This is a genomic window from Variovorax sp. GW531-E2, from assembly GCF_059423125.1.
Genome location: NZ_JBWKXQ010000038.1, coordinates 1 through 54,937 on the forward strand (window position 1 = coordinate 1; position 54,937 = coordinate 54,937).

Below are 54,937 nucleotides of genomic sequence, written 5' to 3' on the forward strand. Positions count from 1 at the left end.
GGGCCCGGGCGTCGACACCTTCGCCTGAAACCGCCCCGCCCGCCTCCCCCAATGAACGGATGTGAAGCGCCTTTGTGCGCTTGTTCGGCCGTTCGCCGGCGGGCGACTTCGCAAAGAATAGATCGGACCCGTCCACCGTTTCACCATGGCTACCTCTTCTCCCGCCGCCACCGCGGCTGCGTCGGTCGCGACCGACCCGCCGGCCTCGCGCCGCACCTCGAAACTGCTGATCGGGCTCGTGGCCGTCCTCGGGCTGGCCGCGGCCGGCGCGGCGGCGTATGTCTTCGTGCTGCCCCGCTTCACCGAGCACGCCGCCGCCGAGACGGCCAAGGCGCCGGTGCCCGAGAAACCCATCTTCCTGCTGCTGGAGCCGCTGACCGTCAACCTGCAGTCCGAAGGCCGCTCGCGCTTCCTGCAGATCGGCATGGCGCTGAAGGTGCGCGACGAGCAGGCCAAGGCGCAGATCGTGGAGTTCATGCCCGAGCTGCGCAGCCGCCTGCTGGTGCTGCTGTCGAACCGCCCGCCCGAGTCGCTGGTCACCTCGGAAGACAAGGCCCGGCTGGCCACGGAGATCCACGGCGTGCTGAACGCACCGCTGGCCGAAGGCCTGCCCGAGCTGGGCATTGCCAGCGTGTCCTTCAACTCCTTCGTCGTGCAGTGACGACGATGCCCGTTTGCGGACCCGCGATCCATGGCGTATGAACAGGTGCTCTCCCAGGACGAGGTCGATGCGCTGCTGCAGGGCGTCACCGGCGGCGACCTCGACCAGGCCGCCGCGCCCGCGCCGCCGCCCGACGGCCTGCCGGCCTACGACCTCGGTGCGCCCGACCGCGTGGTGCGCAACCGCATGCACACGCTGGAGGTCATCAACGACCGCTTTGCGCGCGGCCTGCGCAGCGCGCTGCTGAACTTCATGCGCCGCAGCCCCGACATCTCGGTGGGGCCCGTGCAGATCCAGCAGTTCGGCGAGTTCGTGCGGCACCTGCCGGTGCCCGCGAACATCAACATGGTCCACATGAAGCCGCTGCGCGGCACCGCCCTCTTCGTGTTCGACCCGAAGCTGGTGTTCCTCGTGGTGGACAACCTGTTCGGCAGCGACGGGCGCTACCACGTGCGCGTGGAAGGGCGCGACTTCACGCGCACCGAGCAGCGCATCATCAAGCGCCTGCTCGACCTGTCGCTGCAGTGCTACGGCGACGCATGGCAGCCGGTGTTTCCGCTGGCCTTCGACTACGTGCGCGCCGAGATGCACGGCAAGCTCGCCAACATCGTCGCGCCCAACGAGGTGGTGATCAACACCACGCTGCAGATCGAGTTCGGCCCCATCGGCGGCTTCCTGCACGTGTGCCTGCCCTACTCGATGATCGAGCCGATCCGCGACCTGCTGTCCAACCCGATCCAGGACGAGGTCGAGGTCGACAAGCGCTGGGTCACGCAGATGTCGCGCCAGATGCAGGCCGCCGACGTCGAGCTCACCGCCGACTTCGTGACCATGCCCTCGACGCTGGGCGAGGTGATGAAGCTGCGCGTGGGCGACGTGATTCCCATCGAGCTGCCGGCGACGGTGGTCGCCAAGGTCGGCGGCGTGCCGGTGATGGCCTGCGGCTACGGCACCTCCAACGAGCGCTACGCCCTGCGCGTGCAACACATGATCTCCCACCAAGACAGCGATTCGAAGAACGACCATGACTGACAACACCTCTGCCGCCAGCGACGCGGACGACTGGGCCAGCGCACTGGCCGAGCAGACCGCGGCCAGCGCGCCCGCGCCCGACCCGGCCGTGGCTCCCGCAACGGCGCAGGTCTTCCAGCAGATCCAGGATGCGCCGGCTGCATCGTCCGCCACGCCCGTGGACATCGCGCGCGTGCTCGACGTGCCCGTGCAGCTCACCGCCGAGATCGGCCGCACGCGCATCACCATCAAGAACCTGCTGCAGCTCTCGCAGGGCTCGGTGGTCGAGCTCGACGGCCTGGCCGGCCAGCCGCTGGACGTGCTGATCAACGGCTACCTCATTGCGCAGGGCGAGGTCGTGGTGGTGAACGAGAAGTACGGCATCCGCCTGACCGACATCGTCACGCCCTCCGAGCGCATGCAGAAGCTCGCGCGCGCATGAACCTGGCGCGGGTGTCTTCGCTGCTTGCGCGGGCAACCGCGCTGCTTGCACTGGGCCTGCATGCGGCCCATGCGGCCTTGCCCACCGTGCCCACGCCGGTGCGCGAAGCCGCGCCGCCCGTTGCGGTCGGCGGCGCGGGCCTGCTGCAGGCGGGCTTCGGCATGGCGGCGGTCGTCGGCCTGATCTTCCTGTGCGCATGGCTGGCGCGGCGCTTCGGCCTGCAGCGGCTGGGCGGCGGCCAGGTGGTGAAGGTGGTGTCCACCGCCATGGTCGGCCCGCGCGAGCGCGTGGTCGTGGTGGACGTGGCCGGCCAGTGGCTGGTGCTGGGCGTCACCAGCAGTCAGGTCCGCACGCTGCACACGCTGCCGGCACAGGCAACGCCTGCGGCAGTCACACCCATGTCGCCACAGAACCCGGTGGGCCTGTTCGCCCAGAAGCTGCGCGACTCCCTCGCGGGCAAGGCGCGCACCGCCCCATGACGCGCCCCGCCCTGCACCGCGGCCTGCGCACCGCTTTGCTGCTGCTCGCCACCGCGCTGCCCGCCGCCGCGTGGACGCAAGGCCTGCCCGGCCTCACCAGCACACCGGGCCCCGGCGGCAGCCAGACCTGGTCGCTGAGCGTGCAGACGCTGGTGCTGCTGACTTCGCTCACCTTCCTGCCCGCGCTGCTGCTGTCGATGACCAGCTTCACGCGCATCCTCATCGTGCTGGGCCTGCTGCGCACCGCCATCGGCACGCAGACCTCGCCGCCCAACCAGATCCTGGTGGGGCTGTCGCTGTTCCTCACCTTCTTCGTGATGTCGCCGGTGTTCGACAAGGCCTACACCGAGGCCTACGTGCCGTTCTCGGAAAGCAAGCTCAGCGCCGAGAAAGCGCTGGAGCGCGGCATCGCGCCCTTCAAGACCTTCATGCTCAGGCAGACGCGCGAGACCGACCTGGCGCTGTTCGCGCGGCTCGCCAAGGCGCCCGAGATGCAGGGGCCCGAAGACGTGCCGCTGCGCATCCTGCTGCCGGCCTTCGTCATCAGCGAGCTGAAGACCGCGTTCCAGATCGGCTTCACCATCTTCATTCCCTTTCTCATCATCGACCTCGTGGTGGCGAGCGTGCTGATGTCGATGGGCATGATGATGGTGCCGCCCGCGTCCATCGCGCTGCCCTTCAAGCTCATGCTGTTCGTGCTGGCCGACGGCTGGCAGCTGCTGATCGGTGCGCTCTCGCAGAGCTTCTACTTATGACGCCCGAATCCGTCATGACCATGGGCCACCGGGCCATGGAAATCTCGCTGCTGCTGGGCGCACCGCTCTTGCTGGTGGCACTGGTGATCGGCCTGGTGGTCAGCATCTTCCAGGCGGCCACGCAGATCAACGAAGCCACGCTGTCCTTCATTCCCAAGCTGCTCGCGGTGTTCGCGACGCTGGTCATCGCCGGGCCGTGGATGCTCGACCGCATGCTCGACTACATGCGCGCCCTGTTCGCCAGCATCCCGCAGATGCTGGCGTGACGCCCTCGGTTTTCTCCGTCACCTCGGGCCAGCTCGAGGCCTGGCTGGTGGCCTTCCTCTGGCCCTTCGTTCGCATGTTGGCCATGGTCTCCACGGCGCCCGTTTTCGGCGAGCCCTGGGCCACGCGGCAGGTGAAGGTCGGCATCGCCGCCGTGCTGACGCTGGTGATCTCGCCCACGCTCGGGCCGCTGCCGGCGGTGCCCGTGGTATCGGCAGGCGGCTTCTGGATTCTTGTGCAGCAGGTGCTGATCGGCGCCGCCATGGGCTTCTCGATGCGGCTGGTGTTCACGGCCGTGCTGGCCGCGGGCGAATACATCGGCCTGCAGATGGGCCTGTCGTTCGCGTCCTTCTTCGACCCCATGAGCCACGGCAGCACGATGGTGGTGTCCCGGTTGCTGAACATGCTGGCGATGCTGATCTTCATGGCGCTGGACGGCCACCTTCTCATGCTGGAGGCACTGGCCGCGAGCTTTCACACGCTGCCCATCGCCGACGCACCGCTGGCGGCCGGCGGCTGGATGTTCCTGGTGCTCGCGGGCGGCGACATCTTCGCGAGCGGCCTGCTGCTGGCGCTGCCGCTGATCACCGCGCTGCTCACGCTCAACCTCGCCATGGGCATCCTGAACCGCGCATCGCCGCAGTTCAGCATCTTCGCGGTGGGTTTTCCGCTCACGCTGCTGGCGGGGCTGGTGATGCTGCAGCTGCTGATGCCGCACCTGGCGGCGTTCCTGGAGCCGCGGTTTGCGGAGTCGCTCTCGAACATGCTGCGGTTCACGCAGGGGTTGCGGCGCTGAGGGGATGGCGCGCCACTCCCACTAAGATGATTCCGGCCGCAACACGGAAGATCGCGCATGTCACACCCCATTTATCTGTCCAGCTCCTCCCTGCCCCGGATGCCGGAAGGCAGCCGCAACGAATGGCGCAGTTTCTTCGGCCATGGCGCGGAGCTGGAGGCCAACGCGTTCTTCCCGCTGTTCTGGCGAGCACTCTTCAGCCCCAGCGACATCCGGTACGCGCGCTTCATCGACGAATACGACATGGACGACGAAGCCTCGGCCGTCGACCGCGAGGAATGCATCGAGGATTTCGGCGCCGACGCGACCTATCCCTACCTCGTCATTGACAAGGCCGCAGCGGTTGCGCGGCTGACGCAGCGGCGTGAAGCGATTCTCGGCGCCGTCGGAGAACGCTACCGCCCGATCTACGCGTCCTTTGAAGCACTGATTGCGCAGCACTTCGGGGACTACCTCCTGCTGCGCACCTCCGGCTTGCCAGATGCGGCCGACGCCGAGCCATGGCTGCGCGCCGATCTTGGGGACATCGACGGTCTCCACGACAGCAAGGCGCTCGAAAGCCTGATGTCGGATCTTGCGAGGCACGACGCGGACCCGGTCTGGACATTGAGCGGCCTCGCGTCATCCAGCGATGGCGCCTGGCCCACGTCGGCGTTGCGAGAACACTTCCCCGACCCGCGACAACGGAAGGCCCGCAGACCGCCGACAACAACACAGCAGATCGACGAACACGATCGCGCGTTCGCGGAACCCAAGGCGCACGCTGCCAAGAGCTGGCTCGACCCCGCCCTGGAATGGCTGGGCGCCTTCGTGGCGGCGGGTGCGGCCTTGGGCGCCTATTACTTCACCCAATCCACCTGGCTGGCCGTGCTGGCATTCTTGTGCGTCGCCGTGGCCTTGGGCTTCGGCATTGCGAGGCTGCGCGCCCCGAGACGATGAGCCCGGCCCTGGCCCCGTCCATTCACGAGCCCGCTGCCGCTACATCGCGCGGAACAGGTGCCCGAACGCCCGGCTGACCTTGAGCGATCGCGCCAGGCCCCGCACCGACAGGCTGTAGCGCCCGTTCTCGTCGCGGGTGGCGCTCACGACGCAGTGGGTGTTGACGAGCACGCCGCGATGCACCTGCGTGAAGTCGGTGGCGTCGATCCGCGACACCAGATCGCGCAGGCTCATGCGCACCAGCGCCTCGCCCTGGGCCGTGACGACATTGACGTACTTCTCGGCGGCTTCCAGGCAGATCACCTCCGCGACCGGAATCATCCGCACGGTGTTGCCGACGCCGGCGCGGATGACCTTGATCTTTTCAGGCGCGCCGGCCGGATCGGTGATCGACTGCACGCGCTCCATCAGGGCCGCCATGCCACCGGCCGCCGGTGTCCGCGCGCGCTCGTGCAACCTGTGCTTCAAGCGTTGCACGCAGACCTGCAGGCGTTCGAGCGTCGCCGGCTTGAGCATGTAGTCCATCGCCGCATGCTCGAACGCCGAGATCGCGAAGTTGTCGTACGCGGTGATGAAGACGAAGAGCGGTTCGGCCTGGTCGTCGGGCCACTCGTCAGCGACGGCCTCGGCGACTTCCAGGCCTGTCTTGCCCGGCATCTTGATGTCCAGGAACATCACATCGGGCGCCAGGGTCTGTGCCAGCTCGATCGCCTTCAGGCCATCGTCGGCGACGCCCACGATCTCCAGCTCGGGCCAGGCTTCGTGCAACAAGCGCTGCAGCGTTCTCGACAGCACCGGCTCGTCTTCGGCAATCACGCCGCGCCACGCGTTCACGATGGAATCCTCACGACCGCGCGCACGCCGCACGGCGATCGCGCTTGCAGAGACAGGGACGCACGCAAGCCATAGAGGGCCTGGAGGCGGTCACGCACATTCTTCAGTCCGGCCCCGCAGACCTCGTCGCCACCCGAAGCGGGCGGGTGCGGCGACAAGCCCAGACCGGAATCGTCCACCGCGACCTCGATGCCGCCCTCGATCGAACGTGCCAGCACTTCGACGCCCCCTGCGCCCAACTTCGGCTCCAGGCCGTGCCTGATGGCGTTCTCGACCAGCGGCTGCAACAGCATCGGCGGGATGGCGATCCGCTCCAGCTCGGCGGGCAAGTCGAGCCGATAGGCCAGCCTCGGCCCCATGCGCAAGGACATGATGTCGAGGTACGCCTTCAGCTGGGCGAACTCCGACTGCAGCGTCGTCACCTCGTCGCGTGACGCGGCATGCGTGCTGCGCAGGTAGACGATCAGCTGGTCGATCATGCGCTCGGCCTGTCGCGGGTCTTCGTCGACGAGCGAGCGCAGAGTCGCCAGCGTGTTGAACAGCATGTGAGGCTCGAGTTGCGCGCGCAGCAGCCGCAGTTCCGACTCGGTGGCCAGGCGCTGGGCGTCGGATCGGGCGACCGCTTCCTTGGCAAGCTGGTCACGCGTCGCGGCGACGTAGAGGACGAACATGGCCAGCACCAGGCCGAATGCGAACGCCACCATGTAGTCGCTGTCATGACCCACGACGCGGCCGACCGGTTCGTCCAGGATCAGGAGCGCGACCAGGTGCCCCCCGAAGTACCCCGTCGGGATGGCGATCGCGCCGGTCAGAAGCCAACGGGGCAGCGCCTGCATTCGCCGCAGCCGTCCAAAGCGGCCCAGCACCGCGACGCACGCAACGAACACCATGCCGACACATTCGACGAAGACGAACAGGCGCGCCGGTGTTTCGAGCGCAGGAGCGGCCCAGAAGAGCAGCCCGGCCGCGATCGCGCACAGCAGGAACGCGCCGGCCGTCAGCCGCGCTGCGCCCAGCCAGCGGGCGGAAATCGGTGAATCAACGCGGATCACGGGTGGCCGTCGGCTGCATGCATCGCGCCACTGTAGAGGTTGGCACGCCATGCCGCCACCGATCGAGGGCTCGTGGGGGCGAGTTTGTCCTCGAGCCGTCGTTTGAGGGGACCGAACGGCGACCGCTCGATGCCGCCTCACGACCGTTGATGCCCTCCACCGGGCGTTTGGGCGCCAAACCGGATGCGCGCCTGGCTGCGGCCGCCGACAGTGCGGACCTCACCACCCGGGAGTCCCCATGCAACGATCTTCTTCTCTTTCGAACACGCTGCTTTGCGCCGCGGCCGCCGTCTGTGCCGCCCTCGTCACGACGAACGCACAGGCCTTCGACGGCATCGTGGAAAAGCAGGTGTTCAACCTGCCCACCTACACGACCGTGAACGGCCAGGTCATCAAGGGCGTGCGCATCGGCTATGAAACCTATGGCCGCCTGAATGCGGCGCGAGACAACGTGATCCTCATCAATCACTTCATCACCGGCACCTCGCACGCCGCCGGCCGGTATGCGGCGAGCGACGCCGCGCCGGGTTACTGGGACACGATCATCGGCGCCGGCCTGCCGATCGACACCGATCGGTTCTTCGTCATCGCGACCGACGCGTTGGCCAACCCCAATCGCGCATCGGCCACCGTCGTCAGCACCGGCCCGGCCAGCATCGACGCCGCCACCGGCAAACCGTATGGTCCGCGCTTCCCGGTGCTGGCTGCGCGGGACACGGTGGAGGTGCAGAAGGCGCTGCTCGATGCGTTGGGCATTCGAACCCTCTACGCCGTGGCGGGCGCGTCGGCCGGCGCCTGGATGTCGGTGGAATGGGCCTCGGCCTACCCGGAGCGCGTGCAACGCCTGGTGTCCATCGTGGGTCCTGGCGTCGACAGCCCGGCCTACGCCATCGCCAAGATGAGCTCGTGGGGCGCGGCCGTGCGACTGGACCCGAACTGGGCCCACGGCGACTACCACGGCAAGGCCGAGCCGCTGGCAGGCATGACGCAGGCCATGCGGCTGGTCACGCTCGACGCGCTCAGCTTCGCCTGGGCCGACAAGGCCTTCGGCCAGAAGTGGGCCGACCCGGGCAAGAACCCCGGCGAAGCGGCTGCGAACCAGTTTGCGGTCGATGCCACCCTCGAGAAGATCGGCGAAGCGCGTGCCAAGGGCATGGACGCCAACAGCTGGCTGTACACGCTGAAGGCCTTGCAGTTGCCCAGCGCCAAACCAGAACGCATCAAGGCCAGGTCGCTGTTCGTGGGCATCAGCTCGGACCAGATCTTTCCGCCGCTCCTGTCCCAACGCGCCGTGGAGATCCTCAAGGCGCAAGGCACGCCGGCAGAGTATGTCGAGATGAACAGTCCCAACGGCCACGCCGATGCACTGGGTGCCACCATCGGCCTGGCCGGGCCGGCAATTGCGTCGCTCCTGGCGAAGTAGGCGCGCGGTGAGTGGCGTTGTCAGTAAGCGTCCGGTCGGGAAGAGGAAGCCGGCCTCTTTCAAATTCCGTCCGCCAGTTTTCTGGAATCGCGCGATGGATGCAGGCTTTCTTTTGGAGGCTGAAGGAGCCATTCCTCAGGCAAATTGCGCCAGCCCATGCCCGACGGACCAGTTCTCCTTGGGTGCATCGGCCAGGGTCACGAACACGTCCTCCGGCCGTATCCCCGGGCTCTCGGCCAGCAGCTGCGCAATGCGCTGGAACAGCGCCTTCTTCTGCTGCGCGGTGCGCGTGTTGAAAACGCTGATCTGGATGTACAGGAGATCGTCGCTGCGCGCGACGCCGAAGGCGCCTCCATATCGGAAGTTGGCGGCCTCGTGCTCGGTGATCGTCATGAACTGATCGTCTTGCGGCACGTTCAACGTGTCACGCAGGGCGCGATAGAGGCTGTCGAAGATCGCCTGCCGGTAAGCCTCAGGCTTTCCCGCGCGCATCGAGATGTGAATGGTGGGCATCGCTACTCCGGGTCATGGTGGAACAGCGGATGTTATGTATTCAGATTTGCTATTGATACTTATCTCAATAACAATCTTTTGTCATGACTGATCGCCCGCTGGATCTCGACGCCGTTCAGGCCTTCGTTCGCATCACCGAGCTGGGCAGCTTCACGCGCGCCGCGGAAGTCATGCAGACCACGCAGGCAGGGATCAGCCTGAAACTGAAACGCCTCGAAGACAGGCTGGGCTGCCGGCTCCTGGAGCGCACACCGCGGCACGTGGAGCTGTCGGCGCGCGGTGCCGCCTTCCTCGGCCATGCCCGGGAACTCCTGGCGGTCCACGATCGCACGCTGGCGGCCTTTGCGAGCGCCCGCCAGCGGCTGACCATCGGCATCAGCGACCACGTCGCGGGCCCGGAGTTGCCCGCGCTGATCGCCCGCATGAACGCGCAAGACGCGCAGCTGCTGATCGATATCCGGATCGGTTCGTCGGGCGATCTGCTCCAGAGCTACGACCGACGCGAACTCGACACGGTCATCGTCCGGCTGCATGCCGGACGCACGGACGGGAAGCTTCTGACGCAGGAGCGCTTCGGCTGGTTCGCTGCCGCGGGCTGGCTGCACCGCGTGGGTGAGCCCCTGCCGCTGGCCACGATGGCGCAGCCCTGCGGCGTGCGCGCGCTGGCGGAGCAGCTTTTGGACACGGCCGGCATCCCGTGGACCGAGGTGTTTGTGGGCGGCGGCGTCGCGGCCGTGGCGGCGGCGGTGATGGCCGGACTGGGGGTCGCGGCGTTGGCGCCGCGCATGCTGCCCCTGGGCTGCGTCGACGTGGGGCCGAAGCTCGGTCTGCCCGATCTGCCGCGCCTGCCGGTCCTGCTGCACTCCCGGGTCCGGGAGGCTCGGGCGCGGGATGCCGTGGACGCCCTGTCTGCGGCGTTCAGGAGCGTGGCGAGAAACTGATCCGACCGCGTCAGGGCGCGCGCTCGTCCACCACGAAGCCCCAGAAATCGTCGTCGCAGTGGATGCAGTGGTCCAGGAAGGATTGCATGCCGCTGGCGTGGAACCACACCAGGCCCTGCGCTTCGTCGCACAGCGCATCGGCCTGCGCGTCCAGGCCGAGCGACGGGAGGTGGGCCAGCTCCATGTCGGCCAGGAACTCCTGCGTGTCCAGCTTGCCTGCAAAGAGGTCGTGGTCGAGGCTGGCGATACGGCCCTTGTGCCGGCCGTGCAGCACCTCCACGAACGGGTTGCCCGCCGGGTCGCTGCCGATGTCCAGAAACCAGTCGGCCAGCAGGCTCTCGGCCTGCAGCGTCTCCAGGTCGCAGTGGGGGTCCGAGGCGCCGAAGCTGTTGAGCACCCGGAAGTTGGCGTGCGACGCGCTGCTCGCCGTGCCGTCTGACCGCACATAGGCAGCGATGTCGCCGGCCTGTTCCATCTCGTACAGCGAGAAGCCGTTCTGGGTTCGCAGGAAGGTGGCGTAGGCGTTCGAGAAACCGAGGCGGCGCTGCAGCGCGTCGACCGCCTGCGCCGATGCCGGTGCGCGGCCGAAGGGATTGGGGAAAAGGACTTTCATGGCGTTCGCTGCAGCCTAACGCGGATCACGGTGCGCCGGCCCCGCGCCGGGTTCGTGCACCGCCCCTATCGGCCAGGCAGGTTCAGGCCGTAGCCCATTCTGGGCCAGAAGCCGAACCGCGAGAATGCGGGGCAACAGACACTTCAGAGGAGCTCGCCTTGACCACCGTCGCCATCACCGCCGCCATCACCGTCAGCAACAGCAGTGCCTTTGTCCTGTTCGGCGGCGTGAACGTCCTCGAGTCGAAAGACATGGCCCTGCGTGCCGCGGAAGAGTACGTCCGGGTCACGCAGAAGCTCGGCATTCCCTATGTCTTCAAGGCGAGCTTCGACAAGGCCAATCGCTCGTCCATCCATTCCTACCGGGGCCCCGGCCTGGAAGAAGGCCTGAAGATCTTCGAGGCCGTCAAGGCCGCGTTCGGCGTGCCCGTCATCACCGACGTGCACGAGCCCTGGCAGGCGAAACCCGTCGCCGAAGTGGTGGACGTCCTGCAGCTGCCCGCGTTTCTCGCCCGCCAGACCGACCTGGTCGTCGCGCTCGCCAAAACGGGCAAGGTCATCAACGTCAAGAAGCCCCAGTTCCTGAGCCCGACGCAGGTGCTCAACATCGTGGAGAAGCTCAAGGAGGCGGGGAATTCCTCCGTCATCCTGTGCGACCGCGGCACCTGCTTCGGCTACGACAACCTGGTGGTGGACATGCTCGGCTTCGGCACCATGAAGAAGGTCACCGGGAACCTGCCGGTCATCTTCGACGTGACGCATTCGCTCCAGCAACGCGAGGCCAACGCCATCGCCTCGGGCGGGCGGCGCGAGCAGGTGGCCGAGCTGGCGCGCGCGGGCCTGGCGGTGGGCCTGGCGGGCCTCTTTCTCGAAGCGCATCCCGACCCGGCGCAGGCCAAGTGCGACGGCCCCAGCGCCCTGCCGCTGGACCAGCTGGAGCCGTTCCTCACGCAGCTGAAGGCGTTGGACGACCTGGTGAAGTCGTTCGCGCCCCTTCACATCCGCGCCTGAACAGGACGCGCCCGCACGGGCCTCTAGCGGCTGTCGAGGCGGGCCTTCATGTAGCAGGCCCGCAGGAGCGCCTGTTCGCGATGGGGATCGTGCAGGCCATTGCCCATCGGCCGGGTCCGGCTCGCCGCCTCCTGCAGCGCTCCGGCGTGGTACTCGGCCAGCGACTGGGGCGGAACGGCCAGCGCACCTGCGGCGTATTCGACCCTGGCTTTTTCCGTCATCCAGCCCTGCACGCGCTCGCGCGACCCGGTGTGCGTGCGGCGGTAGTAGCGGTCGGCCTCCACCTCCGATTGGTAGAAGGTGTCGATGGCGGTCCGCAGGGCGTCCGAGCATCGCGACATCAGCATGTCCACGGAGGGTTCGCTGCGCGAGGAAGGCCTCGCCGCGGAGACAGTGCCCGCCTGAACCGTCGGGCGCTCCGGCGCCGCGGCTTCATTCGGCATGGCTGCCGAGTCGCAGTTCCTGGCGCCCGAATGTCTGCATTCGGAGACGAGCCGCACGTACTCCTGCTGATAGACCTTGCGCGTGGCCGCGCGGTCTTCGGGCGTCAGGTTGCCGCAGCTGCGATCGAGGTACTCGATCATCGTGTAGTTGTGAACGCGGTCCGCGCCGGGGCCCGAGGCTTGCGTGGCGCGTTGCTGCAGCGCCTTGCATTCTTCCGAGGAGGCCCGCGTTCGCTGCGAGGGCGCTGTATTTGCTGCCTTCGCCTCCTTCTCGGAGAAGCAGTACCCCCGGTAGCCCCGCCCTTCCACGTACCGCCACCGGCCCGTGCCCCGGTGCTTGGTCGAGCAGGCCCACCAGTGCACGGTGCCGTGCAGGAGGTTGCCCTCCTTCTTGCCGGGGCCCAGTGTGCTGAGTCCGCCGTTGGGACACTGGAAGGCCTCGGAGCTGTCGAAGAAGTGCTTGGTCTGCCGCGGGTTCTCGACGCAGAAGCCGACGTCGACGCTGTAGTTGCACTGGTTGAAAAGCGTGCTGTCCTTGCCGATGACGCAATGGCTGTCGGTGCCGTCGTTCGCAGCCAGGGCGGGCAAGGCCGTGCCCAGCAGGAAGACGCTCAGGGCCAGGGTGCGAACGATCGGCATGCTTTTCTCCTCCAGGATGGCGCCTGAATCTAGCCCGACGATTCGCAAACGAAATACCGCTTTTGTGGGAGGCCACGGGAACCGGTGGCCCGCCTCGCAAAACGCAGGTGGAGAAGCAATCCCACGCCAACGGCAGGCAGCGTGCTTCCTACCTCGTGTTCATCGCACCCGCGCTGCCTCGCTTCTATTCCTCCGGCCTGACGTCCATTCCCAGCGCCTCGGCGATGGTCAAGGCTTGCACGGCGGTGATGACTGCGCCTTGGAGCTGCACGTTGTGCGGTTCGAGTGCGCTCAGGTCACTGCCACGCAGGTCGCAGCGCGAGAAGTTGGCGCTGTGCAGCCAGGCCCCCGACAGATCGACATCGCGAAGCACGCCGCCGTCGCATCGTGCGCCCGTGAGGTCGACCTCTCGCATCCGTGTGCCATGGAACGACGCCTTGCGCAGGTCCGCCCCCGGGAGGCCGGCAAACGACCAGTCGCCGCCGACCACTTTCATCACCTCGAACATGCAGCCATCGAACATGCTGCCGATGAACTTGCAATCGATGAAGCTGGCGTCGAAGAACTTGCAGGCGACAAACGTGCAATTGACGAAAGCCGCATCCGTGTGGACCGACGAATTGAAGCGCGCGCTCCGGAACGTGCAGTCGGTGAACACCGAGCCGGTGTTCCTGGCCTCCGTGAGGTCGAGATCGCTGAACAGGACGGCGGTGTAGGTTTGCCGGTCGATGTCCTTGCCGTACCAGCGCTCTCCAGCCAGCGTGGTCTGGGTCGCAGGTGCCGGTGCCCCATATGCACGTTCGGCCATGGATCGATTCTCCGAGGAAGGTGGGGGTGGTGCGCGGCTGCCAAGCGGACGACCGACGGCAGCCAGTCAACGCATTCTGCCCGCGTCCATCGCGACGATGGGCGTCCTCCTCCAGTGGCCAGCACGCAGCCGCTGGCCACCCCACCCTCACAGGTAGTTGAAAAGCGAAATGCTGTTCAACTTGGCAAACGTCATCTGCGTCGCCTGCAGCGACGACTGCCGCTGATAGAACTCGGAAATCGCCGTGTACGGATCGAGGTCCTCGATCGAGGACAGGTAGCTTTCTTCCTGCAGCTTGTTCATGGCACCCGCGCTGTCGAGCGCCTGCAGCTCGACCTGGCGCGAGCCCACCGACGACAGCACCGTGAGCACGTTGTCATGCGCGTTCGTGACCTTCACGTTGGCGGTGCTCAAGGCGTTGCGCAGCTGCGCCTGAGCCGCCGCGCCGCCGCCGTTGAGCGGTGCGCGCAGCGCGCTCACCAGCTCGCCCAGGGCCGCGAAGATGTCGGTGCCGGCGTTCTGCGCGGTCGACACGTCGAAGCTGTCGCCGTTGGCCGGCGTGCCGCTGATGGCGATCTGCACGCCACCGAATGAGATCGGGGTGCCGGCGGTGAACGGGCCGCTCGCGGCCACCACGGGCGGCGTGTCCTTGGTCATCACCGTGTAGTCGGTGCCGGTGAAGCGGATGGTGAAATCCTTGCCGTAGTTCGGTGCGGTGGCGTCGGTGATGCTCACGGCGCCGAACACGCCCGAGCCGGTGTTGGCAGGTGAGCCCGAGGTCACGTAGCCCGCACCGCCCTGCACCGACTGGAAAATGCTGCGGCCGTCGTCCGAGGTCGACATCTGGCGCGCCACGTCGATCTGCATCAGCCGCTCGCCCTGGTCGCCCACGTACTGCACGCCGCCGCCGGCAGCCATCACGAAGGGCGGGCTGCCGCTCTTGTAGCCGGCGAACAGGTACTGGCCGCTGCCGTTGTCGCTGTTGGCCACGCCCACGAGCTGCTCCAGGCTGCTCTGGATGGCCGTGGCAAGCGAGCCGCGATCGGCGTCCGACAGGCCGCCGCCGCCGGCTTGCACGACCAGCGTCTTCACGTGCTGCAGGATCGACGTCACCGAGTCGAGTGCGTTCTCTTCGGTCGACAGCGCCAGCGCCGCGCGCTGCCGGCTGGTGGTGAACTGGGCGCCCTCCGCCAGCGTCTGGCTCACGCCGAGCGCGCGCGCCGCGCCCACCGGGTCGTCGCCGGCCGTCAGGAACTTGGAGTTGGTCGCCAGCTGCTGCTGGACCTTGAACAGCTTCTGCTGCTGCAGGCCCATCGACTGCAGGCTCTGTTCGTAGAAGGATTGGGTGCTGATGCGCATCGCGGGTCCTGGAATCTGTACAAAAGGGTTCAGCTACGGATGCCGAGGATGGCGTCGAACATCGCCGAGGCGGTCTGGATCACCTTGGCGTTGGCCTGGTACATCTGCTGGAACATCAGCAGGTTGCCGGTTTCCTCGTCCTGCACTACGCCGGAAATCGCGCGCTGGCTGGCCTTGATCTGGCCGGTGACGCTGTCCTGCGTGACGGCGGCCACCTTGATCGACATGGCGCGGTTGCCGACGTCGCTCACCAGCTGCGAGTAGGCGCCGTTGAAGGTCGCGGTGCCGTTCGACATCGTGGTCTTGCGCTGCAGCGCGCCCAGCAGCAGCGCATTGCCGCCGTCTGAGACACCGCCGGTGTTCTTGCCGATGGTGAAGGTGTCGCCCTGCGCGGGCGCGCCCGTCATGGCCACGGTGATGCCGTCGAAGCTCATCTTCGCGCCGGCCGTGTAGGGCACGGGCGTGCCGGCCGGGTAGCTGGTGGCGGTGCCGTTGGCAAGCGTGACGGTCACGGCCGAGCCGGCCGGAAAGCCCGACAGCGTGCCGGTGCCCGCGTTGAAGCTCAGCGTGACGTTGCCGGCCAGCGGCGAGCCCGGGTAGGCGGCATCGACGGTGGCCGCGCCCAGTGCGCCGCTGCCCTTGTTGCCCGCGGTGTTGCCGGTGATCACGGGCGAGGCGGCGGCCACCTTGGCCGGGTCGCGCACCAGCACCTCGAGATCGCGCGCGCCGGTGCGCGTGGGCTGCACCAGGAACGAATCGCCGGCCTGCGCCGTGCCGCTCGCGGCCGTGAGGCTCACGCCGTCGAAGCTGATCGGGAAGGTGGTGAAGCTGCCCATCGGCGTCTTGTCCGACAGCCGCGTGACCGTGTAGGTGAGCGTGCCCCCCACGTCGGTGACGCTCACGTTGTAGTCGCTCGTGGTGAGCTTGGACGCATCGGTCAGCGTGGCGCCGAGCTCGAGGTTGCCGGCGTTGCCGGCATTGGCGATGGTGCCCGGCACGGCCTGCGAGAAGAAGTTCTGGCCCAGCGCGCCGTTCAGGTCCACGCCCAGCTTGTGCTGCGCGTTCACCGCGTCGGCCACCGACATGGCGAGCCGGCCGATGGCGTTCTGCGTGGGGATCAGCGTGTCCTTGCGGAAGGCCATGAGGCCGCCGAGCACGCCGCCGGTGAAGGCGCTGTCGTCCAGCTCGACGGTGTTGCCGGCAAAGCCCGACAGGGCCACCACCTGGCGCGTGGGGTCGGCCGACGACGTCACCGCCGCCATCTTCGAGGCATGGTCGCCCACCACCAGCGACTGGCCGGTGGCGATGAACACGTTGTACTTGCCGTCGTCCTGCTGCAGCACGCGCACGTCGACCACCTGGCTCAACTCGCTCACGAGCTGGTCGCGCTGGTCGAGCAGGTCGTTCGGCGCCTGACCGCCGGCCACCGCGCTCATCTGGCTGATCTGCTGGTTGAGGCTGGCGATCTTGGCGGCGTAGGTGTTGATCTGGCTCACGCTGCCCACGATCTGCTCGTTGACCGAGGTGTTCAGGTCCGACAGGTACTGGTCGGTCGCGCGGAACTTGCTGGCCAGCGACTGCGCCGCGCTGATCATCTGCTGGCGCGCCGCCGGGTCGGCCGGCGTGTTGGCCACGCCCTGCACGCTGGTGAAGAAGCTCTGCATCAGCGGCGCGATGCCCGAGGTCTTGTCGGCCAGCAGCTGGTCGATGCGGTTGACCTGCACGCCGTTGGTGGCCAGCGCGGCCGACTGCGACTGCGCGGTGGCCAGCTGCGCCGTGAGGTAGCGGTCGTAGCTGCGCGACACGGTCGTCACGTTGGCGCCCGAACCGATGAAGCCCGAGCCGCTGGCAATGCCGCCGGCGGAGGCGATCTGCGCGATCTGGCGGCTGTAGCCGGCCGTGTACACGTTGGCGGTGTTGTGGGCCGTGGTCATCAGCGCGGTGCGGGCGACCGCGAGGCCGCTCAGACCTGTGTAGAACATGCTTCCGGACATAAGGCTTTACCTGTCAAAGGGGTATGGGGGAGCGGCATCACGCGATGCCTCCCCATGGTTATCGGCAGCGCGCGCCCGAAGTTGAGGGGCGCGCGTCGTCTTTACGCCTGGCTCAGAATTCCGACCAGTCGCCCTTGGCATCGCCGGCCATGGCGAGCTGCGGTGCGCCACTCGGTTCACGGCGCGTGGGCAGCGCCTTGGCGCGCGGCTTGGGCGTCGGCTTCGGCGGCTTGGGAATTGGCGTGATGCGCGTGAAGCTGGCGCGGGTCGTCGCGACAGCGTTCGCGTCGAGCTTGAAGACGCTCACGGCCTGCACGAGGCTGCCGGCCTGCTCCTGCAGCGACTGCGCGGCGGCCGAAGCTTCTTCGACCAGCGCCGCGTTCTGCTGCGTCACCTGGTCCATTTGCGTGATCGCCTGGTTGATCTGCTCGATGCCCGAGGTCTGTTCCTGGCTCGCGGCCGTGATCTCGCCCATGATGTCGGTCACGCGCTTGACGCTGCCCACGATCTCTTCCATCGTGCGGCCCGCTTCGGCGACTTGCTTGCTGCCTTCCTCGACCTTCTCCACTGAGTCGCCGATCAGGGTCTTGATTTCCTTGGCGGCGGCTGCGGAGCGTTGAGCGAGGCTTCGCACTTCGGAAGCCACGACGGCGAATCCACGACCCTGCTCGCCTGCGCGTGCGGCTTCCACTGCAGCGTTCAAAGCCAGAATGTTGGTCTGGAATGCGATGCCGTCGATCACGCCGATGATGTCCACGATCTTCTTGGACGACGCGTTGATCGACCCCATCGTGTCCACGACCTGGGATACGACCGCCCCACCCTTCACTGCCACTTCAGAAGCGGAAACCGCCAGTTGATTGGCTTGACGCGCGTTGTCCGCGTTCTGCTTCACCGTCGAGGTCAGCTCTTCCATCGACGCCGCCGTCTGCTCCAGCGAGCTGGCTTGCTCTTCGGTACGCGACGAAAGGTCCTGATTGCCCGAAGCGATCTGACCCGATGCCGTGGCAATGGTCTCCGTGCCCGTACGCACTTCGCCCACCACCTTCGCGAGATTCGCGTTCATGTCCTTCAGCGCCTGCATCAGCTGCCCGGTCTCGTCACGGCTGTCCACGCGGATGTTCGCGCTCAGGTCGCCCGCGGCCACCGTCTCGGCCACGCCCACGGCCTTGGCCAGCGGACGCACGATGCTGCGCGAGATGAAGAAGGCGAACAGGCCGCCCAGCAGCACCGTGAGCGCCGTCAGCAGCAGCCGCAGGTTGAAGCTCTTCGCATTCGCCGCGTCGATGGCGTGGCTCATGTCGTCGATGGCGCGGCGCTCGATGGCCAGCAGCTCGAGCACGCGGTTCTCATAGGCCTTGGCGGCCGGCTGGAACGAAAGCTGGTAGGCGCGCACGGTCTCGACCGTGTTGCCGCTGGCCTTGGCGCGGGTCACCTCGTCCTTGGCGGCCTGGTACTTGGCACGCAGCTCAACGATGGACTTGTAGGTCGCTTTTTCTTCGTCGGTGACCAGCAGCGCCTCGACCTTGGCCATGGTCTCGCTGCCCTTCTTCACGCTCTCGGAGATCACGTCGGCGAACAGCATCGGCAACGCCTCGTCGGTGGTGCGCGCGATCATCGAGGTGCGCGCGATGGCCGAGTAGGTCAGCACGTACCAGTCGGAAATGAGCCGCTCCTTGGCCAGCGGGCTCTGCATCATGATGCGCGTGGCTTCGGCGTTCTTGTGCGCCGACATCAGCCCCACGGCGCTGGAGATGAGCGTCAGCCCCAGCACGACGGCGAAGGCAAGGGTCAGGCGGGTGCCGATGCGAAGGTTCGAAAAGAATGTCATGGGGTGGTCCTCAAACGGTGGCGGCGGCTTCGATGAGGCCCATTTCTTCGCTGGACATCAGCCGGTCGATGTCCACCAGGATCAGCATGCGTTCGTCCAGCGTGCCCAGGCCGATCAGGTAGTCGGTGTCGAGCACCGAGCCCATCTCGGGCGCCGGCTTGATCTGCTCGGCCGTGAGCGTGATCACGTCGGACACGCTGTCCACCACCATGCCCACCACGCGGCCCGCGATGTTCAGCACGATCACCACCGTGAACTGGTCGTAGGTGGGTGCGCCCAGCTCGAACTTGATGCGCATGTCGATGATCGGCACGATGATGCCGCGCAGGTTGACCACACCCTTGATGTAGTCCGGCGCGTTCGCGATGCGCGTCACGGCGTCGTAGCCGCGCAGCTCCTGCACCTTCTGGATGTCGATGCCGTATTCCTCGTCGCCGAGCTTGAAGGTCACGACCTCCAGGCGGTTGGCCACGGCGGACGCGGACGGCGCCGCGCCATTCGATCGCGGCGATGTGGTGTCTCTGGTGTTGTTCAACATGTGTTCTTCTCCTCGTTCAATACGCATCCCGGGCGCCGGCACCCTCGCCCGCCCCGGTCCTGAATACCCCTGCGGCCCGGACCAGGCCCTCCGCCTGTTCCTGCAGCGATTGCGCCGTGGCAGAGGCCTCTTCGACCAATGCGGCGTTCTGCTGCGTCACCTGGTCCATCTGCGCGATGGCCTGGTTGATCTGCTCGATGCCCGAGGTCTGCTCCTGGCTCGCCGTCGTGATCTCGCCCATGATGTCGGTCACGCGCTTCACGCTGCCGACGATCTCCTGCATGGTGCGGCCGGCTTCGGCGACCTGCTTGCTGCCCGCCTCGACCTTCTCCACCGAGTCGCCGATGAGGGTCTTGATTTCTTTCGCAGCCGCGGCCGAACGCTGCGCCAGGCTGCGCACTTCCGACGCGACCACCGCAAAGCCCTTGCCCTGCTCGCCCGCACGGGCCGCTTCGACGGCCGCGTTGAGCGCGAGGATGTTGGTCTGGAACGCGATGCCGTCGATGACGCCGATGATGTCGACGATCTTTTTCGACGAGGCGTTGATCGAGCCCATCGTGTCCACGACCTGCGACACCACGGCGCCGCCTTTCACCGCCACTTCCGACGCGGAGACGGCCAGCTGGTTCGCCTGCAGGGCGTTGTCCGCGTTCTGCTTCACGGTCGAGGTCAGCTCTTCCATCGACGCCGCCGTCTGCTCCAGCGAGCTGGCCTGCTGCTCGGTGCGTGACGACAAGTCCTCGTTGCCCGAAGCGATCTGGCTCGACGCCGACATCACGCCCGCGACGTTCGCGCCCACGTCGGCGACGATCGCGAAGAGGTTGGCGCTCATCTGGTTCAGCGCGCGCAGCAGCCCCGCGATCTCGTCGCCGGGCCGCACCGTGAAGCGCACGAGGTCGCCGCCCGCGATGGTGCGCGCGACCTCGATCGCTTCGTCGAGCGGACGGAACACCGTGCGCCCGAGGAACGCGCCGAGGCCCAGCCAGGCCAGCGCGGCGCCGAGGCTGCCCGCTGCCACGGCGGTGGGCAGCCAGCTGTGCGCGCCAGACGCGGCCGTCAGGCGGGACGCTTCCATCCAGCCCAGCGCGCCCAGGCCCGCTGACAACGCAGCCGCCGCGACGGTCACGCCGAACACGCGGCGCCGCACCGGGATGCGACGCAGCCGCGCCAGCGGACGCGCCCAGCCGCTGCGCACCACCTCGCCCTGCAGCAGTTCGAGGCCCTTGGCCTCGCCCTCGCGCATGCGGCGGTAGAGCGCATCGGCGGCGGCCACGTCCTCGCGCGCGGGGCGGCTGCGCACGGACATGTAGCCCTCCACGCGGCCCTGGTGGCGGATCGGCGTGACGTTGGCCAGGACCCAGTAGAAGTCGCCGCTCTTGCGCCGGTTCTTGATCAGGCCGGTCCAGGGCAGGCCCTGGTCGAGCGTGCGCCACAGGTCGGCGAAGGCCTCGGGCGGCACGTCCGGGTGGCGCACGATGTTGTGCGCCTTGCCCAGCAGTTCGCCGGCCGTGAAGCCGCTGGCCGCGACGAAGGCCGGGTTGACGTAGGTGATGCGGCCCTTGAGGTCGGTGCGGGACACCAGGGCCTCTTCCTTCGAGAGTTCGTATTCGATGTCGGTGACGGGCAGATTGACACGCATGGCCGGTGCGTCGCCTTCAGGCCAGGGCCAGCGCGTTGCCGTGGCTGCTGCCGCCGAGGCGGAACACGCCGACGACCTGCGACAGGCTGCCGGCCTGCTCCTGCAGCGACTGCGCGGCGGCCGAAGCCTCTTCGACCAGCGCTGCGTTCTGCTGCGTGACCTGGTCCATCTGCGTGATCGCCTGGTTGATCTGCTCGATGCCCGAGGTCTGCTCCTGGCTTGCCGCGGTGATCTCACCCATGATGTCCGTCACGCGCTTCACGCTGCCGACGATTTCTTCCATCGTGCGGCCGGCTTCTGCGACTTGCTTGCTGCCTTCTTCGACCTTTTCCACCGAGTCGCCGATCAGGGTCTTGATTTCCTTGGCGGCGGCTGCGGAGCGTTGAGCCAAGCTGCGAACTTCGGAGGCCACGACCGCAAAGCCACGACCTTGCTCACCAGCACGCGCCGCTTCGACCGCCGCGTTCAACGCCAGGATGTTGGTCTGGAACGCGATGCCATCGATCACGCCGATGATGTCGACGATCTTCTTGGACGATGCATTGATCGAGCCCATCGTGTCCACCACCTGCGACACGACAGCGCCGCCCTTCACTGCCACTTCAGAAGCAGAGACCGCCAGCTGATTGGCTTGACGTGCGTTGTCCGCGTTCTGCTTCACCGTCGAGGTCAGCTCTTCCATCGAAGCGGCCGTCTGCTCCAGCGAACTCGCCTGCTCTTCCGTGCGCGACGACAAATCCTGGTTGCCCGAAGCGATCTGCCCCGAGGCCGTGGCAATGGTCTCCGTGCCCGTTCGCACTTCGCCCACCACCTTCGCCAAGTTGGCGTTCATGTCCTTCAGCGCCTGCATCAGCTGGCCCGCTTCGTCGCGGCTGTCCACGCGGATGTTCGCGCTCAGGTCGCCGGCGGCCACGGTCTCGGCCACTTCGAGCGCATGGCCCAGCGGGCGCACGATGCCCAGCGTCAGGCGCCAGGCGAACAGCGCGCCCAGCGCCAGCGCGATGGCCGACAGCACGAGCAGCGTGGTGCGGCCCTCGGTGTGGTCGGCCGCGATGCCCTTGGCGGCGGCGTCGATCTTCTCGCGCTGGTGGTTGGCCAGGTTTTCGACGGCGCCGGCGTAGACGGCGAGCGCCGCGCTGAACTTGGTGTCGACCAGCACATTGGCTTCGTCGATCTTCTTCTCGTCCTTGAGCTTGTTGAGCGTGCCCACGGTCTCGAGCACGACGACGCGCGCCGCGACCACCGCGGCATAGAGCGCCTTTTCTTCCGGCGTCGCGAGCATGGCCTCCAGCTGCTTCTGCGCCGGCGTGATGCGCGCCGAACCCGCCGCCTGGAGCTTGGCGAAATAGGCCGCCACCTCGGGGTCGGTGGTCTTGACCATCGCGTAGTTGGCGACGGTGTTCGACTTGAGCAGGCTGAGCCATTCGGCCGCCAGCCGCTCCTTGACCAGCGCGCCCTGCACCATCTCGTCGGTGGCCTGCCCCACGTTCGTCAGGCGCAGCACGCCCGTGCCCGCAATGAACGCCATCAGCAGCAGCAGCACCGCGAAGCCGAGCCCCAGGCGGGTGCCGATTTTCAGATCCTTCAAACTCATTGCGCTTCTCTTCCTTCAATAACGGGGGACGGTGGCCGCATCGCGCGGCGGGCCACCGGCATGACATGACGGCATGGCGGGGCGGCGGCCTGCGCCACCCCGTCTCCCTGTTATCGGCAGCGCGCCGCCAGACTTGAGTCTTTTTTCTGAATATCGGTACGAATCGGGACGCGGGCGCATGCGTTCCCTGTCAGGCGTCGGTGGCGTTGACGTGCTGGAACACCCGGTCCAGCCGCTCGGCCACCTTGGCGTCGTGGTGGCTTGCACGGGCCCGTGCGTACGCCGCGAAGCCCGCGAGACCCAGGCCCGTCAGGCCGGCGGCGCCCGCCAGCGCCCACACGGCATGGAGCGCCCAGGCGCAACCGGTGCCAACGTGAAAGCCGAGGAAGAGCGCCACGGCCAGCAGCAGGAGCAATGCAGCGAAGCCCATGCCGACGCGGCGCAGGGCTTTCGGATGGAAATGCGTGGACACGGGGCGTTCTCAGGCCGCAACGGCTTCGTCGGCGTCGAGCTTGAAGGTGCTCACGGCCTCGACCAGGGCGCCGGCCTGTTCCTGCAGCGACTGCGCCGCGGCCGAGGCCTCTTCGACCAGCGCCGCGTTCTGCTGCGTGACCTGGTCCATCTGCGTGATCGCCTGGTTGATCTGCTCGATGCCCGAGGTCTGCTCCTGGCTCGCGGCCGTGATCTCGCCCATGATGTCGGTCACGCGCTTCACGCTGCCCACGATCTCTTCCATCGTGCGGCCGGCTTCTGCGACCTGCTTGCTGCCTTCCTCGACCTTTTCTACCGAGTCGCCGATCAGGGTCTTGATTTCCTTGGCGGCGGCTGCGGAACGTTGCGCGAGGCTGCGGACTTCGGAGGCCACGACCGCAAAGCCACGACCTTGTTCGCCGGCACGTGCGGCCTCGACAGCAGCGTTCAACGCCAGGATGTTGGTCTGGAACGCGATGCCATCGATCACGCCGATGATGTCGACGATCTTCCTGGACGACGCATTGATCGAGCCCATCGTGTCCACGACCTGCGACACGACCGCCCCACCCTTCACTGCAACTTCCGAAGCAGAAACCGCCAGTTGATTGGCTTGCCGCGCGTTGTCCGCGTTCTGCTTCACCGTCGAGGTCAGCTCCTCCATCGACGCCGCCGTCTGCTCCAGCGAACTCGCCTGCTCTTCGGTGCGCGACGACAGGTCCTGGTTGCCCGCCGCAATCTGCCGCGACGCCACCGCGATCGAATCGGTCGAGGCCTTGATGCGCGTCACGAGATCGGTGAGCGTGTCTTCCATCTCGCCCATGCCGCGCAGCAGCCGGCCGAAGTCGCCGCCGCGCTCGGTCTCGAACTCCTGGCTCAGGTCGCCGGAGGCCACGGTCTCGGCGATCAGCAGCGCCTCGGCGACCGGATCGGCGATGCTGCGCGTGAGCAGCCATGCCAGCACCGCGCCCAGCGCCAGCGCGGCCACGGCCAGCGCGACGATGTAGAGGAGGCCCGCGCGGTACTGCGCGTCGATGGCGGCGGCGGTGCTGTCGATGTGCTTCTGCTGGTGCGCCACCATGGCGCGGATGCCCGCGTCGTAGCCGTCGAGCATCGGCAGCAGCTGCGTGTCGGTGCGCGTCGCGGCCTCGTCCTTGCGGCCTTCGGTCTTCAGCTGGAGGATCTGCTGACGCAGCGCGATGTACTCGCCGCGCCGCTTCTGGATGTCGGCGCTCAGCGCCAGTTCTTCCGGCGACACGAGCTTCGCCTCGAGCGCCTTCTGCGTCTCGGAGATGGTGGCGCTGGTGGCGGCGATCTGCTTTTGCAGGTAGGCCTGCACCTGCGCGTCGTCGCTCTTGAGCAGCGAGAAGGTGCGCACGCTGTTGGTGGCGGTGCCCAGCTGCCAGGCCGTGGCCAGGCGCTCCTTCGACAGGGTGCGCGAGGCCATGTCCTGCGTGGCCTCGCCCACGCCCTGCAGCCGCAGCACGCCGATGCCCGCCACGGCCACCAGCAGCGCCAGCACCAGCGCAAAGCCGGCGCCCAGCCGCATTCCGATCGTCCAGTTCTTTATCGTCATTCGCTTGTCTCCTCTCGGGGCCTCTCGTGTCGTTGTTCTCGGGTCCGGGCAGTCAGGCTGTGCGAGCGGCTCAGCCGAACTTCTGCATGATGCGAACCAGCTTCTCGCCGTACTTCGGGTCAGTGGCATAGCCCGCGCGCTGCAGGCCGTGCGCGGCCTGCGCCGGGTCGGCGGTGGCCAGCACGTTCGCGTAGCGCGGGTTGCGCGTGATGAAGCGCGCGTAGTCGGTGAAGGCCTCTTCGTACGAGGCGTAGGCGCGGAACTTCGCGCGCACCTTCTGCGGCTCGCCGTCGATGTATTCGGTGGTCGTGGTCTCGACCGTCGCGCCCTTCCAGCCCTTGTCGGCCTTGATGCCGAAGAGGTTGAAGCTGGGCGTGCCGTCGTCGGCGCGGATCTCGCGCTTGCCCCAGCCCGATTCGAGCGCGGCCTGCGCCAGGATCAGCGGCGCGGGCACGCCGCTGGCGGCGCTGGCCGCCTGTGCCGAAGCGCCCATGCGGTCCACGAACGCATCGACCTGGCCTTGCAGCGAGGCGTTCGCGGCCGGCGAGGGGCCGCTCTTCATTTGATAGACGCCAAGGTCGGCGGCGGTCGACACGCGCGCGCCGGGCGCCGAGCCGATGGGGATGCCCGCGCGCGGGCCGTACGGCAGGCCGGCGGGCGGCTCCAGCGACATCGGCCGTGTGCCGATGCCCTCGTCGGCTTCGGGCGCCGCCGAGGGCAATTGCCGCCGCAGCTGCGCCAGCATCGCCTCGGCCAGCCCCACGCCGCGCCCCGAGAGGTTCTGCGTGAGCTGCTGGTCGAACATCGACAAGTAGACCTTCTGGTCCTGGCTGTCGAGCAGGCCGCTCGAAGGCGTCGCCTCGCGCATGCTCTTGAGCACCATGTTCATGAACAGCGCCTCGAACTGGCGCGAGACCTGCTGCAGGCCTTCTTCGGGCGAGGTGCGCACGGTGCGCCGCAGCGCATCGACGCCCTGCACGTCGAGCGCAAAACGCTGATCGAGCGCGCCGCTGCGGCTGGCCGCGTCGGTGCCGGTCCACGCGCTGTGGGAAGAGATGGTCATGCCGTGGGCCTCAGATGATCTCGAGCTCGGCGCTCAGGGCCCCGGCCGACTTCATGGCCTGCAGGATCGACACCAGGTCCTGCGGGTTGGCGCCCAGGCTGTTCAGCCCCTTGACCACATCGGCCAGCGAGGCACCGCCGCGCACCATCTGGATCGCGCCGCCGCCCTGGTTGACGGAAATCTGCGAGGTCTGCGCCACCACGGTGCTGCCGCCCGAGAACGCGCCGGGCTGACTGATCACCGGCTCGGTGTTGATCACCACCGACAGGTTGCCGTGCGCGATGGCGCAGTCTTTCACGCGCACCGCCTGGTTCATCACGACCGAGCCCGTGCGCGCATTCACCACCACCCGCGCGCCCGCCTGCGTGGGCGTGACTTCGAGCTCCTGCAGCTGCGCGAGAAATCCCACGCGCCGCTGCGGCTCGGGCGCCTGCACGCGGATCACGCGCGCGTCCATCGCCTCGGCGGTGCCGGCGCCGAACTGGCGGTTGATGGCGTCCGTGGCGCGCTGCGCGGTGCCGAAGTCGGAGCGGTTCAATTCAATGGTGAACGCGCCTTCCGCACCCACCGGCGCCTCGACCGTGCGCTCCACCAGCGCGCCGGCGGGAATGCGCCCCGAGCTCAGCTGGTTGACCTGCACCTTGCTGCCGTTGGCCGACGCACCCGCCCCGCCCACCACCATGTTGCCCTGCGCCACCGCGTAGGTCGCGCCGTCCACGCCCTTGAGCGGCGTCATCAGCAGCGTGCCGCCGCGCAGGCTCTTGGCATTGCCCATGGACGACACGGTGACGTCGATGTTCTGGCCCGGCCGCGCGAACGACGGCAGCGTGGCCGTCACCATGACGGCCGCCACGTTCTTCAGCTGCATGTTCACGCCCTGCGGGATCGTGATGCCCAGCTGCTGCAGCATGTTGTTCAGGCTCTGCGTGGTGAACGGCGTCTGCATCGTCTGGTCGCCCGTGCCGTCCAGGCCGACCATGAGGCCGTAGCCGATGAGCGGGTTGTCGCGCACGCCCTGGATGCTGGCGAGTTCCTTCAGGCGCTCCGCGTGCGCGGGCGCGATGAACAGGAGCGCGCACAGCGCCGCGATGCGCCAGCGATTCGAAGAGGGTGAGGCCTGGAGGTGTGTCATCAGAAAGGCATCACGTTGAGGAAGATGCGCTGCATCCAGCCCATGTGCTGGGCCTCGTCGATGTAGCCCTTGGCCGAGTACTCGATGCGCGCATCGGCCACCAGCGTCGAGGGCACGGTGTTGTTGCCCGACACGGTGCGCGGGTTCACCACGCCCGAGAAGCGGATGTACTCGGTGCCCTGGTTGATGCCCATCTGCTTCTCGCCGCTCACGAGCAGGTTGCCGTTGGCCATGACGTCGGTCACGGTGACGGTGATCACGCCGTTGAAGGTGTTGTTGGCGTTGGCGCCGCCCTTGGCATTGAGCGTGTTGGTGCCCGACAGCTTGGTCTCCTGCCCGTCGAGCAAACCGCCGATGAGCTTGGGAATGGCCGCGAACACGCTGGTCGTGTTGCCCGTGCGGCTGGCATTGGCGCCCGAGTTCTTGGTCGCGTTGACCTTCTCGCTGATGAGGATGGTGAGGATGTCACCGACGTTGCGCGGGCGGCGGTCTTCGAACAGCGCGTTGGCACCGGGGCCATCCTGGAAGATCGCACCGGGTGCACGTCGCGCCTGCACGGCCGCGTATTGGTCGGCACGCGCCGTCATCGGCTGGTGCACCAGCGGCTCGCGCGGCACCTGCGCGCAGCCCGCGGCCAGCGCGGCCACGAGCAGCAGCGCCGCCGCCCGGCGAAGAAGACGCACCCCCGCCCGCATCACAACTGGGCCAGGCGCTGCAGCATCTGGTCCGAGGTCTGGACCGCCTTGCTGTTGATCTCGTACGAACGCTGGGTGGCGATCATGTTGACCAGCTCTTCCACCACGTTGACGTTGGAGGCCTCCACATAGCCCTGGCTCAGCGTGCCCGCGCCGTCCACGCCGGGGTTCACCTGGTTGGGTGCGCCCGAGGCGTCGGTCTCGGCGTACAGGTTCTCGCCCTGGCTCTGCAAGCCGGTCGGGTTGACGAAGGTCGCGAGCTGCAGCTGGCCGACTTGCACGGTGTTGGTGCCGCCCGCCTGCACCACCGACACGATGCCGTCGCGGCCCACGGTGATGCTGGTGGCGTTGGCCGGGATGGTGATGGCCGGCTGCACCGGGAAGCCGCTGGCGGTGACCAGCTGGCCGTCGCGGTCGGTCTGGAACGAGCCGTCGCGCGTGTACGAGGTGGTCCCATCGGGCATCAGCACCTGGAAGAAGCCGCTGCCGCTGATGGCCACGTCGGTCGGCTTGTCGGTCTTGGTGAGGTTGCCCTGCGAGTGGATGCGCTCGGTGGCGACCACGTGCACGCCGGTGCCCACCTGCAGGCCCGAAGGCAGGCGCGTCTGGTCGGAGCTCTGGCCGCCGACCTGGCGCAGGTTCTGGTAGACCAGGTCTTCGAACACGGCGCGGCTGCGCTTGAAGCCGGTGGTGCCGACGTTGGCCAGGTTGTTGGAGACCACGTCGAGCTGCGTCTGCTGCGCGTCCAGGCCGGTCTTGGCGATGTAGAGGGAGCGGATCATTGAAAGGAGTTCCTGGAAGAGGGTCAGCCGTAGGCCAGCAGCTTGTTGGCGGTCTGCGCGTTGATGTCGGCGGTCTGCAGCGACTTCATCTGCATCTCGAAGCTGCGGGCGTTGGCGATCATGGCCACCATGGCATCGACCGGCTGCACGTTGCTGCCCTCGATGGCGCCCGAGATGAGCGTGACGGCCTCGTCGGCCTCGGCCGGCGGCAGGTCGGCGCGCATGCGGAACAGGCCGTCGTCGCCGCGCACGAGGTCGGTCGTCGGCGGGTTGACGAGCTTGAGCCGGCCCACCTCGGCGATGCCGGTGAGCGTGGTCGAGGCCGCGTCGCGCGAGCCCACGAGGCCGTTGGACGCAATGCTCACGGCCGAACCCGGCGGCACGGTGAGCGCGCCGTTGTCGCCCACCACGGGGCGTCCGCCCATCGTCGTGAGCTGGCCGTCGGCGCCGATCTGCAGGTTGCCGACGCGCGTGTAGGCCTCGCTGCCGTCGGCCGCCTGCACCACCAGCCAGCCCTGGCCGCCCACGGCCACGTCGAGTGCGCGGCCGGTCTGCGTGAGCGGGCCGTGCGTGAAGTCGGCGCCGGGCGTGGTGGCGGCCACGAAGGCGCGCGTGGGCGCTTCTTCGCTGACCACGGGCACGGCGCGGAAGGTCGCGATCTGCGCACGGAAACCCGGCGTCGAGACGTTCGCCATGTTGTTGGCGACCACGGCCTGCTGCTCCATGGCCTGCTTGGCGCCGCTCATGGCGACATACAGCATTCGATCCACGAAGTGCTCCTGCTCAGCGGATGTTCATGAGCGTCTGCATGACCTGGTCCTGCGTCTTCACGGTCTGCGCATTGGCCTGGTAGTTGCGCTGCGCGACGATCAGGTTCACCAGCTCGGAGGTCAGGTCGACGTTGGACGACTCCAGCGCGCCCGAGGCCAGCGAGCCGGCCTTGGTGCCTTCGCCCGGCGTGCCGGTGAGCGCGTTGCCCGAAGCCTGCGTCTCGGCCCACACGTTGTTGCCCTTGGGCTCCAGGCCGTTCGGGTTGGCGAACGACGACAGCACGACCTGGCCCAGCAGGCGCGTCTGCTCGTTGGAGAACTTGCCGGTGATGGTGCCGTCGGGGTTGATCGAGAACGCAGTGAGCTCGCCCGACTTGTAGCCGTCCTGGCCCAGCTTGCTCATGCCGTTGGCGCTGCCGAACTGCGTGGTGCCCGTGAGGTCGACAGAAGCGGTGAGCGGCGAGGCGCCGTTGGTGAAGGTGAGCGGCCCGATGTTGAACGCGCCCGAGGCCGGCGCGGTCATGACGCCCTTGGCGTCGAAGGTCACGTTGGACAGCGCAGCGCCGCCGTTCAGCGGTGCGCCGTCGGAGGTGCCGTACACGTTCCAGGTGTTGGCCGCGGTCTTCACGAAGTACACGGCCACGTCGTGCGGGTTGCCCAGCGAGTCGTAGATGGGGCCGATGGCGTTCGGGTAGTTGTAGGTGGCGGCGTCGGTGGGGTTGAACGGCGTCTTGGCGGGCACCGTGCTGCGCGCGTCGAGGTTGAACTGCGCGTCGATGTTGGCCGTGGGCTTGGGCGGCATCATGCCGCCCTGCACCTGGATCGGGCCCGGCGTGCCACCGCTGATGCCGCCGCTGGCGTTGGCGCCGTAGCCGGTGAGCTGCAGGCCCTGCGCGTTGACGATGTAGCCGTCCTTGTCGCGCGTGAACTGGCCGTTGCGCGAGTAGAAGACCTCGCCGCTGGGGCTGGCCAGGCGAAAGAAGCCGTCGCCGTTGAGGATGGCCACGTCCAGCGGGCGCGTGCTCGACTGCGTCACGCCCTGCGTGAAGTTCTGCGTCACGCCCGACACCGAGGCGCCCAGGCCCACGCGCGAGCCGGCGTACACGTCCTGGAAGGTGGCGGCGGCCGACTTGTAGCCCACCGTGCCCGAGTTGGCGATGTTGTTGCCGATGACGTCGAGGTTGGCCGCGGCCACGCCGAGTCCGCTGATGCCTTGGGAGAAACTCATGAGAGGGTCCTTGTTCGGTGCGAGGAAGAAGAGTGCGAAGGGCGCGGCCCGCACGGGCCACGCCGAAGACGAAGACGAAAGCTCAGAGGAACAGGCGCACGTCGCCCAGCCCGATGCTGGCGCCCGAGGCCAACTCCAGCGTGACGCCGCCGGCGCCCTGCTTCACGGCGGCCACCTGCGAGAAGGTGAGCGCGGTGGCCTTCACCGTGGTGCCGTTGTTGCTGGCATCGACCGTGAAGCGGTAGGCGCCCGGCGGCACCGCCACGCCCAGGTCGTCCTTGCCGTCCCAGGTGACGGCGTTGACGCCTTCCTTCATGGCGCCCGCGTCGAGCGTGCGGATCACCTTGCCGGTGCTGTCGACGATCTTGATCTCGACATCGGCGGCGGTGCCCGGCAGCTGCACGGCGAAGGCCTGCGTGGCGGGGTCCTTGCCGTCTTCGGGCTTCTTGGTGGTGAGCACGTCGCCGGGCGACAGCACGTTGTAGCCGATGAGCGATGTGGCCTGCAGCAGCTGGTTGGCCCCGGTCTGGTTGACCAGGCCGGAGAGCGTGGCGTTGAGCTTCTCGATGCCGCTCACGGTGCTCATCTGCGCGAGCTGCGAAGTGAGCTCGGCGTTCTGCATCGGGTTGAGCGGGTCCTGGTTGTTCAGCTGCGTGACCAGCAGCTTGAGAAAGCGCTGTTCGCTGTCGGCGCTGGACACGTTGTTGTTGCTGTTCGCCGCCGTGGGCGCGTTCAGCCCGCTGATGGACGAGGTGTCGGAAAGGGCCATGGGGTCGGTGTTCTTCCTGCGGGAGGCGCGTGTGCGTGCGTGGGTTACTGGCCGATGGTCAGCGTCTTGACCATCAGCGTCTTGGCGGTGTTGAGCACCTCGACGTTGGCCTGGTAGCTGCGCGAGGCCGAGATCATGTTGGTCATCTCCTCGACCACGTTGACGTTGGGCATCGCCACGTAGCCTTCGGCGTTGGCGTGCGGGCTCTTGGGGTCGAACACCAGCTTCGCGGGCGACGGGTCTTCGATGACACCCGCCACCTTGACGCCGCCGATGTCGCGCCGGCCCGAGGCCGCCACCTCGAACACCACCTGCTTGGCGCGGTAGGGCTGGCCGTCGGGGCCGGCCACGCTCTCGGCATTGGCGAGGTTGCTCGCGGTCACGTTCATGCGCTGCGATTGCGCGGTCATGGCGGAGCCCGCCACGTCGAAGATGTTCATGGCTGTACCGCCGACAGGAGCGACTTGATCTTGGCGTTGATGAGGGTCAGGTTCGACTCGTAGCGCAGCGCGTTGTCGGCGAAGGCCACGCGCTCGACGTCCATCTCGACCGTGTTGCCGTCGAGGCTGGACTGGTGCGGCACGCGGTACAGCAGGTCGTCGCCGGCCGTGGCCTGCGCCTGGCCCGCGAGGTGGCGCGACGAGGTGGTGGCCATCGACACCGACGATGCGGCGCGGCCGCGTTCGACGGCCTCGCTCAGGCGCGCGCCGAAGTCGAAGTCGCGCGCCTTGTAGTTCGGCGTGTCGGCATGGGCGATGTTGGCCGCGAGCACCTCCTGGCGCTGGGCCCGGAGATGGAGCGCTTCGCGGTGGAAGCGAAACGCCGCATCCAGCTTGTCGATCATCTTTGTTCCATCTGTTGAGGCGTCGCCAGTGCACGGGGCGCAGCGACCGATGGAAAGCAAGTCTATGCATGCGGCGCGTTGGCAATCGCCCGAACAAAGGGGGGTTTCGCCTGCTGCTCGCACCTTCGCCGACAGGGCGAATTCATAAGAATCCAGGGGCGCCGGTTGTGGCTTTCCTGCACCGGCGACCTCATTTTTCTGGCCCTCTTCTTTCGCTTTCGATGACCCTCTCGCCGCTTCGCCAACGCCTGCTGCGCACCGCCTGCGCGATGGGGCTGTCGTGCGCGATGTCGACCGGTGCGATCGCAGGCGACGCGGCCGCGAAGGCGGTCGAGACCTACCTCGAGGTGCAAAGCGCCGGCCTGCCGGGCAAGGTGACGGTCAGCCTCGAAGGGCGCGGCACCGAGGCCCTGCCCGCGTGCGAAGCGCCCGAGGTGTTCCTGCCGCCGGGCGTCACGCCGTGGGGCCGCATTTCGGTGGGCGTGCGTTGCCATGCCGAGCGGCCGTGGACGCGCTTCGTGCAGGCACGTGTCGCGGTGGAAGGCCGCTACCTGGTGGCGGCGCGCGCCATCGACGCGGGCCGGGCGCTGGGCGCGGGCGACGTGGTCGAGCGCACCGGCGACCTCACGCGGCTGCCGCGCTCGGTGGTCACCAGCGCGGCCGAACTGGTCGGCGTGGTGAGCGCCAACCGCGTCGCGCCCGGCGCTCCGATCCGCAAGGAGCTGCTGCGCGGCGTCGCCGTGATCCAGCAGGGCCAGGCCGTGAAGGTGGTGGCGCAGGGGCCGGGCTTTGTCGTCAGCACCGAGGCCAAGGCCCTGAGCGGCGCCGCGGTGGGCGCCGTGGTGCAAGCCAAGACGCTGGACGGCCGGGTGATCCGCGGCGTGGCCGACGAGGAAGGACAGGTCCGGCTGGTGCAGTAGCGGCCGCCGCGTTGGCGCAGGCTTCACTTCATGCACGCCCTTCCTAAAGTTCTTGCACCGGCTGCCGATATACGGGTCAGCCCCTGAGGAATCACCTTGAAAATCGATCCCACCGCCCCTTCGGCCACGCCCCTGCACCGCACGCCCGCACCGGGCGCGCCGGCTCCGTCGACGCCCGCCGAGGCCGTGCAGCGCCCCAAGGAAGCGGCCCCCGTCTCCGCGCTCGTCCATGCGATGCCCGCCGCCGTGGGCGGCAGCGATTTCGACGCCGCGCGCGTGGCCGCGATCCGCGAGGACATCCGCGCCGGCCGCTACGAGATTCGCCCCGAGCGCATCGCCGACGGCCTGCTGGCCAGCGTGCGCGAGCTGCTCGCGCCGAGGGGCCAGGCATGAGCACCTTGCTGGCGCACCTGCGCGCGGAAGCGGGCTGCATCGGGGACTTCCTTGTCGCGCTGGACCAGGAGGCGCAGGCCATGTCCGCCAGCGACTTCGATGCGCTGAACGCCATCGCCGGCCGCAAGACCGCGCTGCTGGACCGCATGGCCGAACTCGACCGGCAGCGCGAATCGCTGCAGGCGACGCAGGGCTTCGCGCCCGGCCGCGCGGGTGCGGATGCCGCCGCGGCCGCGGGCGGTGGGCCAACGCGCCAGGCCTGGAACGAACTGCTCGCGCTCGCCGAAGACGCGCGCAACCGCAACCTGCACAACGGCACGCTGGTCTACGCCCACCTCGACTTCACGCAGCAGGCGCTGCACTTCCTGCAGGCCCGCGCCCAACCTTTCTACGGCCCCGACGGCGTGCGCAAGACGCAGGCCGGCGCGGGCACCCGGCTGGCCGCCGGCTGAACAGCAGCCGTGAACGCGTCCGCACGCTTCGCCCCCCGACGCACCGCGATCCTGCGGGTGCTGATGCTGTGGCTCGCGTGCGCCAGCGCCCATGCCTTCGAACTGGCGCCCGCCGTGCGCCCGGACGACGCGATCAACCTGGGCCAGCTGCACCCGGTGCGCGCGGCTGTCGGCGAGACGGCGCGCATCGCCTACTCGGGCGCGGCCATGGCCATTGCCATGTCGGCCGCCTACGTGCCGACGTACCGGCCGGGCGAACAGTCGATCGGCCTGGCCTTCGGCAGCTACCGGGGCTATTCGGCCGCGGCGCTGGGCTTCAAGCGCAGCTCGGACGACGGCGACATGGCCTGGGGCATGGGCGTGTCCAGCACGGGCCGGGACTGGGGCTTCAACGCGGGCATCGGCTGGAAGCTGCCGCGCAGCACGGCCGCCGCCCGCCCCTGAGCCCACGCCATCGCCCCGGGACGCCCTTCACCACCTTCGCATGGATGCCACCGACATGAAGACCTCTCCTGCCACGCCAACGCCCCGCCACGAGAAGGTCGCACGCCGGGGAGCCCGCGCGTGATGGCCGCGCAGCAGGGCGCGCGCCGCATCGCGATGGTGGGCTGCGACGAGGCGCAGCAGGCCGGCTGGGGCAACCGCCTGCGCCTGATGGGCTGCGATCCCGTGTGCTTCGACGACAGCACGGACTTCCTGCTGGCGATCACGCAGGGCCTGCAGTTCGGCCTGCTGCTGGTGGTGCTGAAGGACGAAGGCGCCTGGCCGATCCTCACGGCGATGTGCCGCGCGCTGCGCATTCCCATCTTCCTGGTGGCGCGCGCCTCGCAGCGCGACCTGCTGGTCGACGTGCTGTCGGCCGCGGGCGGCGAGACGCAGGGCGCGAGCATCGACTTCGCGGTGCTGCCCGTCGACGAGTTCGAGGTGGAGTTGCGCGTGCGCGAATCGCTGCGGCGCAACCGCACGCTGCTGCATCCGCACGCCACGGCCGCGTGCTTCGGCGACTACCAGTTCCTGGGCGAGCGCCGCGTGGTGGTGTGCCACGGCACCGAGGTGCGCCTGAAGCCGCGCGAGTTCGAACTGGCGCTGCTGCTGTTTCGCAACGCCGGCCGGCTGCTGGAGCGCGACTGGCTGCTGGCCTCGCTGTGGGTGGATGCGCGCATCGAACGCACGAGCCGCACGCTCGACTGCTGCGTGGCCAGCATCCGCCGCAAGCTGTCGCTGCACAAGGGCGGCGAATTCGTGCTGGTCTCGGTGTATGGACGGGGCTACGAGCTGCGGCACATGGCGCCGGCCGCGCGGCGCGCGTCGGACGTCGACGAGGCGCCGCTGATCGACACCGCGGACTTCCCGGACACCTCGAACGAGCCGGTGTGGCTCGGCGAAAGCGCGCGGGCCTGAGCATGCGCCCGCGCGACAAGAAAACCGTGACGACCTCCGGCCTCGAGGAACCACCCCGAAGGGCGGGTGCCGAAGCGTCCTCTACCAACGCCAGAAGACCGTCGCCGCCAGTATCCGCGCCTTACCTGAAGACAGGCTGAAGCCCCGCACAAAACCCTTCTGCTTCCGCACTCAGCCGCCCGTCAGTGAACGCACGTTCAATGGCGGGCACATCGTGAGGGGGAGATTCATTGCAGGACACCATGAGACTACTCGCAGAGGCATCGCTGATTCTTGCCCTGGCCATCGTCCTCGGCGGGTTGGTGCTCGGGCTGCTGGCGGGCCCGCAGGATTCCGACGACTAGTGGGGTGTCCGGGGTCGTGAAGGGTTAGCAGGTCAGTTCGCCCTGAGATAGATCCGCACGTCCGTGCAGATCGACATGCGCCATGTGTGTCGAGGTACCTCTTCTGCCGCGCGGCGGAAGTGCATGACTCCGGCCGATTGCGTCGTCGCACGCATGCCAAATCGCCTCAAAAAGCGCATCATCGTCACTGACGAACCCATGGTGTGGACTGTTCGCGAGGCAGAGCATGACTTGGTTCAAGAAGCTTGTCTGGATCGGCGCGGGACTCGCCGTGGGAGGCGGGCTTGCCCTGTTCGTGCTGGACGAATTGAAGACGTCCCGGCTGCAATCGGCCCTGTGGCGCGACCTGGCCGAGGGCGCCCGCTTCAGCGTCGAAGACGGTGCCAGCGACGCCATCCGCTTTCCCCGGACCGGGCCCTACGACGAGCGGCTGGGCTACCACCAGCTGCCGGGCTACATCGAGCGCCTGGCGCCGCAGGGCTATGTCGTCACCCGCCAGGCCCGCATGTCGCCGCGGCTGCTCGAGCTGCAGGACTACGGGCTCTTCGCGCCCTACCGTGAGAAAAACCAGGCCGGCCTGACCGTGCGCGACTGCCGGGACACGGCGCTGCTGCACACCCGCGTGCCCAAGCGCGCCTACGAGCGCTTCGAGGAGGTGCCGCCGCTGCTGGTGAGCGCCCTGCTGTTCGTCGAGGACCGCCACCTGCTGGACGCGCAGCCGCTGCAGCGCAACCCCGCGATCGATCCGGAACGCTTCGCCAAGGCGGCGCTCGAGCAGGCGCTGCGCGCGGTCGGCCTGGGCCAGACGGCGACGGGCGGCAGCACGCTGGCCACCCAGCTCGAGAAGTACCGCCATTCGCCGCAGGGCCGCACCGGGTCGGTCGGCGACAAGCTGCGCCAGATGGCGTCAGCCTCGCTGCGCGCCTACCAGGACGGCGACGACACGCAGGCGCGGCGCCGCCAGATCGTCGTCGACTACCTCGACACCGTGCCGCTGGCCGCACGCCCGGGCATGGGCGAGGTGCACGGGCTGGGCGACGGCCTGTGGGCCTGGTACGGGCGCGACTTCGGTGAAATCAACCGCCTGCTGGCCGACCAGGCGGAAGAGGCGGCGGCGCCCACGGACGAGGCGCTGCGGCAGCAGGCGGAAGCCTTCAAGCAGGCGCTGTCGCTGATGATCGCGCAGCGCCGCCCGTCGCAGCACCTGCTCGGCGACGGCGCCGGCCTGACGCGGCTGACCGACAGCTACCTGCGGCTGATGGCCGAGGCCGGCCTGATATCGCCCACGCTGCGCGACGCGGCGCTGCCGCTGTCCTTGCACCTGCAGCCACCGCTGCCGCCGACGCCCCGGCCCGACTTCGTGCAGCGCAAGGCCGCGACCGCGCTGCGCACCCACATCGCCACGCTGCTCGACGTGCCGCGGGCCTACGACCTGGAGCGCCTCGACCTCGAGGCCGAAACCAGCCTGGACGGCGAAGCGCAGGCGCTGGTGGCGCGCGTGCTGGCCGGGCTGCGCACCCCCGCCGCGACGAAGGCCGCGGGGCTGGTCGGCTCCCACATGCTCGACCCGGGCGCCGACCCCAGCCCGCTGATCTACAGCTTCACGCTGTTCGAGCGCAGCGCCGGGAGCAACCTGCTGCGCATCCAGGCCGACAACATCGACCAGCCGTTCGACGTGAACCAGGGCGCGCGGCTGGACCTGGGCTCGACCGCCAAGCTGCGCACCCTGGTGAGCTACCTGGAGCTCGTGGCCGAGCTGCACGCGGGCTGGGTCGACCTGAGCCCGGCCCAGCTGTCGGCGCTGGCGCCGAACCCGCGCGACCCGCTGGGCACGTGGGCGCGGCAGTACCTCCTGCGCGCCAAGGATCGCCGTCTTGCGCCGATGCTCGAGGCGGCCATGGAGCGCAAGTACTCGGCGAACCCGGGCGAGGCCTTCTTCACCGGCGGCGGCCTGCACCAGTTCGAGAACTTCGAGCGCTCGCGCAACAGCAGTTCGATGACCGTGCGCGAAGGCTTCAAGCATTCGGTCAACCTGGTGTTCATCCGCCTGATGCGCGACCTGGTGCGCCACCGCATGTTCGGCGGCGCATCGGGCGCCGAGCGCCTGCTGAAGGACCCTGCCGACCCGGGCCGGCGCGAGTTGCTCGCGCGCTTTGCCGACCGCGAAGGCTCGGCCTTCCTCACCCGCTTCCATCGCAAGTACCAGCACCTGCCGGCCGCGGACGCCGAAGCGCTGCTGCTGCGCGGCCTGAGGCCATCGGCACCGCGCCTGGCGAGCGTGCTCTTCACCATCGAGCCCGAGGCCGACGACGCGCGGCTTGACGCACTTCTGGTGCAGCGGCTGGGACGCGGCGCCGACTCGCCGCGCGCATTGGGGGCGCTGCGCCGCACCTACGCCGGCCTGTCGCTGGCCGATCGCGGGTATGTCGCGCGCGTGCATCCGCTGGAACTCTGGCTGGTCGGTTACCTGCGGCGCCACCCCGGCGCCTCGCTGACCGAGGTGCTGGACGCGAGCACGCGCGAACGCCAGGAGGTCTACGCCTGGCTCTTCAAGACGCGCCACAAGAGCGCGCAGGACAGGCGCCTGCGCGAGCTGATCGAACTCGATGCCTTTGCGCAGATCCATCGCTCATGGCAGCGCGTGGGTTACCCCTTCGCATCGCTGACGCCGTCTTACGCGAGCGCGATCGGCGCATCGGGCGACCGGCCGGCCGCCCTGGCGGAGCTGATGGGCATCCTCGCGAACGACGGCGTGCGGCTGCCCACGCAACGGGTCGGCGCCCTGCACTTCGCGCGCGACACGCCCTACGAGACACGGCTGGAGCCGCGCCATGCGAGCGCACAGCAGGTGCTGCCCGCCGAGGTGGCCGCCACGGTGCGCCGTGCCTTGGTCGAGGTCGTGAACGACGGCACCGCACGGCGGCTGAAGGGCGCACTGGTGGATGAGAACGGCCGCGCCCTCGAGATCGGCGGCAAGACCGGCACCGGCGACCACCGCTACGAACAGACCGGCCGCGGCGGACGGGTGATTTCGCAGCGCAAGATCGACCGCTCGGCCACCTTCGTGTTCATGATCGGCGACCGCTACTTCGGCACGATCCTGGCCTACGTGCACGAGCCCCACGCCGCCCGCCACCGGTTCACGAGCGCGCTGCCGACGCAGCTGCTGAAGTCGCTGGGGCCGCAGTTGCTGCCGGTGCTGCAGCGCAGGGGGTGCGGGGAGCCGCAGCAGCGGGCGCCATGAGGCGACATGGGCGGCCCAAAGACAAAGCCCCTGTAGCAGGGCTGCTACAGGGGCTTGAATCTGGAGGAGAGGGAGGGATTCGAACCCTCGGTACTATCGCTAGTACGCCTGATTTCGAGTCAGGTACATTCGACCACTCTGCCACCTCTCCGGTGCTGTCGAGCCTCAGATTATAGCCAGAAAAATCTGACTTTTGACGCCCTGCGCTTCAACCGCGCAAAACTTCGAGGCCGCCGAGGTACGGACGCAACGCCGCCGGCACGTGGATCGAGCCGTCTTCGTTCTGGTGGTTCTCCAGCACGGCGACCAGCGCGCGGCCTACGGCCAGGCCGGAGCCGTTGAGGGTGTGCACCAGCTCGTTCTTGCCTTGGGCGTTCTTGAAACGGGCCTGCAGGCGGCGCGCCTGGAAGGCTTCGCAGTTCGACACCGAGCTGATCTCGCGGTACGTGTTCTGCGCGGGCAGCCACACCTCGAGGTCGTAGGTCTTGGTGGAACCGAAACCCATGTCGCCGGTGCACAGCAGCACCACGCGGTACGGCAGCTCCAGCGCCTGCAGCACGGCTTCGGCGTGACCGGTCATCTGCTCGAGCGCGTCGTAGCTCTTCTCGGGGTGCACGATCTGCACCATCTCGACCTTGTCGAACTGGTGCTGGCGGATCATGCCGCGCGTGTCGCGCCCGGCGCTGCCGGCTTCCGAGCGGAAGCACGGCGTGTGGGCCGTGAGCTTGATGGGCAGCTGCGCCTCGGGCACGACCTCGTCGCGCACGAAGTTGGTCAGCGGCACTTCGCTGGTCGGGATGAGGTACAGCGCCGAATGGTCGGGCGCGGGCTCGCCGTCCTGGCCGCCCTTCTTCGCGGCGAACAGGTCGCCTTCGAACTTGGGCAACTGGCCGGTGCCGCTGAGCGTGGCCGCATTGACCACGTAGGGCACGTAGCACTCGGTGTAGCCGTGCTGTTCGGTCTGCAGGTCGACCATGAACTGGGCCAGCGCGCGGTGCAGGCGGGCGATCGGGCCCTTCATGACGGTGAAGCGCGAGCCCGAGAGCTTGGCGCCCATCTCGAAATCGAGCCCCAGCGGCGCGCCGAGGTCGACGTGGTCCTTGGGCGCGAAGGCCAGCGGCGTGGCGTTGGCGCCGGCGCCGCCCTGGGGCGCCCAGCGGCGCATCTCGACGTTGCCGGCTTCGTCTTCACCGAGCGGCACGCTGGCGTGCGGCAGGTTGGGCACGGCCAGCAGCAGCGCGTGCAGCTCGGGCTGGATTTCCTCGAGGCGCTTGGATTGCGATTCCTGCTCAGCCTTGAGCGCGTTGACCTCGGCCATGAGCGCGTCGACCGACTCGCCCTTGGCCTTGAGCGGGCCGATCTGCTTGTTCAGCGTGTTGCGGCGCGCCTGGATTTCCTCGGTGCGGGTCTGCAGCGTCTTGCGCTCGGCCTCGAGCGCGGTGAACGCCGAGACGTCGAGGTAGGGCTGGTTCTTCTTGCGTTTTTCGAGGCCGGCCACAGCGGAGGCCAGGTCTTTGCGGAGCAGGGTGATGTCGAGCATGGGGAGATTTTAGGTGGGCGCCCGGCCCGCGCCCGCCCTCCCCGCTCGCACGCCTGCGGCGACTCAGGCGACCGTGGCCGGGTCGACGTTCGCCCCGCAGATGATCAGGCACACCTTCTCGCCCTCGCGCGGCACGTAGGCGCCGGTCTGCAGCGCCGCCAGCGGCAATGCGGCGGCCGGCTCCACGGCGAGCTTCAGCTCCTTCCAGAGCCACTGCTGGGCGGCGCGGATGGCGTCGTCGGACAGCAGCAGCGCGTCGCGCACCTGCTGCTGCGTGATCTCCCAGGCGATGGCGCCGATGCGGCGCGCGCCGAGCGAATCGGCCGCGATGCCGCCGACGTCCACGTCGACCGGCTCGCCGGCCTCGCGGGCGCGGAACAGCGTCGGGGCCTTCTCGGGCTCGAGTGCCACCACGCGGGCGCGCTGCTCGAACCAGCCGGCCAGGCCGCCGATCAGGCCGCCGCCACCCACGCTCACGAGCACGGCGTCGGGCAGGCCGCCCTGCGCCTCGATCTCGCGGCCGAGCGTGCCAGCGCCGGCCACCACTTCGGGCTGGTCGTAGGCGTGGGTGAGCAAGGCGCCCGTTTCCTTCTGGCGCGCCAGGCAGGCGGCCAGCGCGTCGGGGTACAGCTCGCCGACCACGACCACTTCGGCGCCCAGCGCCCGCAGGCGCGCGCGCTTGGCTTCGGGCGACACGCCCGGCAGGAACACCTGGCAGGGCACGCCCAGCGCCTTGGCGGCGGCCGCCGTGGCAATGCCGGCGTTGCCGCCCGAGGCCACGATCACGCCCGCGGCGGGGATGTCGTTGGCCAGCAGGCGGTTCATCATGCCGCGGGCCTTGAAGCTGCCGCTGACCTGCATGTGCTCCAGCTTGAGCCACACTTCGGCGCCCGGCGCGGCCACGCCCAGGGCGGCGGCCGGCAGCTTCCACAGCGGCGTTTCACGCAGGAAATGGCCGGCGCGTTCGCCCAGCCTGCGGGAGGCGCTCTCGATGTCGGAGCGCCAATCGGTGTTTTTCATGATGTTCAGGAGATGTGCCCGGGGGGCGGGATGTCGTCGAGCTTGAGGCCCTTGGGAAGCGGGAACTTGATGGTTTCCTCGATGCCGTCCATCTTGCGCACCGACACGGCGCCGAAGGCGCGCACGCGCTCGATCACCTCGTGCACCAGCACCTCGGGCGCCGAGGCGCCGGCGGTGAGGCCGATGCGCGACTTGCCCTCGAACCATTCGGGCTTGAGCTCGTCGGCCGAATCGACCATGTAGCTCTCGGTGCCCAGGCGCTGCGCCAACTCGCGCAGGCGGTTGCTGTTGGAGCTGGTGGGGCTGCCGACCACGATCACGAGGTCGACCTGCGGGCTCATGATCTTCACCGCGTCCTGGCGGTTCTGGGTGGCGTAGCAGATGTCCTGCTGCTTGGGCTCGCGCACGTTCGGAAAGCGCGCGCGCACGGCGGCGGCGATCTCCGCGGCGTCGTCCACGCTGAGCGTGGTCTGCGTGACCACGGCAAGCTTCTCGGTCTGCAGCGGCGACGCGTTGGCCACGTCGGCCACGTCTTCCACGAGGTGGATGCCGCTCGACAGCTGCCCCATCGTGCCTTCGACCTCGGGGTGCCCCTTGTGGCCGATCATGATGAACTCGTAGCCCTCTTTGGCGAGCTTGGCCACCTCGACGTGCACCTTGGTCACGAGCGGGCAGGTGGCGTCGAAGATCGAGAAGCCGCGGTCGCGCGCCTCCTGCTCCACGGCCTTGCTCACGCCGTGCGCGCTGAACACCAGCGTGGAGCCGGGCGGCACGTCGGAGAGCTCCTCGATGAAGATCGCGCCCTTGGCCTTGAGCTCGTTCACCACGTAGGTGTTGTGCACGATCTCGTGGCGCACGTAGATCGGCGCGCCGAACTTGGCGAGGGCGCGCTCGACGATCTCGATGGCGCGGTCCACGCCGGCGCAGAAGCCGCGCGGCTCGGCCAACAGGACTTCTTCGATGTTCGGGTTCATAGCACGCCGATCAGCTTCACTTCGAAGGTGACCGGTTGCCCCGCGAGCGGGTGGTTGAAGTCGAAGCGCACGCCGGTCTCGTTCGACTCGACGACCGCGCCCGCGTAGCTGCCCGAGCCGTCGGGCGTGGGGAACTGCACCACGTCGCCGACGGCGTACTGCTCGTCGGGGTCGCCCATCTGAGCCAGCAGCTTGCGCGCCACCCATTGCTGCATGTCGGGGTTGCGCTCGCCGAAGGCCTCGCCGGCGGGCAGCTCGAAGGTGGCGTGCGCGCCCTCTTCCATGCCCATCAGGCGCTGCTCCATGGCCGGCGAGAGCTCGCCGGTGCCCAGCGACAGCGTGGCGGGCTTGTCGGCGAAGGTGTTGATGATGTCGCCCGCCGGACCGGCCAGCCGGTAGTGCAGGGTCAGGAAGGAGCCGGAAGTCACAACTTGGGACATGGGTGCAGCGAAGGTGGGCAAAGACGAGGGAGGTGTCCCGATAAACTGACCCTCATTTTAAGGATCGGGGCAACATCTCGCCCCGGCCCAGGTTTCTGCAGGGTTTCATGGCATTCAAGGATCTCCCTCTCGACGCCCGACCGCGCGAAAAGCTCATCGCGCGGGGCGCCGCCGCGCTTGCCGACGCCGAGCTGCTGGCGCTGCTGCTGCGCACCGGTGTGGCCGGCAAGAACGTGCTCCAGCTGGCCCAGCAACTGCTCGAGCGCTTCGGCGGGCTGTCGGGGCTGCTGCACACGGCGCCCGATGACCTCAAGGCGATCAAGGGCATGGGCGGCAGCGCCAAGCGCTCCGAACTCACGGCCGTGCTCGAACTGGCGCGCCGCGCCATGGGCGAGCGCCTGAAGGAGCGCACGGTGTTCGACTCGCCCGAGGCGGTCAAGCAATACCTGCAGATGCACATCGGCTCGCGCCCGCACGAGGTGTTCGCGGTGCTGTTCCTCGACGTGCAGCACCGCCTGCTCACGCTCGAGGAGCTGTTTCGCGGCACGCTCACGCAGACCAGCGTCTACCCGCGCGAGGTCGTCACCCGCGCCCTGCACCACCAGGCCGCGGCCGTGGTGCTGGCCCACAACCACCCCAGCGGCAGCATCGAGCCCTCGCGCGCCGACGAATCGCTCACGCAGACCCTGCGCGCCGCGCTGGCGCTGGTCGACGTGCGCGTGCTCGACCACGTCATCGTGAGCCCGGGCCAGAGCTTCTCGATGGCGGAACGAGGGCTGCTCTGATGGCGTCGTCTTCTTCGCGTCCCCCGGCCCTGAAGAACCTGGCCGACCTCAAGCAGGTGCAGCGCGTGCTCGCCGAAACCCGCGAGCGCGAGGCCGTGGAGGCCGCCGCGCGCGCCGCGGCCGAGCGCAAGCGCGCCGCCGAGAAAGACCTGTTCACGCGCGCCATCGGCGCCACCGAGCCGCTGCGCCGCAAGGCCGCCGTGGCGCTCGCGCCCGAGCCGCCCGCGCCCATTCCGTTTCAGCACCAGCTCGACGAGCAGCGCGTGCTGCGCGAGTCGCTGTCCGACGAGTTCGACGTGACCACGCTGCTCGACGTCGACGACGCCATGAGCTTTCGCCGCCCCGGCATCGGCACCGACATCACGGCGCGGCTGCGCAAGGGCGACTGGTCGATCCAGGGGCAGGTCGACCTGCACGGCCTGCGCAGCGACGAGGCGCGCGAGGCGCTCGGCGGCTTCATCCGCAACGCCCACAAGCAGGGGCTGCGCTGCGTGCGCGTGGTGCACGGCAAGGGCCTGGGCTCGCCCGGCAAGCAGCCGGTGCTCAAGACCAAGACGCAGCGCTGGCTGATCCAGAAGAACGAGGTGATCGCCTTCGTGCAGGCCAAGCCGGCCGAAGGCGGGGCCGGGGCGCTGGTGGTGCTGTTGGCGCCCGTGCGGCGCTGACACAGCGCCCTGCCCTTCTTACTTGCTCAGATCGACCTTGTAGACCGAGCGGCCCTTGCCGCTGCCGTCATCCGCGGTCAGCAGCGAGATGTTCGCGAGCCCCGCATCGGTCGCAGCGCTCAGCTGCCCCTGCCCCGACGTGATCGTCACGTTGCCCGCCGTCGTCACCTTCGTGAAGCGCCAGCTGCGCGCCGCGCCGTCGGCCGCGCGCGTGATCGTCTTCTTCGCCTTGATGTAGGCGATCAGCACGTCGCGGTTCGCATCGGGCGAGGCGTAGATCGTCGCGCGCCCGTCCAGCGCCGGGATGAAGCTCGCGCCGCTCGTCGCGCGGTAGTTGTTCGTGGCAATGACGAACTCCTTCGCTGGGTCGATGGGCGCGCCCAGGTACATGAGGTTCTTGATGCGGCTGCCCACGGCCTGCGTCACGTCGATCTCGTACTGCATGTCGGGCGTGGTGAACATGTCGAAGTTGTAGCCCGGGAAGGTGCTGATCAGCGGCTGGTCGGTCGTCAGAGCCGGGTCGATCTTGTTGAAGCGCTTGGCCGCGGCCTCGAGCCAACCCTTGATCTCGGCGCCCGTCACCTTCACCGCGTACACCGTGTTCGGGTACAGGTACAGGTCGGCGGCGCTGAAGATCGCCAGGTTGCCCACGGCCACGTCGGTGTAGTCGCGTCCGCCCTCGAAGCCCGACTTGAAGGGCGCGCTCACCGACAGCACCGGCAGGCCCGCGTACTGCGGCAGGCTGGCCTGGATGTAGGTCTTCACGTAGTCGGCCTGGGCCTGGTTCACGATCTGGATCGCGCCCGGGTCGCCCACGTCGGCAAAGAAGGTGTTCATGCGGAAGTCGGTGCTGCCGATGGGCGTCTTCACGTAGTCGATCGCGGCCTGGTGCTGGGTGTCGACCATCGGTGCCACGCTCGGGTCGGCGTCGACGTACACGCCCTTGCCGATCTGGGTCGAGCGCGCCTCGACCAGCGTCTTGCTCTTGTCCACGCCCCAGGCCTTGCCGTCCCACACGAGCTCGAGCTTCACGAGGCCCAGCGCCTTGCCCCACGAACTGGGCATGACGGCCGGCACGCCGTTGACGGTGCCGGCGGCGTTGTCCACGCCGGGCTGCGTGTAGCCGGGCTTGGCGCCGCGATCGGGGAACAGCCCGTGCTGGTGGCCCATCATCAGCACGTCGATGCCGGGCACCTTCGACAGGTACAGGCCCGGGCTTTCCATGGTCGGCGAGTACGGCGAGGCGTCGAGGCCGCCGTGCTGCAGCGCCACGACGATGTCGGCGCCCTTCTCGCGCAGCTCGGGCACGTAGCGCTTGGCCGCTTCGACTGCGCCTTCGGTGCGCAGCTTGCCTTCGAGAAAGCGCTTGTCCCAGTTCATGATGCCGGGCGTGGTGAAGCCGATCACGCCGACCTTCACCGGCACCGTCACGCTCTTGCCGTCAGGTGCCGTCGCGGTGAACTGCTTCGTGACGATGGTGTAGGGCGCCACGAGCGGCTTGCCGCTCTTGAGGCTGTGCACGTTGGCCACCACCATCGGGAAGCTCGGGCCCGCGCACTTCTTGCTGCCGTCCACGCCCTCGACATCGAGGCCGCCGCCGAGCACCTGGTTGAGGAAGTCCAGGCCGTAGTTGAACTCGTGGTTGCCCAGCGTGCCGGCGTCGTAGCCGGTGGCGTTCATCACCTTGTACATCGACAGCGGCTGCGTGCACGGGATGCGGCTGACCAGCGCCTCGTAGTCGGCCAGCGCGGTGCCCTGGATGGTGTCGCCGTTGTCGAACAGCATCGTGTTCGCGAACTCCTTGCGCGCGGCGTTGATGAGCGTCGCGGTGCGCTCGTAGCCGTACGACTTGTCTTCGGCGAGCTTGAAGTAGTCGTAGCTGCGCACGTTGAAGTGCAGGTCGGTCGTTTCGAGCAGCGCGACCGTGGTGCGCGTGCCGGCGGCCACGGGCGCCGGAGCAGGCGCGGGCGCAGGGGGCGGAACGATCGGGGGGAAGGCGGTGCCGCCTCCGTTGCCACCGCCACAGGCGGTGAGCACGGCGGCCAAAACGGCGGCACAGGTGGACATGGGGGCGAGGCGCGCCAGCGACGCGGCCACTGCGTTGTTCATCGAGAGGTCTCCCTGCGGATATGAGGAAGGACCAGTCTCCGAAAGCCGGGTGACAGACCGGTGAATCCGGGCCTGCCATGCAGCGCCGTTGCGACAGCAGTTACGCCAGATGATTCTTTAGTGGTACCGCCGCGTCCGCCACCGCTTCGGACGCGGGGCTGCGGCCCGCTTCGAGCAGCTTGCGGCTCATCATGTGATCGACCGGCGCGTTCACCGATTCGACGCACACGAGCTGGCCGTCGACGTAGTGGAACAGCGAGAACGCTTCGGGCTTCGGCCCCGCGCGGCGCACGCTCACCAGGCCCGGCGTGCCTTCGGCCGGCATCAGGCCCGCCATCTGCAACCGCAGGCCGCCCTGGTCGGACCAGAACCACGCGACCGCGTCGTGATCGCGTGCGGCGCCGGTCAGCGTGGCCACGGCCGTGCGCGCCTGGTCGTTCGCGTTCTGCACCGATTCGAGCCGCAGCGCGCGGCCCGCGCGGCGGTCGGGGAAGCGCGTGCAGTCGCCCACCGCGAGCACGTCGGCCGCGCTGGTCTGCATGCGGCCGTCGACCACGATGCCGTCGGCGCACTCGAGGCCCGCGGCCTGCGCGAGCGCGGTCTCGGGCACCGCGCCGATGCCCAGCAGCAGCAGGTCGATCGGCTGCTTCACGCCGTTGACTTCGACCGACACGAGCCGGTCGCCCGCGACCTCGAAGGCGCCGGTCTGCGCACCCAGCACGATGTCGATGCCGGCCGCGCGGTGCGTGGCCAGCACGTGCGCCGACAGCTCGGGCGACACGGCGCGGCCCAAGAGGCGCGGCGCGCATTCGATCACCTGCACGCGCTTGCCCAGCGCCTGCGCGGTGGCCGCCACTTCGAGGCCGATGAAGCCGCCGCCCAGCACCGTGACCTGCTGTGCATCCGCCAGCCGCGTGCGCAGGCGATGCGCCTCGTCGGCGGCGCGCAGGCTCGCCACGTTCTCCAGGCCTTGCGGCAGGCCGGGCATCTGGCGCGCGCGCGTGCCGGTGGCCAGCACCAGGCGCTCCCATGGCAGCACCGCACCCGAGCGCAGCGTGACGGTGTGCGCCTCGCGGTCGATGGCCACGGCCGCGTCGCCCAGGTGCAGCGTGATGCCCGCTTCGCGGTACCAGTCGGCGGCCTTGTGCGGCTGCGTGGTTTCGTCGGCGCTCTTGAGGAAGGCCTTCGACAGCGGCGGGCGGTGATACGGCTCGCAGGCCTCTTCGCAGACCAGGTGCACGCGCGCGCCCTGCCCGGCTTCGGCCAGGCCCGCGCAGAGCTGAGCCGCGGCGTGGCCGCCGCCGATGATGACGATGGAATTCATGGAGAACAGTCTTTCGGGAATCGTTGTCGGGTCACTCACCGCGGTTGCGCATCCAATCCGCGGTCTTGAAGAAAGAGTCGCGCAGGCGCGCGCGCAAGTCTTCGGGCACGCCGGTCTCGCCCATCGCCTGGTCCATGCAGGCCAGCCACTGGTCGCGCTCCTTGATGCCGATGGTGTGGCCGCCGATGGCCTGCGGCAGGTGCCGCGCGCGCAGCATCGGGTGGCCGAAGCGGTCGGTGTAGTGGGCAGGCCCGCCGAGCCAGCCGCACAGGAACCAGAACAGGCGCTGGCGCGCGTTGTCCAGGTCGGTGCCGTGCACGGCGCGCAGTTGCGCGTAGGCCGGCTCGAGGTCCATCAGGTCGTAGAAGCGCTCGACCAGCGCCGCCACCTTGGGCTCGCCGCCGATCCACTCGAAGGGCGTGCCGGCGGGCGGTTTGTCTTGAATCTGCATGGGCGGGAGTATCCCCTCGGGTCGCTCTAAAGTTGGATCAGATCGGGAATGCCCACATCGGTGCTCACGTCGGCCGTGTAGTCCACGCCGTCGACGGCGAAGCCGAACAGGCGCAGGAACTCGGTCTTGTAGCCCGCGAAATCGGTCAGCTCATTGAGGTTGGCGTCGGTGACCTGCGGCCAGAGTTCCTGCACGCGGGCCTGCACCTGCGGTGCCAGTTCCTTGTAGTCGGCGCGCAGGCGGCCTTCGTCGTCCAGGTGCGGCGTGGCGCCGTACAGGCTGTCGGCGTACAGGCCGTGCACCTGCTCGATGCAGCCCTCGTGCGTGCCTTCGGCCTTCATCACCTTGAACAGCAGCGACAGGTACAGCGGCATCATCGGAATGGCCGAACTGGCCTGCGTGACCACCGCCTTCAACACCGACACGCGCGCGTCGCCGCCCTTCGCGGCCAGCTGCGCGCGGATGTCCAGCACCTTCTCGTCCAGATCCTTCTTGGCGGCGCCGATGGAGCCGTTCCAGTAGATGTCGTGCGTGATCTGCTCGCCCAGGTAGGTGAAGGCCGTGGTCTTGGCGCCGTCGGCCAGCACGCCGGCCTGCTGCAGCGCGTCGATCCACATCTGCCAGTCTTCGCCGCCCATGACGGCGACGGTGTTGTCGATCTCTTCCTGCGTGGCAGGCTCGAGCACCGACTCCTTCACGGTCCCGCTGTCGGTGTCCAGGCCGCGCAGCGTCACGGCCTTGCCGATGGGCTTGAGCACGGAGTTGAAGACCTGGCCCGTCTTGGGGTGCGTGCGGCGCGGCGCGGCCAGGCTGTAGACCACGAGGTCGACCTGGCCGAGGTCGGCGCGGATGGTCTCGATGGCCTGCTGCTTCACCGCGTCGGAAAAGCCGTCGCCGTTGATCGTCTTGGCGTAGCGCCCCTCGGCCGTGGCGGCGCGGTGGAAGGCGGCGGTGTTGTACCAGCCGGGCGAGCCGGGCTTGGTCGCGCTGCCCGCGCGTTCGAAGCACACGCCCAGCGTGTCGGCGCCGCAGCCGAAGGCCGCGGTGATGCGCGCGGCCAGGCCGTAGCCGGTGGAGGCGCCGATCACCAGCACGCGCTTGGCGCCGCCCGCGATGGGGGGCCTGGCTTTGACGTAGTCGATCTGTTGCCGGACATTGGCTTCGCAGCCCACGGGGTGGGTGGTGACGCAGATGAAGCCGCGCACGCGGGGTTGGATGATCATGAAAAGCTCGCTCGGTAAGACATTCGGGGGACGGCGGCGGGGCACGTCGCGGCGTCGCGAATTTAACCCAGCCGGCAACAGGCCGATTCATCAGCCCCATATGCATATGTCGATTGACGATTTAATAATCTTGGGTTTTATTGATATGGTTCCGGCCTGAATTTCACTCTGGAGAGAGGACGATCCCCACCATGCGCCACACCTTGCTTGCCGCGGCCCTTGCCGCTTCCGCCCTGCTGACCGGCGTTGCCGCCCATGCGGACCAGCTCGCCGACATCAAGAAGAAGGGCGAACTCGTGGTCGGCGTGCTCGGCACCGACGAGCCCGCCACCTTCATCGATCCGAAGACGCGCCAGATCGTCGGCTACGAGGTCGACCTGGTGAACGCCATCGCCAAGAAGATCGGCGTGAAGCCGGTGCTCAAGCAGATCGCCGTGGCCGCGCGCATTCCCGAGCTGCAGCAGGGCCACGTGGACCTGGTGGCCGCCGGCCTCACGCACAACAAGGAGCGCGAGGCGCAGATCGACTTCTCGCTCACCACCTTCGTCACCGGCCAGAAGGCCATCGTGAAGAAGACCAGCGGCATCACCGAGGTGCCGCAGCTCGGCGGCAAGAAGGTGCTGACCATCCGCGGCGGCACGCAGGAACCCAACATCCGCAAGGCCGTGCCCACCGCCGAGGTCGTGACCTTCGACACCAGCCAGCAGGCCTTCCAGGCGCTGCAGCAGGGCAAGGGCGTGGGCTACGTCGACGACGAAGCCGCGCTGCTGCGCAGCTACGCCAAGCTGGGCCCGCAAAAGGCGCAGTACGTGGTGCTCAAGCAGAACCTGAGCACCGAGTCGCTGGCCATCGGCATCAAGAAGGGCGAGAGCGGCCTGAAGACGGTGGTGGACGACACGCTGCGCGAGCTCGAGAAGTCGGGCGAAGCGCAGAAGATCTTCATCAAGTGGTACGGCCCGAACACGGCCTCCGGCTTCCAGACGCGCGACTTCAAGCTCGAGACCGACAAGATCGACTGAGCCCGCGCGCCCGGCACACCAGGGGCGGGCCGCCATGCGACCCGCCCTTCGCTTTTGAGCGGCACGGCCCGCATGCGTACCATGTGCGCCCCGGCGCCTTTCGCCGTGCCACCCGTTTCCCATGCCCCTGTTCGACTATTCGCTGCTGCTCACCGGCCAGTACCACGACATGCTGGTCGCGGGCCTGTGGCTGTCGCTGCAGCTGCTCGCGGTCTCGCTCGTCTTCGCGCTGCCGCTGGCGCTGGTGGTGGCGCTGCTGCGGCTCTCGCCGCTGGCGCCGCTGCGCTGGCTCAGCTTTGCGTACGTGGAATCGATCCGCAACATCCCGCTGCTGGCCCACATGCTGTTCTGGTATTTCGGCGCGCCCGAGCTGCTGCCCGAAGGCCTGAAGACCTGGCTCTATGAAGGCCACATCGAGGCCTACAGCGCGATCGTGGCGCTGTCGCTGTACACGGCGGCCTTCATGGCGGAGGACATCCGCAGCGGCATCCGTTCGATCCCGGCCGTGCAGTTCGAGGCCGGCCGGGCGCTGGGCTTCAGCTTCCTGACCACCATGCGCCGCGTGGTGCTGCCGCAGGCATTGCGCGTGACCGTGCCGCCGCTCATCTCGCAGACGCTGAGCCTGTGGAAGAACACCTCGATCGCCACCGTGATCGGCGTGGCCGAGCTGATGTACCAGGCCGGGCAGGTCGAGAGCGCGACCTTCCGCAGCTTCGAGTCGTTCGCGTTCGCGAGCGCGGCTTACCTGACGGTGTCGCTGGCCATCACCGGGCTCGCCACCTGGTACCACCACCGGTTCCCGGTGCGGACCATTTGAAGGCGGCGCGCTGATGCTCGAAATCATCCACGACTACTGGGTCTACTTCCTCATCGGCCAGTACCCGAACGGCCCGCTCGGCGGCCTGGTGCTCACGCTGCTGCTGGCCTCGTGCGGGCTGGTGCTGGCGCTGCCGCTGGGCATCGTGCTCGGGCTGGCGCGCGTGAGCCCGTGGCGCTGCGTGCGCTGGCCCGTCACGGCGCTGGTGTTCGTGGTGCGCGGCCTGCCGCTGTTGATGGTGATCTTCTGGGCCTACTTCTTCCTGCCCAGCGTCACGGGCGTGAAGACCGACCAGTTCACCACCATGCTGATCGCGCTGGTGATCTTCGATGCCGCCTACCTCGCCGAGATCGTGCGCGCCGGCATCCAGGGCCTGCCGCGCGGGCAGATGGAAACCGCGCGCGCGCTCGGCCTGAGCTACTTCGGCGCGATGCGCCTCGTGGTGCTGCCGCAGGCGCTGCGCAGCATGCTGCCCTCGCTGGTGAACCAGTTCGTCTCGACCATCAAGGAGACCTCGCTGGGCTACATCATCGGGCTGGCCGAGGTGTCGTTCATCGCCACGCAGATCAACACGCAGGTGTTCACCAAGCCGGCGCAGATCTACCTGATCCTGGGCCTGACCTACTTCATCCTGTGCTTCGGCCTCTCGCGCTTCGCCTACTGGCTGGAGCGCCGGCTCGCGCGCCGCGGCCTTCCCGCCGCGACCCTCAAGGTGCCCGCATGATCGAACTCCAACAAGTCAACAAGTGGTACGGCAGCTACCACGCGCTGGTCGACGTGACCGAGACCATCCACAAGGGCGAGGTGGTCGTGGTGTGCGGGCCCTCGGGCTCGGGCAAGTCGACGCTGATCCGCACCTTCAACCGGCTGGAGCCGATCCAGTCGGGCCGCATCACGCTCGACGGGCAGGACATCCACGCGCCGGGCCTGGACGTGAACGCGTTCCGCTCGCGCATCGGCTTCGTCTTTCAGCAGTTCAACCTGTTCCCGCACCTCAGCGTGCTGCAGAACTGCACGATGGCGCCGATGCAGCTGCACGGCCTGTCGCGCAAGGAGGCCGACGCGCAGGCGATGGCGCTGCTGGAGCGCGTGGGCCTGACCAACAAGGCCAATGCCTGGCCCGGCGAACTGTCGGGCGGCCAGCAGCAGCGCGTGGCCATTGCGCGCGCGCTCGCCATGAAGCCGCCGCTGATGCTGTTCGACGAGCCCACCAGCGCGCTCGACCCCGAGATGGTCGGCGAGGTGCTGCTGGTGATGCGCGACCTCACGCGCGACGGCATGACCATGGTGTGCGTCACGCACGAGATGGGCTTCGCGCGCGAGGTGGCCGACCGCGTGCTCTTCATGGACCAGGGCCAGGTGCTCGAACGCGCCACGCCCGACGATTTCTTCAACCGCCCGCAGCACCCGCGTGCGCAGCAGTTCCTGTCCGACATCCGTTCGCCTTTTTCGAGAGACGCATGACCGACTCCTCCCTCCCCCTCATCGACGTCGCCCCGCTCGTGGCCGGCACGCCCGAACGCGCACGCGTGGCGGCGCAGATCGGCGACGCCTGCCGCGCGCACGGCTTCTTCTACGTCACGGGCCACGGTGTCGACGCCGCACTGATCCAGCGGCTCGAAGACCTGAGCCACCGCTTCTTCGACCTGCCCGAGGAAACCAAGATGCAATGGCGCATGGCCCTGGGCGGCCGGGCCTGGCGCGGCTTCTTCCCGCGCGGCGGCGAGCTGACCTCGGGCCGGCCCGACTGGAAAGAAGGCCTGTACCTGGGCACCGAGCTGCCCGCCGACCACCCGCTGGTGCAGGCGAAGACGCCGGTGCATGGGCCGAACCTCTTTCCCGACGTGCCGGATTTTCGCGAGACCATCCTCGCGTACATGGACGCCGTCACGCAGTTGGGCCACCGGCTCATGGAAGGCATCGCGCTGAGCCTCGGCCTGCCCGCGGACTACTTCGCGCAGCGCTACACGGGCGACCCGCTGATCCTGTTCCGCCTCTTCAACTACCCGACGCAGGCCGTGCCCGAAGGGCTGGACGTGCAATGGGGCGTGGGCGAGCACACCGACTACGGCCTGCTCACGATCCTGCACCAGGACACCGTGGGCGGCCTCGCGGTCCACACGCCGGGCGGCTGGATCGATGCGCCGCCGGTGCCCGGCGCCTTCGTCTGCAACATCGGCGACATGCTCGACCGCATGACCGGCGGGCTCTACAAGTCGACGCCGCACCGCGTGAAGCGCAACACCTCGGGCCGCGACCGGCTGTCGTTCCCGCTGTTCTTCGATCCGAACTTCGAAGCGCGCGTGCAGCGCATCGAAGGCCTGGCCGGTGCCGACGCGCTGGACGACAGCGCCGAGCGCTGGGACCGCGCCAACGTGCACGCCTTCAGCGGCCGCTACGGCGACTACCTGCTGGCCAAAGTGTCGAAGGTGTTCCCGCAGCTGCGGGACGAAGTGCTCTGAACTGAACAGGGGCCCTGACTTCGTCAGGGAAACCAGCGCGGCACGTGCGGCATCGCGTCGTGCAGCGAATCGAGCACATGAAAGGCCTGCGCGACGATCGCCTCGGGCGGGTGCTTGAGGTCGGGCACCACCACCACGCGCATGCCGGCGGCCAGCGCGGCCTTGGCGCCGTTCTCGCTGTCTTCGAAGGCGACGCAATCGGCAGGGTCCACGCCCAGGCGCTCGGCCGCGAGCCGGTACAGCGCCGGGTCGGGCTTGGCACGCGCGACCTCGTCGCCGCCCGCGAAGGCCTCGAAGTGATGGAGCACGTCGAGGCTGCCCAGGCAGGCCGCGATCTGGCCGCGCGTGGACGACGAGGCCACCGCGCAGCGCGTACCGCGACCACGCAAGGCGGTGAGCAACTCGGCCGCGCCGGGCTTGATGGGAAAGAGCGGCCGGGCGTCGCCGTCGGCGCGTTCCAGCTGCAGCGCGGCGGTCACCTGCGTCGCCGCATGCTGGTAGGCGGCCGGGCCGCCGAGCAGCGCCGCGAGGATCTGCTTGGACTCGCTCATGGCCAGCCCCACGCATTGCAGGTACTGGGCGTGCGAAAGCTCGACATCGAGCGTGCGGGCCGCGGCGATCCAGGCGGCCATGATGGGGCGCTCCGAATCGATCAGCAGCCCATCCATGTCAAAAATGGCGGCGGTGAACATCGAGGCGAATCCTAAGCGAGTGGTGCGGCGGCCATGAAAAAAGGGGCCATCGGCCCCTTGTTTCGAGAAACGGCAATGCTGCCGGTCAGTCCCGCGCCAGCGCCCGGTTCAGCCCCAGCGCCGCCAGCGTGCCGAGCGCGCCCGACAGCAGGTAGATGCTCACGAAGGCCAGGCCGAAGTGCGCCGACAGGCCCAGGGCGACCAGCGGGGCAAAGGCCGCGCCGATGAGCCAGGCCAGATCGGCCGTGAGGGCCGCTCCGACGTAGCGGTACTTGGGCGCGAAGTTGGAGGTCACGGCGCCGGCCGCCTGGCCGTACGACAGGCCCAGGAGCGCAAAGCCCAGCACGATGAAGATATCCTGGCCGATGCGTCCGCCGTCGAGCAGCGTGGGCGCAAAGCCGCTGAACACGGCGATCATGGCGGCCAGGCCGCCGAGCGTGAAGCGACGGCCGATGCGGTCGGCGATCAGGCCCGAGGCCACGATGCCGATGGCGCCGAACACCGCGCCGACCATCTGCACGATCAGGAACTCGGTGATCGACTGGTCGGAGTACAGCGAGATCCACGACAGCGGGAACACCGTGATCAGGTGGAACAGCGCGTAGCTGGCCAGCGCGGCGAACGCGCCGATCAGCAGGTTGGCGCCCTGCGAGCGGGTCAGCTCGACCACGCTGGTGGGCTGCAGCTCGCGCTCTTCGAGCAGGCGCGCGTACTCGTCGGTGGCCACCAGGCGCAGGCGCGCGAACAGCGCCAC

General features: G+C 68.5%; 57 protein-coding genes and 1 tRNA gene (1 of these 58 cut by a window edge). 24 read left to right on the forward strand and 34 right to left on the reverse strand.

Annotated elements, in window-relative coordinates; all coding sequences use genetic code 11:
• Positions 1-145: 145 nt before the first annotated feature.
• The 8 genes from fliL to AC07XP_RS20815 are packed head-to-tail and all read left to right on the forward strand — an operon-like array spanning position 146 to position 5,347.
• Positions 146-661, forward strand: a complete 516-nt coding sequence (gene fliL / locus AC07XP_RS20780) for a flagellar basal body-associated protein FliL (protein ID WP_139700342.1) — start codon at positions 146-148, stop codon at positions 659-661.
• 30 nt (positions 662-691) lie between these two features.
• Entirely contained in the window at positions 692-1,693 is a 1,002-nt protein-coding gene (gene fliM / locus AC07XP_RS20785) for a flagellar motor switch protein FliM (RefSeq protein WP_062469328.1), read from the forward strand.
• The gene (gene fliN / locus AC07XP_RS20790; protein ID WP_062469325.1) at positions 1,686-2,114 is read left to right on the forward strand and encodes a flagellar motor switch protein FliN; all 429 of its coding nucleotides are present in this window, start codon (positions 1,686-1,688) and stop codon (positions 2,112-2,114) included. The genes fliM and fliN overlap by 8 nt, the downstream gene beginning before the upstream one ends.
• Positions 2,111-2,593, forward strand: coding sequence for a flagellar biosynthetic protein FliO (gene fliO / locus AC07XP_RS20795; protein WP_495265727.1), 483 nt, complete (start codon positions 2,111-2,113; stop codon positions 2,591-2,593). The genes fliN and fliO overlap by 4 nt, the downstream gene beginning before the upstream one ends.
• Complete coding sequence (gene fliP, locus AC07XP_RS20800) at positions 2,590-3,348, forward strand: flagellar type III secretion system pore protein FliP (RefSeq protein WP_495265728.1); 759 nt, start codon at positions 2,590-2,592, stop codon at positions 3,346-3,348. The genes fliO and fliP overlap by 4 nt, the downstream gene beginning before the upstream one ends.
• The gene (gene fliQ, locus AC07XP_RS20805) at positions 3,345-3,614 is read left to right on the forward strand and encodes a flagellar biosynthesis protein FliQ (RefSeq protein ID WP_062469313.1); all 270 of its coding nucleotides are present in this window, start codon (positions 3,345-3,347) and stop codon (positions 3,612-3,614) included. The genes fliP and fliQ overlap by 4 nt, the downstream gene beginning before the upstream one ends.
• Positions 3,611-4,408 (forward strand): flagellar biosynthetic protein FliR, encoded by a 798-nt coding sequence (gene fliR, locus AC07XP_RS20810; protein WP_495265729.1) that lies wholly within the window; start codon positions 3,611-3,613, stop codon positions 4,406-4,408. Before fliQ ends, fliR begins: the two co-directional genes overlap by 4 nt.
• A gap of 57 nt (positions 4,409-4,465) precedes the next feature.
• Entirely contained in the window at positions 4,466-5,347 is an 882-nt protein-coding gene (locus AC07XP_RS20815) for a hypothetical protein (protein ID WP_495265730.1), read from the forward strand.
• A gap of 39 nt (positions 5,348-5,386) precedes the next feature.
• Here AC07XP_RS20815 and AC07XP_RS20820 read toward each other — a convergent pair whose 3' ends face one another.
• Together AC07XP_RS20820 and AC07XP_RS20825 are read right to left on the reverse strand one after the other, a co-directional pair.
• On the reverse strand, positions 5,387-6,181 hold the full coding sequence (locus tag AC07XP_RS20820; RefSeq protein WP_495265731.1) for a LytR/AlgR family response regulator transcription factor: 795 nt from the start codon (positions 6,179-6,181) through the stop codon (positions 5,387-5,389).
• Positions 6,178-7,233, reverse strand: coding sequence for a sensor histidine kinase (locus AC07XP_RS20825; RefSeq protein WP_495265732.1), 1,056 nt, complete (start codon positions 7,231-7,233; stop codon positions 6,178-6,180). The genes AC07XP_RS20820 and AC07XP_RS20825 overlap by 4 nt, the downstream gene beginning before the upstream one ends.
• A gap of 238 nt (positions 7,234-7,471) precedes the next feature.
• On the opposite strand from AC07XP_RS20825, the gene AC07XP_RS20830 reads away from it, so the two are divergent.
• Positions 7,472-8,656 carry an alpha/beta fold hydrolase gene (locus AC07XP_RS20830; RefSeq protein ID WP_492685878.1) on the forward strand — a complete coding sequence of 395 codons (1,185 nt, stop codon included), beginning with the start codon at positions 7,472-7,474 and terminating at the stop codon, positions 8,654-8,656.
• Between the two features lie 135 nt (positions 8,657-8,791).
• Here AC07XP_RS20830 and AC07XP_RS20835 read toward each other — a convergent pair whose 3' ends face one another.
• The gene (locus tag AC07XP_RS20835) at positions 8,792-9,169 is read right to left on the reverse strand and encodes a tautomerase family protein (RefSeq protein ID WP_495265733.1); all 378 of its coding nucleotides are present in this window, start codon (positions 9,167-9,169) and stop codon (positions 8,792-8,794) included.
• A gap of 83 nt (positions 9,170-9,252) precedes the next feature.
• On the opposite strand from AC07XP_RS20835, the gene AC07XP_RS20840 reads away from it, so the two are divergent.
• Positions 9,253-10,110, forward strand: a complete 858-nt coding sequence (locus AC07XP_RS20840) for a LysR family transcriptional regulator (protein ID WP_495265734.1) — start codon at positions 9,253-9,255, stop codon at positions 10,108-10,110.
• A 10-nt stretch (positions 10,111-10,120) separates the two neighbouring features.
• Here the strand turns inward: AC07XP_RS20840 and AC07XP_RS20845 are convergent, their stop codons facing one another.
• A complete protein-coding gene (locus tag AC07XP_RS20845; RefSeq protein ID WP_495265735.1) occupies positions 10,121-10,723 on the reverse strand; it encodes an SMI1/KNR4 family protein in 603 nt (200 codons plus the stop codon).
• Positions 10,724-10,881: 158 nt separating this feature from the next.
• Here AC07XP_RS20845 and kdsA point away from each other — a divergent pair, with 158 nt between their 5' ends.
• Positions 10,882-11,733: a 3-deoxy-8-phosphooctulonate synthase gene (gene kdsA, locus AC07XP_RS20850; RefSeq protein ID WP_495265736.1), complete on the forward strand. Its 852-nt coding sequence runs from the start codon at positions 10,882-10,884 to the stop codon at positions 11,731-11,733.
• 23 nt (positions 11,734-11,756) lie between these two features.
• On the opposite strand, the gene AC07XP_RS20855 is transcribed toward kdsA, so the two are convergent.
• The 19 genes from AC07XP_RS20855 to flgB all read right to left on the reverse strand — a co-directional run bounded on the left by AC07XP_RS20855 (position 11,757) and on the right by flgB (position 31,908).
• Entirely contained in the window at positions 11,757-12,815 is a 1,059-nt protein-coding gene (locus AC07XP_RS20855) for a hypothetical protein (RefSeq protein ID WP_495265737.1), read from the reverse strand.
• 184 nt (positions 12,816-12,999) lie between these two features.
• A complete protein-coding gene (locus tag AC07XP_RS20860) occupies positions 13,000-13,623 on the reverse strand; it encodes a pentapeptide repeat-containing protein (protein ID WP_495265738.1) in 624 nt (207 codons plus the stop codon).
• A gap of 147 nt (positions 13,624-13,770) precedes the next feature.
• Positions 13,771-14,982, reverse strand: coding sequence for a flagellar hook-associated protein FlgL (gene flgL, locus AC07XP_RS20865; RefSeq protein WP_495265739.1), 1,212 nt, complete (start codon positions 14,980-14,982; stop codon positions 13,771-13,773).
• A 29-nt stretch (positions 14,983-15,011) separates the two neighbouring features.
• Entirely contained in the window at positions 15,012-16,964 is a 1,953-nt protein-coding gene (flgK, locus tag AC07XP_RS20870) for a flagellar hook-associated protein FlgK (protein WP_495265740.1), read from the reverse strand.
• A 124-nt stretch (positions 16,965-17,088) separates the two neighbouring features.
• Entirely contained in the window at positions 17,089-18,807 is a 1,719-nt protein-coding gene (locus tag AC07XP_RS20875) for a methyl-accepting chemotaxis protein (protein WP_495265741.1), read from the reverse strand.
• Between the two features lie 10 nt (positions 18,808-18,817).
• Positions 18,818-19,345, reverse strand: coding sequence for a chemotaxis protein CheW (locus AC07XP_RS20880; RefSeq protein WP_235926749.1), 528 nt, complete (start codon positions 19,343-19,345; stop codon positions 18,818-18,820).
• A gap of 16 nt (positions 19,346-19,361) precedes the next feature.
• The gene (locus AC07XP_RS20885) at positions 19,362-20,984 is read right to left on the reverse strand and encodes a methyl-accepting chemotaxis protein (protein WP_495265742.1); all 1,623 of its coding nucleotides are present in this window, start codon (positions 20,982-20,984) and stop codon (positions 19,362-19,364) included.
• Between the two features lie 16 nt (positions 20,985-21,000).
• Positions 21,001-22,578 (reverse strand): methyl-accepting chemotaxis protein, encoded by a 1,578-nt coding sequence (locus AC07XP_RS20890; RefSeq protein WP_495265743.1) that lies wholly within the window; start codon positions 22,576-22,578, stop codon positions 21,001-21,003.
• 190 nt (positions 22,579-22,768) lie between these two features.
• The gene (locus AC07XP_RS20895; protein ID WP_495265744.1) at positions 22,769-23,050 is read right to left on the reverse strand and encodes a hypothetical protein; all 282 of its coding nucleotides are present in this window, start codon (positions 23,048-23,050) and stop codon (positions 22,769-22,771) included.
• Between the two features lie 9 nt (positions 23,051-23,059).
• Entirely contained in the window at positions 23,060-24,625 is a 1,566-nt protein-coding gene (locus AC07XP_RS20900; protein WP_495265745.1) for a methyl-accepting chemotaxis protein, read from the reverse strand.
• Between the two features lie 70 nt (positions 24,626-24,695).
• Positions 24,696-25,688 carry a flagellar assembly peptidoglycan hydrolase FlgJ gene (gene flgJ, locus AC07XP_RS20905; RefSeq protein WP_495265746.1) on the reverse strand — a complete coding sequence of 331 codons (993 nt, stop codon included), beginning with the start codon at positions 25,686-25,688 and terminating at the stop codon, positions 24,696-24,698.
• A gap of 10 nt (positions 25,689-25,698) precedes the next feature.
• Positions 25,699-26,820, reverse strand: coding sequence for a flagellar basal body P-ring protein FlgI (locus tag AC07XP_RS20910; RefSeq protein ID WP_495265747.1), 1,122 nt, complete (start codon positions 26,818-26,820; stop codon positions 25,699-25,701).
• The gene (locus AC07XP_RS20915) at positions 26,820-27,515 is read right to left on the reverse strand and encodes a flagellar basal body L-ring protein FlgH (RefSeq protein WP_062469249.1); all 696 of its coding nucleotides are present in this window, start codon (positions 27,513-27,515) and stop codon (positions 26,820-26,822) included. Before AC07XP_RS20915 ends, AC07XP_RS20910 begins: the two co-directional genes overlap by 1 nt.
• Positions 27,515-28,297: a flagellar basal-body rod protein FlgG gene (gene flgG, locus AC07XP_RS20920; protein WP_062469245.1), complete on the reverse strand. Its 783-nt coding sequence runs from the start codon at positions 28,295-28,297 to the stop codon at positions 27,515-27,517. Before flgG ends, AC07XP_RS20915 begins: the two co-directional genes overlap by 1 nt.
• Positions 28,298-28,320: 23 nt before the next feature.
• Positions 28,321-29,067, reverse strand: a complete 747-nt coding sequence (locus tag AC07XP_RS20925; protein ID WP_495265748.1) for a flagellar basal body rod protein FlgF — start codon at positions 29,065-29,067, stop codon at positions 28,321-28,323.
• 13 nt (positions 29,068-29,080) lie between these two features.
• Complete coding sequence (gene flgE / locus AC07XP_RS20930; RefSeq protein WP_095747489.1) at positions 29,081-30,295, reverse strand: flagellar hook protein FlgE; 1,215 nt, start codon at positions 30,293-30,295, stop codon at positions 29,081-29,083.
• Between the two features lie 82 nt (positions 30,296-30,377).
• Positions 30,378-31,064: a flagellar hook assembly protein FlgD gene (locus AC07XP_RS20935; protein ID WP_070061527.1), complete on the reverse strand. Its 687-nt coding sequence runs from the start codon at positions 31,062-31,064 to the stop codon at positions 30,378-30,380.
• 44 nt (positions 31,065-31,108) lie between these two features.
• Positions 31,109-31,504: a flagellar basal body rod protein FlgC gene (gene flgC / locus AC07XP_RS20940; protein ID WP_062469232.1), complete on the reverse strand. Its 396-nt coding sequence runs from the start codon at positions 31,502-31,504 to the stop codon at positions 31,109-31,111.
• Entirely contained in the window at positions 31,501-31,908 is a 408-nt protein-coding gene (flgB, locus tag AC07XP_RS20945) for a flagellar basal body rod protein FlgB (protein ID WP_062469229.1), read from the reverse strand. Before flgB ends, flgC begins: the two co-directional genes overlap by 4 nt.
• Before the next feature lie 221 nt (positions 31,909-32,129).
• Here flgB and flgA point away from each other — a divergent pair, with 221 nt between their 5' ends.
• The 6 genes from flgA (at position 32,130) to AC07XP_RS20975 (ending at position 38,662) form a co-directional block, all read left to right on the forward strand.
• Complete coding sequence (gene flgA / locus AC07XP_RS20950; protein WP_495265749.1) at positions 32,130-32,828, forward strand: flagellar basal body P-ring formation chaperone FlgA; 699 nt, start codon at positions 32,130-32,132, stop codon at positions 32,826-32,828.
• Between the two features lie 96 nt (positions 32,829-32,924).
• Positions 32,925-33,221: a flagellar biosynthesis anti-sigma factor FlgM gene (gene flgM, locus AC07XP_RS20955; protein WP_495265750.1), complete on the forward strand. Its 297-nt coding sequence runs from the start codon at positions 32,925-32,927 to the stop codon at positions 33,219-33,221.
• Complete coding sequence (locus AC07XP_RS20960; RefSeq protein ID WP_495265751.1) at positions 33,218-33,673, forward strand: flagella synthesis protein FlgN; 456 nt, start codon at positions 33,218-33,220, stop codon at positions 33,671-33,673. The genes flgM and AC07XP_RS20960 overlap by 4 nt, the downstream gene beginning before the upstream one ends.
• A 9-nt stretch (positions 33,674-33,682) precedes the next feature.
• The gene (locus tag AC07XP_RS20965; RefSeq protein ID WP_495265752.1) at positions 33,683-34,117 is read left to right on the forward strand and encodes a YadA-like family protein; all 435 of its coding nucleotides are present in this window, start codon (positions 33,683-33,685) and stop codon (positions 34,115-34,117) included.
• A gap of 123 nt (positions 34,118-34,240) precedes the next feature.
• Entirely contained in the window at positions 34,241-35,074 is an 834-nt protein-coding gene (locus AC07XP_RS20970) for a response regulator transcription factor (RefSeq protein WP_495265753.1), read from the forward strand.
• 570 nt (positions 35,075-35,644) lie between these two features.
• A complete protein-coding gene (locus AC07XP_RS20975; protein ID WP_495265754.1) occupies positions 35,645-38,662 on the forward strand; it encodes a transglycosylase domain-containing protein in 3,018 nt (1,005 codons plus the stop codon).
• A gap of 61 nt (positions 38,663-38,723) precedes the next feature.
• On the opposite strand, the gene AC07XP_RS20980 is transcribed toward AC07XP_RS20975, so the two are convergent.
• From AC07XP_RS20980 to AC07XP_RS21000, 5 genes are all read right to left on the reverse strand, one after another.
• Positions 38,724-38,813 (reverse strand) — tRNA-Ser (locus AC07XP_RS20980).
• A 57-nt stretch (positions 38,814-38,870) separates the two neighbouring features.
• A complete protein-coding gene (gene serS / locus AC07XP_RS20985) occupies positions 38,871-40,202 on the reverse strand; it encodes a serine--tRNA ligase (protein ID WP_139700286.1) in 1,332 nt (443 codons plus the stop codon).
• Between the two features lie 63 nt (positions 40,203-40,265).
• Positions 40,266-41,222: a threonine/serine dehydratase gene (locus AC07XP_RS20990; protein ID WP_492734219.1), complete on the reverse strand. Its 957-nt coding sequence runs from the start codon at positions 41,220-41,222 to the stop codon at positions 40,266-40,268.
• A 5-nt stretch (positions 41,223-41,227) separates the two neighbouring features.
• Positions 41,228-42,196, reverse strand: a complete 969-nt coding sequence (gene ispH, locus AC07XP_RS20995) for a 4-hydroxy-3-methylbut-2-enyl diphosphate reductase (RefSeq protein WP_095743996.1) — start codon at positions 42,194-42,196, stop codon at positions 41,228-41,230.
• Positions 42,193-42,636, reverse strand: a complete 444-nt coding sequence (locus AC07XP_RS21000; protein WP_062469447.1) for an FKBP-type peptidyl-prolyl cis-trans isomerase — start codon at positions 42,634-42,636, stop codon at positions 42,193-42,195. Before AC07XP_RS21000 ends, ispH begins: the two co-directional genes overlap by 4 nt.
• A gap of 107 nt (positions 42,637-42,743) precedes the next feature.
• Here AC07XP_RS21000 and radC point away from each other — a divergent pair, with 107 nt between their 5' ends.
• Both radC and AC07XP_RS21010 read left to right on the forward strand, forming a co-directional pair.
• Complete coding sequence (gene radC, locus AC07XP_RS21005; protein ID WP_495265755.1) at positions 42,744-43,421, forward strand: RadC family protein; 678 nt, start codon at positions 42,744-42,746, stop codon at positions 43,419-43,421.
• Positions 43,421-44,086: a Smr/MutS family protein gene (locus tag AC07XP_RS21010; protein WP_495265756.1), complete on the forward strand. Its 666-nt coding sequence runs from the start codon at positions 43,421-43,423 to the stop codon at positions 44,084-44,086. Before radC ends, AC07XP_RS21010 begins: the two co-directional genes overlap by 1 nt.
• A gap of 18 nt (positions 44,087-44,104) precedes the next feature.
• Here AC07XP_RS21010 and AC07XP_RS21015 read toward each other — a convergent pair whose 3' ends face one another.
• The 4 genes from AC07XP_RS21015 to fabV form a co-directional block, all read right to left on the reverse strand.
• Positions 44,105-46,153, reverse strand: a complete 2,049-nt coding sequence (locus tag AC07XP_RS21015) for a bifunctional 2',3'-cyclic-nucleotide 2'-phosphodiesterase/3'-nucleotidase (RefSeq protein ID WP_495265764.1) — start codon at positions 46,151-46,153, stop codon at positions 44,105-44,107.
• A 142-nt stretch (positions 46,154-46,295) separates the two neighbouring features.
• Positions 46,296-47,519 (reverse strand): NAD(P)/FAD-dependent oxidoreductase, encoded by a 1,224-nt coding sequence (locus AC07XP_RS21020; protein ID WP_495265757.1) that lies wholly within the window; start codon positions 47,517-47,519, stop codon positions 46,296-46,298.
• 31 nt (positions 47,520-47,550) lie between these two features.
• Positions 47,551-47,970, reverse strand: a complete 420-nt coding sequence (locus AC07XP_RS21025) for a group II truncated hemoglobin (protein ID WP_159278111.1) — start codon at positions 47,968-47,970, stop codon at positions 47,551-47,553.
• Positions 47,971-47,996: 26 nt separating this feature from the next.
• The gene (fabV, locus tag AC07XP_RS21030; RefSeq protein ID WP_495265758.1) at positions 47,997-49,193 is read right to left on the reverse strand and encodes an enoyl-ACP reductase FabV; all 1,197 of its coding nucleotides are present in this window, start codon (positions 49,191-49,193) and stop codon (positions 47,997-47,999) included.
• Positions 49,194-49,384: 191 nt separating this feature from the next.
• Between fabV and AC07XP_RS21035 the strand changes: the two genes are divergently transcribed.
• The 5 genes from AC07XP_RS21035 to AC07XP_RS21055 all read left to right on the forward strand — a co-directional run bounded on the left by AC07XP_RS21035 (position 49,385) and on the right by AC07XP_RS21055 (position 53,491).
• Entirely contained in the window at positions 49,385-50,212 is an 828-nt protein-coding gene (locus AC07XP_RS21035) for an ABC transporter substrate-binding protein (protein ID WP_095946445.1), read from the forward strand.
• A 121-nt stretch (positions 50,213-50,333) separates the two neighbouring features.
• Positions 50,334-51,029, forward strand: a complete 696-nt coding sequence (locus tag AC07XP_RS21040) for an amino acid ABC transporter permease (protein ID WP_495265759.1) — start codon at positions 50,334-50,336, stop codon at positions 51,027-51,029.
• 13 nt (positions 51,030-51,042) lie between these two features.
• The gene (locus tag AC07XP_RS21045) at positions 51,043-51,753 is read left to right on the forward strand and encodes an amino acid ABC transporter permease (RefSeq protein ID WP_095946444.1); all 711 of its coding nucleotides are present in this window, start codon (positions 51,043-51,045) and stop codon (positions 51,751-51,753) included.
• On the forward strand, positions 51,750-52,493 hold the full coding sequence (locus AC07XP_RS21050) for an amino acid ABC transporter ATP-binding protein (protein ID WP_495265760.1): 744 nt from the start codon (positions 51,750-51,752) through the stop codon (positions 52,491-52,493). Before AC07XP_RS21045 ends, AC07XP_RS21050 begins: the two co-directional genes overlap by 4 nt.
• Entirely contained in the window at positions 52,490-53,491 is a 1,002-nt protein-coding gene (locus AC07XP_RS21055; RefSeq protein WP_495265761.1) for an isopenicillin N synthase family dioxygenase, read from the forward strand. The genes AC07XP_RS21050 and AC07XP_RS21055 overlap by 4 nt, the downstream gene beginning before the upstream one ends.
• A gap of 23 nt (positions 53,492-53,514) precedes the next feature.
• Here AC07XP_RS21055 and AC07XP_RS21060 read toward each other — a convergent pair whose 3' ends face one another.
• Together AC07XP_RS21060 and AC07XP_RS21065 are read right to left on the reverse strand one after the other, a co-directional pair.
• Positions 53,515-54,183 carry an HAD family hydrolase gene (locus AC07XP_RS21060; protein WP_354343095.1) on the reverse strand — a complete coding sequence of 223 codons (669 nt, stop codon included), beginning with the start codon at positions 54,181-54,183 and terminating at the stop codon, positions 53,515-53,517.
• Positions 54,184-54,268: 85 nt separating this feature from the next.
• Positions 54,269-54,937, reverse strand: the end of a protein-coding gene (locus AC07XP_RS21065; RefSeq protein ID WP_095743978.1) for an MFS transporter. It continues 672 nt past the right edge of the window; 669 of the gene's 1,341 nt are visible here — the last part of the coding sequence; the start codon falls outside the window, past its right edge; the stop codon is at positions 54,269-54,271.

Excerpts from the sequence above, each read along its gene's own strand:
- AC07XP_RS20975 (WP_495265754.1), top strand. The coding sequence starts at position 35,645 with ATGACTTGGTTCAAGAAGCTTGTCTGGATCGGCGCGGGACTCGCCGTG.
- AC07XP_RS21035 (WP_095946445.1), top strand. The coding sequence starts at position 49,385 with ATGCGCCACACCTTGCTTGCCGCGGCCCTTGCCGCTTCCGCCCTGCTG.
- AC07XP_RS20885 (WP_495265742.1), bottom strand. The coding sequence starts at position 20,984 with ATGCGTGTCAATCTGCCCGTCACCGACATCGAATACGAACTCTCGAAG.
- ispH (WP_095743996.1), bottom strand. The coding sequence starts at position 42,196 with ATGAACCCGAACATCGAAGAAGTCCTGTTGGCCGAGCCGCGCGGCTTC.
- AC07XP_RS21025 (WP_159278111.1), bottom strand. The coding sequence starts at position 47,970 with ATGCAGATTCAAGACAAACCGCCCGCCGGCACGCCCTTCGAGTGGATC.
- fliN (WP_062469325.1), top strand. The coding sequence starts at position 1,686 with ATGACTGACAACACCTCTGCCGCCAGCGACGCGGACGACTGGGCCAGC.
- flgE (WP_095747489.1), bottom strand. The coding sequence starts at position 30,295 with ATGAGTTTCTCCCAAGGCATCAGCGGACTCGGCGTGGCCGCGGCCAAC.
- AC07XP_RS20860 (WP_495265738.1), bottom strand. The coding sequence starts at position 13,623 with ATGGCCGAACGTGCATATGGGGCACCGGCACCTGCGACCCAGACCACG.
- AC07XP_RS20990 (WP_492734219.1), bottom strand. The coding sequence starts at position 41,222 with ATGAAAAACACCGATTGGCGCTCCGACATCGAGAGCGCCTCCCGCAGG.
- AC07XP_RS20845 (WP_495265735.1), bottom strand. The coding sequence starts at position 10,723 with ATGAAAGTCCTTTTCCCCAATCCCTTCGGCCGCGCACCGGCATCGGCG.
- flgJ (WP_495265746.1), bottom strand. The coding sequence starts at position 25,688 with ATGACCATCTCTTCCCACAGCGCGTGGACCGGCACCGACGCGGCCAGC.
- AC07XP_RS21015 (WP_495265764.1), bottom strand. The coding sequence starts at position 46,153 with ATGTCCACCTGTGCCGCCGTTTTGGCCGCCGTGCTCACCGCCTGTGGC.
- AC07XP_RS20880 (WP_235926749.1), bottom strand. The coding sequence starts at position 19,345 with ATGTTGAACAACACCAGAGACACCACATCGCCGCGATCGAATGGCGCG.
- flgC (WP_062469232.1), bottom strand. The coding sequence starts at position 31,504 with ATGAACATCTTCGACGTGGCGGGCTCCGCCATGACCGCGCAATCGCAG.
- AC07XP_RS20875 (WP_495265741.1), bottom strand. The coding sequence starts at position 18,807 with ATGACATTCTTTTCGAACCTTCGCATCGGCACCCGCCTGACCCTTGCC.
- AC07XP_RS20815 (WP_495265730.1), top strand. The coding sequence starts at position 4,466 with ATGTCACACCCCATTTATCTGTCCAGCTCCTCCCTGCCCCGGATGCCG.
- fliL (WP_139700342.1), top strand. The coding sequence starts at position 146 with ATGGCTACCTCTTCTCCCGCCGCCACCGCGGCTGCGTCGGTCGCGACC.
- flgA (WP_495265749.1), top strand. The coding sequence starts at position 32,130 with ATGACCCTCTCGCCGCTTCGCCAACGCCTGCTGCGCACCGCCTGCGCG.
- AC07XP_RS20855 (WP_495265737.1), bottom strand. The coding sequence starts at position 12,815 with ATGCCGATCGTTCGCACCCTGGCCCTGAGCGTCTTCCTGCTGGGCACG.
- fliQ (WP_062469313.1), top strand. The coding sequence starts at position 3,345 with ATGACGCCCGAATCCGTCATGACCATGGGCCACCGGGCCATGGAAATC.
- AC07XP_RS21060 (WP_354343095.1), bottom strand. The coding sequence starts at position 54,183 with ATGTTCACCGCCGCCATTTTTGACATGGATGGGCTGCTGATCGATTCG.
- fliM (WP_062469328.1), top strand. The coding sequence starts at position 692 with ATGGCGTATGAACAGGTGCTCTCCCAGGACGAGGTCGATGCGCTGCTG.
- AC07XP_RS20910 (WP_495265747.1), bottom strand. The coding sequence starts at position 26,820 with ATGACACACCTCCAGGCCTCACCCTCTTCGAATCGCTGGCGCATCGCG.
- flgG (WP_062469245.1), bottom strand. The coding sequence starts at position 28,297 with ATGATCCGCTCCCTCTACATCGCCAAGACCGGCCTGGACGCGCAGCAG.
- flgB (WP_062469229.1), bottom strand. The coding sequence starts at position 31,908 with ATGATCGACAAGCTGGATGCGGCGTTTCGCTTCCACCGCGAAGCGCTC.
- AC07XP_RS21000 (WP_062469447.1), bottom strand. The coding sequence starts at position 42,636 with ATGTCCCAAGTTGTGACTTCCGGCTCCTTCCTGACCCTGCACTACCGG.
- serS (WP_139700286.1), bottom strand. The coding sequence starts at position 40,202 with ATGCTCGACATCACCCTGCTCCGCAAAGACCTGGCCTCCGCTGTGGCC.
- fabV (WP_495265758.1), bottom strand. The coding sequence starts at position 49,193 with ATGATCATCCAACCCCGCGTGCGCGGCTTCATCTGCGTCACCACCCAC.
- AC07XP_RS21040 (WP_495265759.1), top strand. The coding sequence starts at position 50,334 with ATGCCCCTGTTCGACTATTCGCTGCTGCTCACCGGCCAGTACCACGAC.
- AC07XP_RS20830 (WP_492685878.1), top strand. The coding sequence starts at position 7,472 with ATGCAACGATCTTCTTCTCTTTCGAACACGCTGCTTTGCGCCGCGGCC.
- AC07XP_RS21050 (WP_495265760.1), top strand. The coding sequence starts at position 51,750 with ATGATCGAACTCCAACAAGTCAACAAGTGGTACGGCAGCTACCACGCG.
- AC07XP_RS21055 (WP_495265761.1), top strand. The coding sequence starts at position 52,490 with ATGACCGACTCCTCCCTCCCCCTCATCGACGTCGCCCCGCTCGTGGCC.
- AC07XP_RS20970 (WP_495265753.1), top strand. The coding sequence starts at position 34,241 with ATGGCCGCGCAGCAGGGCGCGCGCCGCATCGCGATGGTGGGCTGCGAC.
- AC07XP_RS20915 (WP_062469249.1), bottom strand. The coding sequence starts at position 27,515 with ATGCGGGCGGGGGTGCGTCTTCTTCGCCGGGCGGCGGCGCTGCTGCTC.
- fliP (WP_495265728.1), top strand. The coding sequence starts at position 2,590 with ATGACGCGCCCCGCCCTGCACCGCGGCCTGCGCACCGCTTTGCTGCTG.
- AC07XP_RS20900 (WP_495265745.1), bottom strand. The coding sequence starts at position 24,625 with ATGACGATAAAGAACTGGACGATCGGAATGCGGCTGGGCGCCGGCTTT.
- radC (WP_495265755.1), top strand. The coding sequence starts at position 42,744 with ATGGCATTCAAGGATCTCCCTCTCGACGCCCGACCGCGCGAAAAGCTC.
- AC07XP_RS21020 (WP_495265757.1), bottom strand. The coding sequence starts at position 47,519 with ATGAATTCCATCGTCATCATCGGCGGCGGCCACGCCGCGGCTCAGCTC.
- AC07XP_RS20890 (WP_495265743.1), bottom strand. The coding sequence starts at position 22,578 with ATGAGTTTGAAGGATCTGAAAATCGGCACCCGCCTGGGGCTCGGCTTC.
- AC07XP_RS21010 (WP_495265756.1), top strand. The coding sequence starts at position 43,421 with ATGGCGTCGTCTTCTTCGCGTCCCCCGGCCCTGAAGAACCTGGCCGAC.
- flgK (WP_495265740.1), bottom strand. The coding sequence starts at position 16,964 with ATGTTCTACACAGGTCTGAGCGGCCTCGCGGTCGCCCGCACCGCGCTG.
- AC07XP_RS21045 (WP_095946444.1), top strand. The coding sequence starts at position 51,043 with ATGCTCGAAATCATCCACGACTACTGGGTCTACTTCCTCATCGGCCAG.
- fliO (WP_495265727.1), top strand. The coding sequence starts at position 2,111 with ATGAACCTGGCGCGGGTGTCTTCGCTGCTTGCGCGGGCAACCGCGCTG.
- AC07XP_RS20935 (WP_070061527.1), bottom strand. The coding sequence starts at position 31,064 with ATGGCCCTTTCCGACACCTCGTCCATCAGCGGGCTGAACGCGCCCACG.
- AC07XP_RS20960 (WP_495265751.1), top strand. The coding sequence starts at position 33,218 with ATGAGCACCTTGCTGGCGCACCTGCGCGCGGAAGCGGGCTGCATCGGG.
- AC07XP_RS20835 (WP_495265733.1), bottom strand. The coding sequence starts at position 9,169 with ATGCCCACCATTCACATCTCGATGCGCGCGGGAAAGCCTGAGGCTTAC.
- AC07XP_RS20840 (WP_495265734.1), top strand. The coding sequence starts at position 9,253 with ATGACTGATCGCCCGCTGGATCTCGACGCCGTTCAGGCCTTCGTTCGC.
- flgL (WP_495265739.1), bottom strand. The coding sequence starts at position 14,982 with ATGCGCATCAGCACCCAATCCTTCTACGAACAGAGCCTGCAGTCGATG.